The 55,171-nt window shown below is 59.6% G+C and carries 57 protein-coding genes and 1 pseudogene (1 of these 58 cut by a window edge); 27 read left to right on the top strand and 31 right to left on the bottom strand.

Going from position 1 to position 55,171, the window contains the following annotated elements; genetic code table 11:
• The 4 genes in view from rph to ACR0AC_RS09080 are tightly spaced (at most 3 nt apart) and all read left to right on the top strand, a layout consistent with a single transcriptional unit that may run on beyond the window.
• Positions 1 to 385, top strand: partial view of a ribonuclease PH gene (rph, locus tag ACR0AC_RS09095; protein ID WP_480780822.1) — the 3' portion only. It extends 329 nt beyond the left edge of the window; only the last 385 of its 714 coding nucleotides appear in the window; the start codon falls outside the window, past its left edge; its stop codon occupies positions 383 to 385.
• Complete coding sequence (rdgB, locus tag ACR0AC_RS09090; protein WP_170453358.1) at positions 382 to 996, top strand: RdgB/HAM1 family non-canonical purine NTP pyrophosphatase; 615 nt, start codon at positions 382 to 384, stop codon at positions 994 to 996. Before rph ends, rdgB begins: the two co-directional genes overlap by 4 nt.
• Complete coding sequence (gene hemW / locus ACR0AC_RS09085; RefSeq protein WP_170453357.1) at positions 986 to 2,140, top strand: radical SAM family heme chaperone HemW; 1,155 nt, start codon at positions 986 to 988, stop codon at positions 2,138 to 2,140. Before rdgB ends, hemW begins: the two co-directional genes overlap by 11 nt.
• A gap of 3 nt (positions 2,141 to 2,143) precedes the next feature.
• Positions 2,144 to 2,497, top strand: coding sequence for a YbaN family protein (locus tag ACR0AC_RS09080; RefSeq protein ID WP_170520898.1), 354 nt, complete (start codon positions 2,144 to 2,146; stop codon positions 2,495 to 2,497).
• On the opposite strand, the gene ACR0AC_RS09075 is transcribed toward ACR0AC_RS09080, so the two are convergent.
• The 7 genes from ACR0AC_RS09075 to ACR0AC_RS09045 all read right to left on the bottom strand — a co-directional run bounded on the left by ACR0AC_RS09075 (position 2,487) and on the right by ACR0AC_RS09045 (position 9,957).
• Complete coding sequence (locus ACR0AC_RS09075) at positions 2,487 to 3,383, bottom strand: ParB/RepB/Spo0J family partition protein (protein ID WP_170735526.1); 897 nt, start codon at positions 3,381 to 3,383, stop codon at positions 2,487 to 2,489. The genes ACR0AC_RS09080 and ACR0AC_RS09075 overlap by 11 nt on opposite strands.
• A 20-nt stretch (positions 3,384 to 3,403) precedes the next feature.
• Positions 3,404 to 4,207, bottom strand: a complete 804-nt coding sequence (locus ACR0AC_RS09070; protein ID WP_170453354.1) for an AAA family ATPase — start codon at positions 4,205 to 4,207, stop codon at positions 3,404 to 3,406.
• The gene (gene rsmG / locus ACR0AC_RS09065) at positions 4,200 to 4,820 is read right to left on the bottom strand and encodes a 16S rRNA (guanine(527)-N(7))-methyltransferase RsmG (protein ID WP_480872913.1); all 621 of its coding nucleotides are present in this window, start codon (positions 4,818 to 4,820) and stop codon (positions 4,200 to 4,202) included. Before rsmG ends, ACR0AC_RS09070 begins: the two co-directional genes overlap by 8 nt.
• Positions 4,817 to 6,685 carry a tRNA uridine-5-carboxymethylaminomethyl(34) synthesis enzyme MnmG gene (mnmG, locus tag ACR0AC_RS09060; RefSeq protein ID WP_480872912.1) on the bottom strand — a complete coding sequence of 623 codons (1,869 nt, stop codon included), beginning with the start codon at positions 6,683 to 6,685 and terminating at the stop codon, positions 4,817 to 4,819. Before mnmG ends, rsmG begins: the two co-directional genes overlap by 4 nt.
• Before the next feature lie 12 nt (positions 6,686 to 6,697).
• Positions 6,698 to 7,984 (bottom strand): tRNA uridine-5-carboxymethylaminomethyl(34) synthesis GTPase MnmE, encoded by a 1,287-nt coding sequence (mnmE, locus tag ACR0AC_RS09055; protein ID WP_480583261.1) that lies wholly within the window; start codon positions 7,982 to 7,984, stop codon positions 6,698 to 6,700.
• Between the two features lie 30 nt (positions 7,985 to 8,014).
• Positions 8,015 to 9,286: a transcription termination factor Rho gene (rho, locus tag ACR0AC_RS09050; protein WP_170453350.1), complete on the bottom strand. Its 1,272-nt coding sequence runs from the start codon at positions 9,284 to 9,286 to the stop codon at positions 8,015 to 8,017.
• A 221-nt stretch (positions 9,287 to 9,507) separates the two neighbouring features.
• A complete protein-coding gene (locus ACR0AC_RS09045; protein WP_480872909.1) occupies positions 9,508 to 9,957 on the bottom strand; it encodes a CopD family protein in 450 nt (149 codons plus the stop codon).
• A gap of 404 nt (positions 9,958 to 10,361) precedes the next feature.
• Between ACR0AC_RS09045 and ACR0AC_RS09040 the strand changes: the two genes are divergently transcribed.
• Genes ACR0AC_RS09040 through dnaQ form a run of 4 tightly spaced genes read left to right on the top strand, consistent with a single transcriptional unit; the run spans position 10,362 to position 13,096 of the window.
• Entirely contained in the window at positions 10,362 to 10,961 is a 600-nt protein-coding gene (locus tag ACR0AC_RS09040) for a Maf family protein (protein WP_480872907.1), read from the top strand.
• Positions 10,958 to 11,791 carry a shikimate dehydrogenase gene (locus ACR0AC_RS09035; protein WP_480872905.1) on the top strand — a complete coding sequence of 278 codons (834 nt, stop codon included), beginning with the start codon at positions 10,958 to 10,960 and terminating at the stop codon, positions 11,789 to 11,791. Before ACR0AC_RS09040 ends, ACR0AC_RS09035 begins: the two co-directional genes overlap by 4 nt.
• Positions 11,788 to 12,381 (top strand): dephospho-CoA kinase, encoded by a 594-nt coding sequence (gene coaE / locus ACR0AC_RS09030; protein ID WP_170453346.1) that lies wholly within the window; start codon positions 11,788 to 11,790, stop codon positions 12,379 to 12,381. The genes ACR0AC_RS09035 and coaE overlap by 4 nt, the downstream gene beginning before the upstream one ends.
• A complete protein-coding gene (dnaQ, locus tag ACR0AC_RS09025; RefSeq protein ID WP_480872903.1) occupies positions 12,374 to 13,096 on the top strand; it encodes a DNA polymerase III subunit epsilon in 723 nt (240 codons plus the stop codon). The genes coaE and dnaQ overlap by 8 nt, the downstream gene beginning before the upstream one ends.
• 24 nt (positions 13,097 to 13,120) lie before the next feature.
• On the opposite strand, the gene secB is transcribed toward dnaQ, so the two are convergent.
• Entirely contained in the window at positions 13,121 to 13,621 is a 501-nt protein-coding gene (secB, locus tag ACR0AC_RS09020; RefSeq protein ID WP_170453344.1) for a protein-export chaperone SecB, read from the bottom strand.
• 54 nt (positions 13,622 to 13,675) lie between these two features.
• The gene (locus ACR0AC_RS09015) at positions 13,676 to 14,176 is read right to left on the bottom strand and encodes an FxsA family protein (RefSeq protein ID WP_480626471.1); all 501 of its coding nucleotides are present in this window, start codon (positions 14,174 to 14,176) and stop codon (positions 13,676 to 13,678) included.
• Positions 14,177 to 14,284: 108 nt separating this feature from the next.
• Here ACR0AC_RS09015 and ACR0AC_RS09010 point away from each other — a divergent pair, with 108 nt between their 5' ends.
• The 3 genes from ACR0AC_RS09010 to ACR0AC_RS09000 are packed head-to-tail and all read left to right on the top strand — an operon-like array spanning position 14,285 to position 16,568.
• A complete protein-coding gene (locus ACR0AC_RS09010) occupies positions 14,285 to 14,944 on the top strand; it encodes a Tim44/TimA family putative adaptor protein (protein WP_480626470.1) in 660 nt (219 codons plus the stop codon).
• The gene (gene mltA, locus ACR0AC_RS09005) at positions 14,941 to 15,981 is read left to right on the top strand and encodes a murein transglycosylase A (protein WP_480626469.1); all 1,041 of its coding nucleotides are present in this window, start codon (positions 14,941 to 14,943) and stop codon (positions 15,979 to 15,981) included. Before ACR0AC_RS09010 ends, mltA begins: the two co-directional genes overlap by 4 nt.
• Positions 15,981 to 16,568, top strand: a complete 588-nt coding sequence (locus ACR0AC_RS09000) for a Smr/MutS family protein (protein WP_480626468.1) — start codon at positions 15,981 to 15,983, stop codon at positions 16,566 to 16,568. The genes mltA and ACR0AC_RS09000 overlap by 1 nt, the downstream gene beginning before the upstream one ends.
• Here the strand turns inward: ACR0AC_RS09000 and ACR0AC_RS08995 are convergent.
• The 3 genes from ACR0AC_RS08995 to hslU all read right to left on the bottom strand — a co-directional run bounded on the left by ACR0AC_RS08995 (position 16,565) and on the right by hslU (position 20,286).
• Positions 16,565 to 17,785: an MFS transporter gene (locus ACR0AC_RS08995; protein WP_480872900.1), complete on the bottom strand. Its 1,221-nt coding sequence runs from the start codon at positions 17,783 to 17,785 to the stop codon at positions 16,565 to 16,567. The two genes, ACR0AC_RS09000 and ACR0AC_RS08995, sit on opposite strands and share 4 nt — an antisense overlap.
• On the bottom strand, positions 17,782 to 18,882 hold the full coding sequence (locus ACR0AC_RS08990; protein WP_480872898.1) for an alpha/beta hydrolase: 1,101 nt from the start codon (positions 18,880 to 18,882) through the stop codon (positions 17,782 to 17,784). Before ACR0AC_RS08990 ends, ACR0AC_RS08995 begins: the two co-directional genes overlap by 4 nt.
• Before the next feature lie 96 nt (positions 18,883 to 18,978).
• A complete protein-coding gene (gene hslU / locus ACR0AC_RS08985) occupies positions 18,979 to 20,286 on the bottom strand; it encodes an ATP-dependent protease ATPase subunit HslU (protein WP_480872896.1) in 1,308 nt (435 codons plus the stop codon).
• Positions 20,287 to 20,486: 200 nt separating this feature from the next.
• On the opposite strand from hslU, the gene ACR0AC_RS08980 reads away from it, so the two are divergent.
• Both ACR0AC_RS08980 and ACR0AC_RS08975 read left to right on the top strand, forming a co-directional pair.
• Positions 20,487 to 20,888 carry a DM13 domain-containing protein gene (locus tag ACR0AC_RS08980; RefSeq protein WP_480872894.1) on the top strand — a complete coding sequence of 134 codons (402 nt, stop codon included), beginning with the start codon at positions 20,487 to 20,489 and terminating at the stop codon, positions 20,886 to 20,888.
• A gap of 105 nt (positions 20,889 to 20,993) precedes the next feature.
• On the top strand, positions 20,994 to 22,235 hold the full coding sequence (locus ACR0AC_RS08975; RefSeq protein WP_170623539.1) for an MFS transporter: 1,242 nt from the start codon (positions 20,994 to 20,996) through the stop codon (positions 22,233 to 22,235).
• Here the strand turns inward: ACR0AC_RS08975 and hslV are convergent.
• Positions 22,227 to 22,784, bottom strand: a complete 558-nt coding sequence (hslV, locus tag ACR0AC_RS08970) for an ATP-dependent protease subunit HslV (RefSeq protein ID WP_170520858.1) — start codon at positions 22,782 to 22,784, stop codon at positions 22,227 to 22,229. The genes ACR0AC_RS08975 and hslV overlap by 9 nt on opposite strands.
• Positions 22,785 to 22,981: 197 nt before the next feature.
• On the opposite strand from hslV, the gene ACR0AC_RS08965 reads away from it, so the two are divergent.
• Positions 22,982 to 23,176 carry a DUF1127 domain-containing protein gene (locus ACR0AC_RS08965; protein WP_170453333.1) on the top strand — a complete coding sequence of 65 codons (195 nt, stop codon included), beginning with the start codon at positions 22,982 to 22,984 and terminating at the stop codon, positions 23,174 to 23,176.
• 61 nt (positions 23,177 to 23,237) lie between these two features.
• Here the strand turns inward: ACR0AC_RS08965 and ACR0AC_RS08960 are convergent, their stop codons facing one another.
• The 10 genes and pseudogenes from ACR0AC_RS08960 to regB form a co-directional block, all read right to left on the bottom strand.
• Positions 23,238 to 23,600 (bottom strand): Lin0512 family protein, encoded by a 363-nt coding sequence (locus tag ACR0AC_RS08960; protein ID WP_170520856.1) that lies wholly within the window; start codon positions 23,598 to 23,600, stop codon positions 23,238 to 23,240.
• On the bottom strand, positions 23,597 to 23,947 hold the full coding sequence (locus ACR0AC_RS08955) for a Lin0512 family protein (RefSeq protein WP_480872892.1): 351 nt from the start codon (positions 23,945 to 23,947) through the stop codon (positions 23,597 to 23,599). The genes ACR0AC_RS08960 and ACR0AC_RS08955 overlap by 4 nt, the downstream gene beginning before the upstream one ends.
• A gap of 75 nt (positions 23,948 to 24,022) precedes the next feature.
• Positions 24,023 to 24,361, bottom strand: a pseudogene (trxA, locus tag ACR0AC_RS08950) (thioredoxin); the annotation flags it as partial.
• A gap of 42 nt (positions 24,362 to 24,403) precedes the next feature.
• Complete coding sequence (addA, locus tag ACR0AC_RS08945) at positions 24,404 to 27,763, bottom strand: double-strand break repair helicase AddA (protein WP_480872890.1); 3,360 nt, start codon at positions 27,761 to 27,763, stop codon at positions 24,404 to 24,406.
• Positions 27,760 to 30,684 carry a double-strand break repair protein AddB gene (gene addB / locus ACR0AC_RS08940; RefSeq protein ID WP_480872888.1) on the bottom strand — a complete coding sequence of 975 codons (2,925 nt, stop codon included), beginning with the start codon at positions 30,682 to 30,684 and terminating at the stop codon, positions 27,760 to 27,762. The genes addA and addB overlap by 4 nt, the downstream gene beginning before the upstream one ends.
• A complete protein-coding gene (locus tag ACR0AC_RS08935; protein ID WP_480872886.1) occupies positions 30,677 to 31,363 on the bottom strand; it encodes a nucleotidyltransferase family protein in 687 nt (228 codons plus the stop codon). Before ACR0AC_RS08935 ends, addB begins: the two co-directional genes overlap by 8 nt.
• Positions 31,360 to 32,364 carry an aminoglycoside phosphotransferase family protein gene (locus ACR0AC_RS08930; protein WP_480872884.1) on the bottom strand — a complete coding sequence of 335 codons (1,005 nt, stop codon included), beginning with the start codon at positions 32,362 to 32,364 and terminating at the stop codon, positions 31,360 to 31,362. The genes ACR0AC_RS08935 and ACR0AC_RS08930 overlap by 4 nt, the downstream gene beginning before the upstream one ends.
• Positions 32,361 to 32,834 carry a tRNA (adenosine(37)-N6)-threonylcarbamoyltransferase complex ATPase subunit type 1 TsaE gene (gene tsaE / locus ACR0AC_RS08925; RefSeq protein WP_480872882.1) on the bottom strand — a complete coding sequence of 158 codons (474 nt, stop codon included), beginning with the start codon at positions 32,832 to 32,834 and terminating at the stop codon, positions 32,361 to 32,363. The genes ACR0AC_RS08930 and tsaE overlap by 4 nt, the downstream gene beginning before the upstream one ends.
• 41 nt (positions 32,835 to 32,875) lie before the next feature.
• Positions 32,876 to 34,384: a PAS-domain containing protein gene (locus ACR0AC_RS08920; RefSeq protein WP_480872880.1), complete on the bottom strand. Its 1,509-nt coding sequence runs from the start codon at positions 34,382 to 34,384 to the stop codon at positions 32,876 to 32,878.
• A 68-nt stretch (positions 34,385 to 34,452) separates the two neighbouring features.
• Positions 34,453 to 35,850, bottom strand: coding sequence for a sensor histidine kinase RegB (gene regB / locus ACR0AC_RS08915; protein ID WP_480872878.1), 1,398 nt, complete (start codon positions 35,848 to 35,850; stop codon positions 34,453 to 34,455).
• A gap of 90 nt (positions 35,851 to 35,940) precedes the next feature.
• On the opposite strand from regB, the gene ACR0AC_RS08910 reads away from it, so the two are divergent.
• Together ACR0AC_RS08910 and ACR0AC_RS08905 are read left to right on the top strand one after the other, a co-directional pair.
• A complete protein-coding gene (locus ACR0AC_RS08910) occupies positions 35,941 to 36,567 on the top strand; it encodes an SCO family protein (RefSeq protein ID WP_170453322.1) in 627 nt (208 codons plus the stop codon).
• Between the two features lie 80 nt (positions 36,568 to 36,647).
• Complete coding sequence (locus ACR0AC_RS08905) at positions 36,648 to 37,202, top strand: ActR/PrrA/RegA family redox response regulator transcription factor (RefSeq protein ID WP_050604676.1); 555 nt, start codon at positions 36,648 to 36,650, stop codon at positions 37,200 to 37,202.
• 44 nt (positions 37,203 to 37,246) lie between these two features.
• On the opposite strand, the gene ACR0AC_RS08900 is transcribed toward ACR0AC_RS08905, so the two are convergent.
• From ACR0AC_RS08900 to ACR0AC_RS08890, 3 genes are all read right to left on the bottom strand, one after another.
• Positions 37,247 to 37,735 (bottom strand): CHAP domain-containing protein, encoded by a 489-nt coding sequence (locus tag ACR0AC_RS08900; protein ID WP_480708456.1) that lies wholly within the window; start codon positions 37,733 to 37,735, stop codon positions 37,247 to 37,249.
• A 355-nt stretch (positions 37,736 to 38,090) separates the two neighbouring features.
• On the bottom strand, positions 38,091 to 38,807 hold the full coding sequence (locus ACR0AC_RS08895) for a DUF2059 domain-containing protein (RefSeq protein ID WP_480872876.1): 717 nt from the start codon (positions 38,805 to 38,807) through the stop codon (positions 38,091 to 38,093).
• A gap of 14 nt (positions 38,808 to 38,821) precedes the next feature.
• Positions 38,822 to 39,412 carry an HD domain-containing protein gene (locus tag ACR0AC_RS08890; RefSeq protein ID WP_170520835.1) on the bottom strand — a complete coding sequence of 197 codons (591 nt, stop codon included), beginning with the start codon at positions 39,410 to 39,412 and terminating at the stop codon, positions 38,822 to 38,824.
• 206 nt (positions 39,413 to 39,618) lie between these two features.
• Between ACR0AC_RS08890 and ACR0AC_RS08885 the strand changes: the two genes are divergently transcribed.
• The 3 genes from ACR0AC_RS08885 to ACR0AC_RS08875 all read left to right on the top strand — a co-directional run bounded on the left by ACR0AC_RS08885 (position 39,619) and on the right by ACR0AC_RS08875 (position 42,185).
• On the top strand, positions 39,619 to 39,933 hold the full coding sequence (locus tag ACR0AC_RS08885) for a hypothetical protein (protein ID WP_170631629.1): 315 nt from the start codon (positions 39,619 to 39,621) through the stop codon (positions 39,931 to 39,933).
• 103 nt (positions 39,934 to 40,036) lie between these two features.
• Positions 40,037 to 41,425, top strand: a complete 1,389-nt coding sequence (ahcY, locus tag ACR0AC_RS08880; protein ID WP_480872874.1) for an adenosylhomocysteinase — start codon at positions 40,037 to 40,039, stop codon at positions 41,423 to 41,425.
• Between the two features lie 13 nt (positions 41,426 to 41,438).
• Positions 41,439 to 42,185, top strand: coding sequence for an extensin-like domain-containing protein (locus tag ACR0AC_RS08875; RefSeq protein WP_480872872.1), 747 nt, complete (start codon positions 41,439 to 41,441; stop codon positions 42,183 to 42,185).
• 14 nt (positions 42,186 to 42,199) lie between these two features.
• Here the strand turns inward: ACR0AC_RS08875 and ACR0AC_RS08870 are convergent, their stop codons facing one another.
• Positions 42,200 to 42,847 carry a DUF899 family protein gene (locus ACR0AC_RS08870; protein ID WP_480872870.1) on the bottom strand — a complete coding sequence of 216 codons (648 nt, stop codon included), beginning with the start codon at positions 42,845 to 42,847 and terminating at the stop codon, positions 42,200 to 42,202.
• A 191-nt stretch (positions 42,848 to 43,038) separates the two neighbouring features.
• On the opposite strand from ACR0AC_RS08870, the gene ACR0AC_RS08865 reads away from it, so the two are divergent.
• On the top strand, positions 43,039 to 43,380 hold the full coding sequence (locus tag ACR0AC_RS08865) for a DUF2853 family protein (RefSeq protein WP_170453316.1): 342 nt from the start codon (positions 43,039 to 43,041) through the stop codon (positions 43,378 to 43,380).
• Positions 43,381 to 43,605: 225 nt separating this feature from the next.
• On the opposite strand, the gene ACR0AC_RS08860 is transcribed toward ACR0AC_RS08865, so the two are convergent.
• From ACR0AC_RS08860 to tsaD, 4 genes are read right to left on the bottom strand one after another with little or no spacing between them, the layout of a single operon-like run.
• Positions 43,606 to 44,028 (bottom strand): EVE domain-containing protein, encoded by a 423-nt coding sequence (locus tag ACR0AC_RS08860; protein WP_170453315.1) that lies wholly within the window; start codon positions 44,026 to 44,028, stop codon positions 43,606 to 43,608.
• A complete protein-coding gene (locus ACR0AC_RS08855) occupies positions 44,028 to 44,297 on the bottom strand; it encodes a YciI family protein (protein ID WP_170453314.1) in 270 nt (89 codons plus the stop codon). Before ACR0AC_RS08855 ends, ACR0AC_RS08860 begins: the two co-directional genes overlap by 1 nt.
• A 1-nt stretch (position 44,298) precedes the next feature.
• Complete coding sequence (locus tag ACR0AC_RS08850; protein ID WP_480872868.1) at positions 44,299 to 45,261, bottom strand: NAD(P)H-dependent glycerol-3-phosphate dehydrogenase; 963 nt, start codon at positions 45,259 to 45,261, stop codon at positions 44,299 to 44,301.
• Positions 45,258 to 46,355, bottom strand: coding sequence for a tRNA (adenosine(37)-N6)-threonylcarbamoyltransferase complex transferase subunit TsaD (gene tsaD, locus ACR0AC_RS08845; RefSeq protein WP_480873218.1), 1,098 nt, complete (start codon positions 46,353 to 46,355; stop codon positions 45,258 to 45,260). Before tsaD ends, ACR0AC_RS08850 begins: the two co-directional genes overlap by 4 nt.
• A gap of 130 nt (positions 46,356 to 46,485) precedes the next feature.
• On the opposite strand from tsaD, the gene ACR0AC_RS08840 reads away from it, so the two are divergent.
• From ACR0AC_RS08840 to ACR0AC_RS08810, 7 genes are all read left to right on the top strand, one after another.
• Positions 46,486 to 47,166 (top strand): uroporphyrinogen-III synthase, encoded by a 681-nt coding sequence (locus tag ACR0AC_RS08840; protein WP_480872866.1) that lies wholly within the window; start codon positions 46,486 to 46,488, stop codon positions 47,164 to 47,166.
• Positions 47,167 to 47,220: 54 nt separating this feature from the next.
• Complete coding sequence (locus ACR0AC_RS08835; protein WP_480872864.1) at positions 47,221 to 48,495, top strand: COG4223 family protein; 1,275 nt, start codon at positions 47,221 to 47,223, stop codon at positions 48,493 to 48,495.
• Between the two features lie 10 nt (positions 48,496 to 48,505).
• Positions 48,506 to 49,993 (top strand): heme biosynthesis HemY N-terminal domain-containing protein, encoded by a 1,488-nt coding sequence (locus ACR0AC_RS08830; protein WP_480872862.1) that lies wholly within the window; start codon positions 48,506 to 48,508, stop codon positions 49,991 to 49,993.
• An 82-nt stretch (positions 49,994 to 50,075) separates the two neighbouring features.
• A complete protein-coding gene (locus ACR0AC_RS08825; RefSeq protein ID WP_170453308.1) occupies positions 50,076 to 51,173 on the top strand; it encodes an MHYT domain-containing protein in 1,098 nt (365 codons plus the stop codon).
• A gap of 140 nt (positions 51,174 to 51,313) precedes the next feature.
• A complete protein-coding gene (locus ACR0AC_RS08820) occupies positions 51,314 to 52,147 on the top strand; it encodes an FAD binding domain-containing protein (RefSeq protein ID WP_170453307.1) in 834 nt (277 codons plus the stop codon).
• Between the two features lie 12 nt (positions 52,148 to 52,159).
• Positions 52,160 to 52,690 (top strand): (2Fe-2S)-binding protein, encoded by a 531-nt coding sequence (locus tag ACR0AC_RS08815; RefSeq protein WP_480872859.1) that lies wholly within the window; start codon positions 52,160 to 52,162, stop codon positions 52,688 to 52,690.
• Complete coding sequence (locus ACR0AC_RS08810; RefSeq protein ID WP_480872858.1) at positions 52,687 to 55,104, top strand: aerobic carbon-monoxide dehydrogenase large subunit; 2,418 nt, start codon at positions 52,687 to 52,689, stop codon at positions 55,102 to 55,104. The genes ACR0AC_RS08815 and ACR0AC_RS08810 overlap by 4 nt, the downstream gene beginning before the upstream one ends.
• The last annotated feature ends 67 nt before the right edge of the window (positions 55,105 to 55,171 follow it).

Raw genomic sequence — 55,171 nt, 5'->3', positions numbered from 1 at the left:
TCAGATCACAATAGACTGTGATGTGATCCAGGCCGATGGCGGCACCCGTTGCGCCTCGATCACCGGCGGTTGGGTGGCGCTGCGTCTGGCGGTGAACAAGCTGATGAAGGCGGGCGATGTGATTTCCGATCCGCTGGTGGACCCTGTTGCCGCCGTGTCCTGCGGGATTTACGCTGGTCAGCCGGTTCTGGATCTGGACTACCCCGAGGACAGCGAAGCGGGCGTCGATGGAAACTTCATCATGACCGGCTCGGGCAAACTGATCGAAGTGCAGATGAGCGCCGAAGGCTCGGTCTTCAGTCGCGCGCAGATGGATCAGCTGATGGATTTGGCCGAAAAAGGCGTCGGTGAACTGGCCGCCGCACAGAAAGCCGCCACCGCATGACCCGCAAGTTCGACGGCGACAGGCTTCTGGTCGCCACCCATAACACAGGCAAGCTTGAGGAGATGGCGCATCTGCTTGAGCCCTTTGGTGTGACCGTCGTGGGCGCAGGCGAGATGAACCTGCCGGAACCGGAAGAGACCGAGGATACCTTTGTCGGCAACGCCCGGATCAAAGCTCATGCCGCGGCAAAGGCCACCGGCCTGCCTGCCCTGTCGGACGATTCCGGGATCACCATCGACGCGCTGGACGGTGCGCCGGGCGTTTACACCGCCGATTGGGCCGAAACCGGCGAGGGCCGCGATTTCCTGATGGCGATGACCCGCGCCCATAACGAACTCGAGGCGAAAAACGCCCCTCATCCGCGCACCGCGCAATTCCGCTGCACGCTGGTTCTTGCCTGGCCCGACGGGCATGATGAGGTGTTCGAAGGCATCGCCCCCGGCCATCTGACCTGGCCAATCCGTGGCAAGGACGGGTTCGGCTATGATCCGATGTTTGTCCCCGAGGGCCATGACATTACCTTTGCCGAAATGGATCGCTGGGAAAAGAACAAGATCAGCCATCGCGGCCGCGCGGTGGAGATGTTCGTGAAAGGCTGCTTTGGCGGATGATTGGCGCAACGGGGGCTTTGGCCTGTATGTGCATTGGCCCTTTTGCGAGGCCAAATGCCCCTATTGCGACTTCAACAGTCACGTTTCCAGAAATATTGATCAAAAACAATGGCTTGTTGCGTATCTGGGCGAGTTGCACCGCAGCGCCGCCGAAACCCCGGATCGTGTCCTTGATACGATTTTCTTTGGCGGCGGCACGCCTTCCCTGATGGACCCCGAAACGGTCGCGGCGGTAATAGATACGGCCCGCGCCCTGTGGCGCCCGTCGAACGATATGGAAATCACGCTTGAGGCCAATCCCGGCTCGGTCGAGGCTGGCCGGTTCGCCGCTTATCGCGACGCGGGTGTGAACCGCATCTCGATGGGCGTGCAGGCGCTGAATGACGACGACCTGCGCCGGTTGGGCCGCATCCATACCGTGGCCGAGGCCCGCGCCGCCTATGACATCGCGCGCAATTGCTTTGACCGGGTCAGTTTCGATCTAATCTATGCCCGCCAACACCAGACGCTGGACGCGTGGCGCGCGGAACTGTCTGATGCATTGTCGATGGCTGTCGACCACCTGTCGCTGTACCAACTGACCATCGAGGACGGCACCGCCTTTGGCGACCGTTACGCCGTCGGCAAACTGCGCGGCCTGCCCGAAGATGACAGCGCCGCCGATATGTACTTGGCCACGCAGGACATCTGCGACGCCCACGGCCTGCCTGCCTATGAGGTCTCCAACCATGCCCGCCCCGGTGCGGAATCCCGGCACAATCTGATCTATTGGCGCTATGGCGATTACGTGGGGATCGGTCCCGGTGCCCATGGGCGGGTCACGTTGAACGGCCAGAAACACGCAACCGAGACCTACCTGAACCCGGACCGCTGGCTGAAAGCGGCCACACAAGGCAACGGGGAAAAAGAGCGCACAACGTTATCCCCGACGGATCAAGCCAAAGAATACCTTATGATGGGTATGCGCGTAGCTGAAGGACTAGATATTGATCGATACAGTCGGTTATCTGGCCTACCCCTGCCCTCGGACGCACTGGATCACCTGACCGATATTGGCATGATCTGCCATCAGAACGGGCGGCTTAGTGCAACAGCAGATGGGCGCGCGGTTTTGAATGCCGTGATCCGAGAGCTTTTGGAGTAGCGAATGCAGTTTCTCTGGGCCGGGCTGGGACTTGTTTGCGTTGCGCTTGCAATGGTCGGAGTCGTTCTGCCGTTGCTGCCTACGGTGCCTTTTCTGTTGCTGGCTGCGTTTTTTTTCGCCCGATCCTCCTCCCGCCTTCATAACTGGCTGATCACGCATAGGCTGTTCGGGCCAATGATCCTGGACTGGCAGCGATCCGGTGCCATTCGTCCAGCCGCAAAAAAGGCGGCCACCTTGTCGGTCGCCGCCGTGTTCGGCCTCTCGGTCGTGCTATCCGCGCCGCCCCATGTCCTGATCATTCAAGCCGTCGTTCTGGGCGGCGTCATGGTCTTTATCTGGACCCGGCCTAGCGGCTGAGTTTGGCACACAAATCGTCCAGCTGATCCAGATTCTCATAGGTCAGAACAACCTGCCCGGTCTCGGTTCCCGGCTTGTGATTGATCGACACTTTCATCGCCAGAATAGCCGAAAGATCCTTCTCCAGCGCCCGCGTATCCGCATCCTTGCCCGCATTCAGGTTTCGCGACTTCGGCGCGGGGCGGTCAGTATCACCCTGCTGTTGCTTCTTCACCAAAGCCTCGGTGGCGCGGACGGACAGACCTTCCTTAACAACCTGTTTGGCAAGTTCCGACGGATTCTCGGCCGTGATCAGCGCCCGCGCATGCCCTGCGGACAGTTTGCCTTCGATCACCAATGTCTGCACGTCCAACGGCAGGGACAAAAGACGCAGAAGGTTTGCAATATGGCTGCGGCTTTTGCCCAAGGCCTCGGCCAGTTTTTCCTGCGTGTGACCAAACCGGTCCATCAACTGTTTATATCCGGCGGCTTCTTCCACCGCGTTCAGATCGGCCCGCTGAATGTTTTCAATGATTGCAACTTCCAGAACCTCGGTATCGTCGAAATCCCGAACTATGACTGGAATATCATGCAGTTGCGCCATTTGCGCTGCGCGCCAACGACGCTCGCCCGCGACGATTTCATAGGCGCCTTCGCCGATGGACCGCACGATCAGGGGCTGGATGATGCCCTTTTCCTTGACCGAGGCCGCGAGCTCATCCAACTGCTCTGGCGAAAACGTCCGGCGCGGCTGATTTGGGTTGGCTTGCAGCTTTTCAATCGGAACCGTCAGGTCAGGTCGACGCGGCTGAGTCGGTGCGAGACCATCAGCTTCCTGAGTTACATCCGCCATCAGGGCAGACAACCCGCGTCCCAGCCCCCTTGGTTTTGCTTTCTTGGCGCTCACGTCGCCCTCCTCACTGCCGCTTAAGCGGCGACTTTATTGTTCTTGTGCATGACTTCGCGGGCCAGATGCCGATACGCCATCGCCCCAAGCGAACCTGAATCATATTGCAAAACAGGCAACGCATAAGACGGGGCCTCACTGACCCGGACATTCCGCGGTATCTTGGTTTTAAAAACCATCTCACCCAGATTGTCACGCGCATCTTTTTCGACCTGACGGGACAAGTTGTTGCGGTTGTCATACATGGTCAACACAACACCTTCGATTCTCAGGTCCGGATTCGCGGTTTGCCGAACCTCTCTGATCGTCAGCATAAGCTGCGAAAGACCTTCCAGCGCGAAGAATTCGCTTTGCAATGGAACCAGCACCGAATGGGCGGCAACCATGGCGTTCACAGTCAACAAATTCAGGGATGGGGGGCAGTCGATCAGAACAAAATCAAGCTCAAAACTGTCGATCGAGGTCTGACGCAGCGCATCATGCAACAGATAGCTGCGTTTTTCGTTGGAAATCAGTTCGATATCGGCAGAACTCAGGTCAACAGTGGCCGGAACGACAAACAGCCCATCAATCTCGGTCTCCTGCACAACCGCTTCCAAGGGCGCATCGTCAAGAATGAGGTCGTAGGTGGTCCAATCCCGATCTTCGACACCCAGCCCGGTTGAAGCATTACCCTGAGGATCCAAGTCAACCACCAAAACGCGGCATCCGGCCTCGGCCAACCCTGCTGCCAGATTGATCGCCGTGGTTGTCTTTCCAACTCCGCCCTTCTGATTGGCAACCGCAATTATCCGGGGCCCGGAAGGACGAGACAGATCAACCACGTGATACTCCTTTGATCTTAAGGATGACAGCCTGGGGTTCTGTTAAACTTGTAATCGGCTCGGCTTCGAATTTCCATTCTTCCTGTGCCTCGACCAGTTCTTTTTTCCAGTTCGCGCCTTTCGGCAACAAGGCCGTGCCGAACTCGCTTAAATGCCTGTCACAAAATGACAAAAGCGTATTCAAGTCTGCCAGGGCCCGGGCTGATAGGATGTCAGCGCCCAATGGATCAATCGCTTCGATCCTTTTGGAGATCACCTGGCAGGAAACCCCGCATTCCCGCGCGACATTCCGCAGAAAAGCAGATTTCCTTTGATCGCTTTCGACAAAACGAAAATGGGTGTTCGGCGCCTCTTCCACAGCAATGATCGCACAGACCATCCCGGGAAAACCGCCACCGCTACCCAGATCAGCCCAGGCTTCAAAGGGATCAGCGCACCGGAACACCTGTACTGAATCCAGAATGTGCCGATTCCAGATGTCATTCATGCTGTTACGCGATACCAGGTTGATCCTTGGATTCCAGCGCTTCACCAGGTCAACATAGAGGCTCAGCCGCTCGAATGTTTCACGTGAAACATCGAGCGCATCGAGTTTTGAATGGTCCAGAGTCATGCTTTTCGCGCTTTTTCGTCCCGACGCAACTTGGCCAGCACCAGTGTCAAAGCCGCCGGAGTCACGCCTTCAACCCTGCTGGCTTGGGCGATATTTGCTGGTTTGGCTTGCGAGAGTTTCTGTTTCATCTCTGATGACAACCCATCGAGCGAAAAGAAATCGAATTCGCGCGGAATAACATAGGACTCATCACGCTTCATGGCTTCGACGTCGCGCTGCTGTCGTGCGATGTAATTCGCATACAGCGCATCCCGCGCAATCTGCAGCCGAATATCAGGTTCCACCGAGGTCAACTGAGGAATGAGCGGCAACATATCTTCAAAAGAGACGTCAGGAAACGCCAGAATCGCCATCCCATCCCGGCGATTTCCGTCCTGATTGACGTTGATTCCAGCCTCTCGGACCTGTTTTGGGGTGTATGTCTGCTGGGTCAGCAGCGATTTGGCGGCATCCAACTTGTCCATTTTGGCTTCAAAATGGACACGGCGTTCCTGACCAACACATCCAGTCTGCACCCCCAGCGGGGTCAAGCGTTGGTCCGCATTGTCCGCCCGCAGAGACAACCGAAACTCGGCGCGTGAGGTGAACATACGGTACGGCTCAGCCACCCCTCGGGTTGTCAGATCATCAATCATGACGCCGATATAGCTATCGGCCCGCGTGAAATGCAGCGGATCTTTGCCCTGTACGTCCAATGCCGCGTTGAGGCCCGCGACCATGCCTTGGGCTGCCGCCTCCTCATATCCTGTGGTGCCATTGATCTGACCCGCAAGATATAGTCCGGGAACATCCGGCAGAGACAATCTTGCGGTCAACACACGCGGATCGACGTAATCATATTCAATCGCATATCCAGGCTGAAGGATCTCGGCCTGTTCCAACCCTTTGATCGACCGGACATAGTCCAGCTGCACGTCTTGCGGCAGCGAGGTTGAGATCCCGTTGGGGTATATTGTATGATCATTCACGCCTTCCGGTTCCAGGAAGATCTGATGCGAGTCCTTATCCGCGAACCGAACAATCTTATCTTCAATTGACGGGCAATACCGAGGCCCAACACCGTCGATATGACCGCCATACATCGCCGATTTACTTAGGTTTTTTTCAATAATCTCATGGGTCCGCGCGTTTGTATGTGTGATCCCGCAGGAGATTTGGGGCGCGACAACCGAAGTCGACAAGAACGAAAACAGGGTCGGTTCATCATCCCCGTCCTGCCGCTCTAACCCGGTCCAGTCGATGGTTCGCCCGTCCAGCCGAGGTGGTGTACCTGTTTTCAGGCGTCCGGTCGGCAGGTTGTAGCTGTCCAGCCGCTCTGCCAGTTTGACAGAGGGTCGGTCGCCCATGCGGCCTCCGGGCTTGGACACGTCACCGATATGAATAACGCCGCGCAGGAAGGTACCGGATGTAAGGATGACAGCGCGCGCTTTGACCTCTGAACCGTCGCCGAGTTTCACTCCGGCCACGCGCTCCCCATCCATCAGAAAATCGATCACTTCACCAACAATGACTGACAGATTGCTCTGGCCTTCCGTCTCTTTCTGCATCGCCGCGCGGTACAGCGCGCGGTCGGCTTGGGTTCTGGGCCCCTGCACCGCCGGGCCTTTGCGGCGGTTCAAAAGACGAAACTGGATACCCGCCTGATCCGCGACCCGACCCATAACGCCATCCAGCGCGTCGATTTCGCGCACAAGATGGCCCTTCCCCAGCCCACCAATGGCCGGGTTGCAGGACATGACCCCGATGTCGGATGCGGACAACGTGACCAGTGCTGTCGCCGCTCCCATACGGGCCGCGGCGTGAGCGGCTTCGGTTCCCGCATGGCCGGCGCCTATGACTACAACATCGAAGTCCGAATGTTTCACGTGAAACACTCCTTATTTTCCAAGACAGAAGCTTGAGAAGATTTCGTCCAACAAATCTTCGACCCCAATTCTGCCGACCAAAACCTCAAGCGCGCGGATCGCGGTGCGCAGTTCTTCTGCTGCAATATCATACAGGTCCGGGCCTGATTCCAGAACCGACATGGTAACGGTCAACGCCTCTTTGGCGTTGATCAGCGCAATCCTGTGCCGTTCGCGGGTAGCTATACCATGGCTAGTGGTTCGTTCACCAAGAACACACGATATGTTGGAAATCAGCTCATCTATCCCTTGCCCGGTTTTACCCGAGACACCGAGCGTACCACCTTGCTGAAGATCCGCTTTCGGCCTGACCTGAATGTCACCGGACCGCATTTCGACGCCAAGCTCTGATGGATCGTCGGTGAGGAAAACACGCAAGTCAGCTGCTTCCGCGCGCTTCTTCGCCAGCGCAATACCCAGGTTTTCGACATGATCTTCGGTGTCGCGCAACCCGGCTGTATCCAACAGAGTGACCGGCAGCCCGGCCAGATCCATGCGCACTTCGATCACATCCCGCGTTGTACCCGCATATTCCGACGTGATTGCAGCCTCGCGCCCGGCCAAAGCGTTCAACAGAGTGGACTTGCCTGCATTGGGCAGGCCTACAATGGCAACTTCGAACCCGGTTCGTATGCGTTCTGCGATCCGAACACTGTCTGCTTCGCGTTGCAACTCTGTGCTCACGCCTAAGATCAACTGCCGGACTTCCGGGGTCACATCGGTGGGAACCTCTTCATCGGCGAAATCAATCACAGCCTCCAACAGGGATGCAGCCCGGATCAGATCGCGCCGCCAGCGTTCGGCCAGATTACCCAACTCTCCGGCCAGAATCGTCTGTGCCTGTTTGCGTTGCGCTTCGGTTTCGGCGTCGATCAGGTCTGCCAGACCCTCGACCTGAGTCAGGTCCATCTTGCCGTTTTCAAGGGCGCGACGGGTGAATTCTCCGGGTTCGGCCAGACGCAACCCGTCAGTCTCAGACAGGCATCGCATCACAGCATTGACGGCGGCGGTACTGCCGTGGATTTGCAACTCGGCGACGTCTTCACCGGTAAAGCTGGCCGGGGCCCGAAAGGTCAGGATCAGCCCATCATCCAGACGCGCGCCATCTGCGTCCCGCAGGGTGCGCAGGTTCATACCCCGCGGCGGAAGAGGGCCACCGGCTATCTTTTCCGCAGCGGTACGGGCGACAGGGCCAGAGAGGCGGATGACCGCCACCCCTGCTTTGCCTTGCGCGCTGGCCAAGGCGAATATCGTATCCATTCGAAGGCCTCGCGTGGGTTAAGACCTGTGTCAGGTGTTCATCGAATCGAAGAACTCGCCGTTTGTCTTGGTCTGTTTCAACTTGGACAACAGGAACTCGATGGCGTCGGTCGTGCCCATCGGGTTGAGGATGCGGCGCAGAACAAACGTCTTGGCCAGATCGCCCTTGTCGACCAACAGGTCCTCTTTCCGGGTGCCGGATTTGAGAATATCGATCGCCGGGAACACGCGTTTGTCGGCGATCTTGCGATCCAGAACGATTTCCGAGTTACCGGTGCCTTTGAATTCTTCAAAGATCACCTCGTCCATCCGGCTGCCGGTGTCGATCAGCGCCGTGGCGATGATGGTTAGCGAGCCACCCTCTTCGATGTTCCGGGCCGCACCAAAGAAGCGTTTCGGGCGTTGCAGAGCGTTTGCGTCCACACCGCCGGTCAGAACCTTACCCGAGGACGGGACCACGGTGTTGAACGCCCTACCAAGTCTTGTGATCGAGTCGAGAAGAATTACAACATCTCGTTTATGTTCGACCAGACGCTTGGCTTTTTCGATCACCATTTCGGACACGGCCACGTGACGCGTCGCCGGTTCGTCGAAGGTCGAAGACACAACCTCACCCTTCACCGAGCGCTGCATGTCCGTCACCTCTTCGGGGCGTTCGTCGATCAGCAGGACGATCAGATAACACTCCGGGTGGTTCTGTTCGATCGAATGGGCGATGTTCTGCAGAATCACCGTCTTACCGGTCCGCGGCGGCGCCACGATCAGCGACCGCTGGCCTTTACCGATGGGCGAGACCAGATCGATCACACGGGCCGACTTGTCCTTGATGGTTGGATCTTCGATCTCCATCTTCAGCCGCTCATCTGGGTAGAGCGGCGTCAGGTTGTCGAACAGGATTTTGTGCTTGGCCTTCTCAGGGTCTTCAAAGTTGATCTTTGTGACCTTGGTCAGCGCGAAATACCGCTCGCTATCATCCGGCGCTTTGATTTCGCCTTCAACAGTGTCGCCGGTGCGCAGCGAATGCAGACGGATCATGTCGGGCGAGACATAGATGTCATCGGGACCCGGCAGATAGTTCGCCTCGGGCGAGCGCAAGAAGCCGAAGCCGTCCTGCAGAACCTCAAGCACACCATCGCCGCCAACGGTCCAGCCCTCATCCGCGCGTTCGCGCAGGATCTGGAACATCATCTCGCCCTTGCGCATGGTCGAGGCGTTTTCGATTTCCAGCTCTTCGGCCATCGCCAGAAGGTCTTTGGGGCTTTTGGCCTTCAAGTCGGCCAGATTCAGGGATTCAGAGGACATGATATATACCTTCACCGCTGACAGCGCGGCACGAAGTGGAATTTCAGTACGGAAGATACGCCGCCCGGACGGGCGTGTTGACCCCTACATAAGCGCGCCTGCGACCGGAGTCAAACAGCGCCTGAAACCACTTTAAATTTCATCGTCATCGAAACACGCTGCCTCTCGCTACGCTCGAACGCGCGTTTCGACTCTTCTTTCTTTCTGAAAACGTAAAGTGCCTAGAACTTCAGAACGACCGCCAGGACGATGATTACCATCAAAACGGTCGGAACCTCGTTCATCATGCGATACTGCCGCCCTGTGAGCGTATTTCGCCCCTCAAAGAAGTCCTTGCGCCGGGCCATCAGCCAGTGATGGAACCAGGTCATCCCGATCACCGCTGCCCCTTTCAGCCAGGGCCAGGCAAAATCCCATCCGACGATGCCCGGCGTGAACACCATGATCAGGCCGCACACCCAGGCGACGATCATCGCGGGACGCATGATCACGCGCAGCAGCTTTTCTTCCATTTCAAAGAAGATCTCCTGCGCGCCGTCGACGGCCTGCGCCTTTTCAACGTGATAGACGAACAATCGGGGCAAATAGAACAGGCCAGCCATCCATGAGATCACGGCCATGATATGCAGTGCCTTCACCCATGGGTAGATCGTGAAAAGCAGATCAGTCATTCCGGCTCCGGTCGTTGCTCGGAACTCTCCCTAATAAAAAAATATGAAAGAAGAAAGGAAGATGGTTTTGTAGGGTGCGTAATTTCCGTGGATTACTTTTTTACCCCTTGGTTTTCCCCAGGTGGACAGTTTTGACGAGATGCAGGCCGATTCTGTGAGTTTCAGAAATAGATATTAAATAACAGATACTTATCAATAGATCATCTTGCACCCTCTGGGGATAACTGCCTGAATATCTATGGGGGATTCAGTTATCCCTTGGTTCCGAGTTATCCTTGTCCCGGATGGACAGCGTTCGGGCGACTCGGGGAAGTTTCGAGCAGATTTCCCGGGCTTGCGTGTCAATCGGAAAACCATACAAAGCGTCCAAGAACGCTCAACGATTTGCACACGGGGTTGTCCACATGTCTGTCCCCATCATCCTGGCCTCGGGCTCAAGCATTCGCGCGCAGCTGCTGGAAAATGCAGGCGTGCCTTTCACCGTGCAGGTGGCGCGCGTGGATGAGGATACCATAAAGCGCGCACTGCTGGCTGAAGAGGCCTCGCCCCGCGACATCGCAGATGCGCTGGCCGAGATGAAGGCGCGCAAGATCAGCGACAAGTCCCCCGGCGCGATGGTGCTGGGTTGCGATCAGGTGCTGGATTTCGAGGGCCAGTTGCTGTCGAAACCGAAAACGCCCGAGGACGCGTTTGCGCAGCTCAAGGCGATGCGTGGCAAGCGGCATATGCTGTTGTCGGCAGCTGTGATCTATCAGGATGGTGAGCCGATCTGGCGACATATAGGACAGGTCCGCCTGCGGATGCGGATGAGTTCCGATGCCTATTTGCGTGATTACATCGACCGGAACTGGGACAGCATTCGCCACGCGGTCGGGGGGTACAAGCTGGAAGAAGAAGGTGTGCGCCTGTTTGCAACCATTGACGGCGACTATTTTAACGTTTTGGGTATGCCCTTGTTGGAACTGCTCAACTATCTGGCTGTCAAAGGGGTGATCGATCAATGACGGACTATCGGGTACCTCTGGCCGGGGTGATCGGGCATCCGATCGGGCATTCCCGGTCGCCCAAGCTGCATGGGCATTGGCTGAAAACCTATGGGTTGCCGGGGCATTACATTCCGATGGATGTGGCCCCTGCGGATCTTGAAACCGTACTGCGGACCCTGCCCAAGGCCGGGTTTGTGGGCGCGAATGTGACCGTGCCCCATAAAGAAGCCGCACTGCGGATCGCCGATCATGTCTCTGACCGGGCAACGGTGATCGGGGCAGCCAATACGCTGGTGTTTCGCGAGGATGGCTCGATCCATGCCGACAACACCGATGGGTACGGGTTCATGGAGAACCTGCGCAGCGGCGCGCCGGACTGGAACGCTCAGGACGGGCCAGCCGTGGTGTTTGGGGCCGGGGGGGCGGCGCGCGCAGTTCTGCAGGCCTTGGCCGAAGCTGGCGTGCCCGAGATTCTGCTGACCAACCGCACCCGCGCGCGGGCGGACCATCTGAAAGAGGAGTTCGGCCAACGCGTCACCGTGGTCGATTGGGTTCAGGCCGGAAATGTCGTGGAAAATGCGGAGCTTGTGGTCAACACAACCTCGCTGGGCATGCAGGGTCAGCCGGAATTGCGCGTGCCGCTGGACGGGTTGCAGCCCGGAGCGGTGGTGACCGATCTGGTTTACGCGCCGCTAAAGACCAACCTTCTGAAAACAGCAGAAGACGCCGGGTGCACCACGGTCGATGGCCTTGGCATGTTGCTGCATCAGGCGGTTCCTGGGTTCGAGCGTTGGTTCGGTGTCCGCCCCGAGGTTGACACCGATACTCGCGCGGCGGCATTGGCATGAGCTTTGCGCTTGGCCTGACTGGCTCGATTGGCATGGGGAAAAGCACCACTGCGCAGATGTTCGTCGATGAAGGCTGCGCGCTGTGGGATGCGGATGCGGCGGTGCATCGGCTTTATGCGCCGGGTGGTGCGGCGGTTGCCCCGATGGGTGCGGCCTATCCTGACGCCATCATCGACGGATCGGTCAGCCGGGACGCGTTGAAACAGATCATTTCACAGGACGGGTCTGCGCTGAAAGCCATTGAGGCCATTGTCCATCCTCTGGTCGCGGGGGACCGGGCGGCCTTTCGCGAAAGCGCGACGGCAGACATTCTGGTGTTCGACATCCCCCTGCTGTTTGAAACCGGCGGCAATGCGGCAATGGACGCGGTCGCCTGTGTTTCGATCCCGGCCGAAGAACAAAAGCGCCGCGTCATGGCGCGCGGCACGATGACCGAGGCGCAGTTTGAGCAGATCAGAGCCAAACAAATGCCAAATGACGAAAAATGCGCCCGGTCGGATTATGTGATCGTGACCGACACTCTGGACCACGCCCGCGCGCAGGTGCAGGATGTGGTCAGGCAGATACGGGCGGGGATGGCAGATGCGTGAGATTGTACTCGATACCGAAACCACAGGCTTTGATCCCGAAAGCGGCGACCGGATTGTCGAGATCGGCGCGGTCGAGCTGTGGAACCATGTGGCCACGGGTGAGACCTATCACGTCTATATCAACCCCGAACGGTCGATGCCCGAAGAGGCATTTGGTGTGCATGGAATTGGCCCCGATCTGCTGGACACCCCGCGCCCGCCCGAAAAGGGTGAGGTGACGCTGAAAGACAAGCCCGTTTTTGCCAAGATCGGGCAAGGCTTCCTGGATTTCATCAGGGATTCAAAACTGGTGATCCACAACGCATCCTTCGATATGAAATTCCTGAATGCGGAACTCAGATGGATGAATCTGCCGCAGATTCCCATGGATCAGGCGCTGGATACGCTGGCCATAGCGCGCAAACGGTTTCCGGGTTCACCCGCGTCATTGGACGCGCTGTGCCGCCGGTTCAACATCGACAATACCAATCGAGTTTTGCACGGGGCGTTGCTGGACTCGGAAATTCTGGCCGAGGTCTATCTGGAACTGATCGGCGGTCGGCAACCTGATTTCGGCCTGTCCACCTCGGCTGCATCAGGTGCAGGTGGTGCGGATGACTGGCGTCCGTCGCCACGCGCAACGGCCCTGCCGCCTCGGATCACCGATGAGGAACGCGCAGCGCATGAGGCTTTTGTTGAAAAACTGGGCGACAGCGCCCTGTGGACCCGCGCCTGAACCGGTCAGGCACGGGTCAAACCCTTAGGCGTCGGTCTTTTCGGCCTGAGCGGCCTGACGACGCATCAATTCGTTGCGGTAGAGTGCCACGAAATCGATATTGTCCAGGTTCACCGGCGGGAAGCCACCGTCGCGGGTGATGTCGCTGACGATGCGGCGCAGGAACGGGAACAGCATCCGCGGGCATTCGATCATCAGGAACGGATGGATCTGATCCTCTGGCACGCCTTCCACGTGGAACAGGCCGCAATAGTCCAGTTCGCACAGGAACAGGACATCGTCCATGCCCTTGGCTTTCGAGGTCAGTTTCAGCTTGACCGAAACCTCGTACTGATGCTCGGTCGGGCGCTTCTTCGCGTCCAGGTTCACCTGAACCTGAATCTCGGGCTGTACGTCACCCGACACGCCTTTTTGCGCCATGACGTTTTCAAAGGACATATCACGGATGAACTGTCCCAGAACACGCATCTGAACCTGCGGGGCAGCTTGGGCCGCAGTGTTTTCTGCAGCGTTTTCTTCGGCCATGGATCTACTCCAAAAATGAAATTCGACACTGCTTAGCAACTTGAGGGCGGTACCTCAATGCTGGGGCGGGCCTTCGACCCATTTTGAAGGCTTCGAGGGCTCTTTCCGGGGGCGCACCTCGGTAAATTCTCCGTCAATCACGTCGCCCTGATCGAACGGGCTGCGCCCGGCCTGAAACCCGGCACCCGTGCCCATCTGGAACTGGGTGACTTTGACTTTGGACTTCAGATACCGGAACACGGCCACCCGAACGCCCGGAATAAGCAGGGCAAAACCAATGGCATCGGTGAAAAATCCGGGTGTCAGCAGCAATGCGCCGGATAACAGGATCATGGCCCCATGGGCCAAAGGCTCGGTCGGGTCGTCCAGCTTGGCAAAGGATTGCTGCAATTGTCCCAGCGCCATGCGACCTTGTGTCCGCACCAAAACAGTGCCCAAAACCGCTGTCAGGACCACAATTCCCAGCGTTGGCCATAGGCCGATCAGACCACCCACTTGAATAAACAGGGCGATTTCGATGATCGGAACCAACAAAAATGCCAAGAACAGATACATTTGCGTTATCCTTTCCATATGGCCGGGCTGTGGACTTGCCACCAACTGTCACCTACATAGTGGCAGGAGGCCGCGTACACAAAGTCTCGGTTCTGAAAAGAGGATGAAATGAACGAACCCATGATCCAGTTGCTGGTCCTGGCCGGAATTGCCATTTTCCTGATCCTGCGCTTGAAAAGCGTATTGGGTTCGCGTGAAGGTTTCGAGAAACCTCCTGTTCCGCATCAGCCCGATACGGGCGCATCCCGTCGTGATTTCGAGGTGATCGAAGGCGGCCCCGATCATGACATCACCGACCACGTCCCCGAAGACAGCGAACAGGCGCAGACCCTGGCCGCGATGAAGCGGGTCGAGCCCAGCTTTTCCGTCAGCGAGTTTGTTCAGGGCGCGCGCGGTGCTTATGAGATGATCGTAATGGGGTTCGAAAAGGGCAATCTGGACGAAATCCAGCCCTTCCTGGCGGAAGATGTGTTTGACACCTTCGTCTCGGTTGTCGCGGCCCGCGAAGATCAGGGCCTGACCATCGAGGCCGAGTTCATCGGTGTGCGCGAAACCACGCTTGCGGATGTGTCCTTCGACAAGGACACCAATGAGGCCGAGATCACCATGAAATTCGTTGGTGAGCTGACCTCGGTCGTGCGCGATCGCGGGGGTGACATTATCGAAGGCAACCCGAACACCGTGAAACGCCAAAAGGACAGCTGGACCTTTGCCCGTGTGATGGGCAAGGACGATCCGAACTGGCTGCTTGTTGCCACGGACGCATGATTGCCACGCTCCGGTCGCTTTTACTGGTGGGCGTCATGACCACCGCCAGCGCCGCCGGAGCCGAGGCGACGCGATCTATCCTGTCGTTTGACGATCTGCAGGGCTGGGCCGAGGATGACCACGGCGCGGCCCTTTCCGTTTTTCTCAACACCTGCGGCGATCTGAAAGACCCCGATTGGCGCGCGTTATGTGGCGTGGCCCGGACCTACGACGCCGATGCCGCGCGGGCGTTCTTTGAGCTGTTCTTTCGCCCGGTTCTGGTCGAAGACGGTGAAGACGCACTGTTCACCGGGTATTTTGAACCCGAACTGGACGGGTCGAAAACCCGCTCCGACCGGTTCAAATACCCGATCTACAAGATGCCGCCCGAAGCGCGGGCCGAAGGTCCGTGGCTGAGCCGCAGGGACATCCTGACCGGCGATGTGATGCAGGGGCGCGGGCTTGAGATCGCCTGGGTCGATGATCCGGTCGAGCTGTTCTTTCTGCAAATTCAGGGCTCGGGGCGGGTTCGGTTGCCGGATGGTGGGGCATTGCGTGTTGGATACGGCGGCGCGAATGGTCATCCCTACCGGTCGATTGGCGTGGAATTGGTTCGGCGCGGTATTTTGGGCTCGCATGAGGTCAGCGCTCAGATGATCCGCGCCTGGGTGCGCAAGAACCCCGAAGCCGGGGCGGAACTGCTGTTTCACAACCCATCTTATGTGTTCTTCCGCGAAGTCAGCCGCGTTGCGCCCGAACTAGGGCCGCTGGGGGCCATGAACCGATCCATCACCACCATGCGCAGTATCGCCGCCGATCCGGCCTATACGCCGCTGGGTGCCCCTGTCTGGGTGGAAAAAGACGGGAAGAACCCGCTGCGTCGATTGATGATCGCGCAGGACACCGGCGCGGCGATCAAAGGCGCGCAGCGGGCGGATATTTTCTTTGGAACCGGGGATGATGCAGGTCAGGCGGCTGGGCGGTTGAAGGATCCCGGCCGCATGGTTGTACTGCTGCCGATCCAACGCGCCTACGCCCTGTTGCCGGATGAATTCTGATGACCCGGCGCAAACTGACCAGTGAAGAGATCGATCTGTGGCGCAAGGTCGCCAAGCAGGCTGAGCGGCTGCACCCCGAGATCCCTCAGACCGTGCACCCGACGACCTTGCCGAAACCAACGCCCAAGAAACTGCCGAAACCGCGGATCGAGGCGTTTGAACTGGGTCAGAGCCATCAGGGCAAGTCGTCCGGGAACACGCTGAAGCCGTCGATCACGGAAACGCTGCGGTCTGCACCGGTGCAGATGGACACCAAGGCGTTCGGTCGCATGAAGCGCGGCAAGTTGAAGCCCGAGGGCAAGCTGGACCTGCATGGCATGCGGATCGATACGGCGCATCCAGCGCTTGTGCGCTTCGTGCTGACCGCGCAGGCACAGGGAAAGCGGCTGGTGCTGGTGATCACCGGCAAGGGCAAAGATCGCGATGAGCCCGGTCCGATCCCCACACCACGTGGCGTGCTGCGCAATCAGGTGCCGCATTGGCTGTCGATCCCTCCGCTGGCGCAGGCGGTGATGCAGGTGACGCCCGCCCATATCAGCCATGGCGGGGATGGGGCGTATTACGTCTATCTGCGGCGCAGTCGCTAGAAATCGGCCTTGGCACGGTGAATGCCCAGCCAGATCAGCGCGCAGACCAGCAGGAAAAATCCGGCGACCCACAGAAATTGCGCGCTGAGCGAAACCCCGAGGTCGATCAGCACACCGGTCAGAACCGGGCCGATGGCCGACCCAAGAACCATCAGCGCTGTCGCCAATGCCTTGATCGCGCCGATATGCCGGGTGCCGTAGAACTCGGCCCAGAAGGCGCTGGGCAGAGTGTTGTGTGCCCCTGCGGTGATGCCCAGAAAGATCAATCCGATCAGAGCATTGCCGATGGTGTCCGAATAGGCTAACACACCAAATCCGATGGCCATGGGGATCTGGTAAAACGGCATGATCCGCGCGGTGCCCCATTTGTCCAATGCCCAGCCTGCCGCAAACATGGACAGGATTGAAACCCCCGTGAATATCGGAAACAAGGCAACCAGCTGGATATGAGGCCAGTCCTTGACCTCGGCCAGATGTACCTGATGGAAGAAGAAGGCGGTGATGAACGCTGACGGCCCCAGAATTGCCGGGGCCATGCACCAGAACAGCGGATGAAACAGCGCCTCATGTCGGGTCCAGTGACGCCCCTGCATGCCAGTTGCCGCGTACTCGTCCGCAAGGGCTTGGGGCGTTCGTTCCTGACGCAGCAAGCGGATCAGAACCGGGATGCCCAGCAGGATCAGACCCGCTGCAATGACCCAAAGCCAGCGCCAGTCCAGAAACGCCATCGCTGCGACAAAGGTCAAAGGCAGCAGTGACTCGCCAATTGAATAACCCAATGAGGCGATGGACAGGGCTTTGCCCCGCGATGCAGTGAACCAACGCGCCATCGCTACCTGCGCCAGATGGACGCTCATCCCCTGCCCGAACAGGCGCAGGAAAAAGACAACCAGCGGCAACAGAACGATCCAGCTGTTCAGCGCCATCGCCATCGCGGCCAAGGCCAGACCTGCCAGAACGACCGGGCCCAGTGCCCGCACGCGGAAGATGTCGGTCAGCCCCCCGGCCCAGACCATCACGCCTGCCGCCACCAGCGTACCCAGCGAATAAAGCCCGCCCCAGGCCCCGTGGCTTAGCCCGTAATCCGCCCGGATTTCCCCTGCGAAGATCGAAATGAAGAAAGTCTGCCCAAAGCTGGACAGGAAGGTCAGCAATAATCCTGTGCCAAGCCAGGATGCGTTGTCGAAAAGAAACTGACGCAGGCTGAACCGCGTCACGGGGTCGACACCTCGGCCTGTCCGGATTCGGTCAGAACAATCTCGGTCGCGCCTGTTGGATTGCGCTCGCTGGGCGGAACCAGAATATCGATGCCCGGCCTCTCGTCCGGCCCGAACGTGTTGCTGACCCGTCGCAGCGAACTGAGAATGGCCAACAGCGCCGGCGAGGTCGCGGCCACAAAATGCGAAGATTGCGCATCGCTGTTAAAGGCGGTCGTGTCGATCACGTTGATCGGAAACTCCTGCAAAGTCTCGATCGAACTGATATTGCCCAGCCGTTCGCCCTCGGCCGTGCCGCGCAGCCGGGCCGAGACATTCAGGATCTTGTCCTTCTGCGATACCATCACGATGAACGGGTCAGGCGGGGTCGCGATCCGGCTCATCTGCGAGCGGAACAGATCCACATCCAGATCGGGTGAGATCAGGACAACCCCATCGAGGTTGCGTTTCGACCAGCCGGGTTCCTGAAGCTCGGCCTGTCGCATCATCTCCATCGACAAGGCGCTGCCCATGGAATGCGCCAGCAGGATCACGCGTTTGACCCCCATGGACTTCAACTCTCGAATGGTCTGTTCCAATCCGTCTCGGGCAAACAACATGCTGTCCAGATCATATGCATAACCATAGCCGGTCGCCCGGCTGGGCCATGAATAGACCAGCGTCGTTCCGGGAATGCCGATGTCATGAGACAGCTGAGCCGCGCGAAAAATGGTCTCGGTCTGGGTCGAGTTATAGCCGTGGACAAAGATCGTCACATCATCCTGACCCTGCAGATGCTGCCGCAACCCTTGGGCGCCGTTCAGCTGCTCGACTTCCGCCAGTACAAATTCCTTTTGCGGGTTCGGGTTGGCGTAAGAGAATTTCAGGCTGCCGGGCGTATGCGTGGGCGGGATGGACACGGTGGTCTCAAGAAATTGCAGCGCCTCGCCGCGCCGGAACCCAAAGGATCCGTCAGGTTCACGCGCGCGGGTCGTGCTGGCAAAGACGGTCTTGGGCGTGCCAACCGACAGCGCGGCCGGAACGATTTCCGATATCGTCCTGTCGACGCAGGCCCCCAGAGACAGGGATAGAAACAATAGGATGAAATAGCGCAACACGACCTGCCCCCGGAACGTTTGGCGCTAAGCTATCGAATTCTGGCCCCACGTCCAGCAACATGGGGCCTGTGCGACGGCAAGTTTCGGCTGAACCTGTTACAGAACGTAACGGCTGAGGTCGGTGGATCTGGTCAACTCGCCCAGATTGTCTTCCACGAATTGTGCGTTCACGGTGATCTCGGCCCCGGCTTGATCCGGTGCATTGAACGAAAGTTCCTCGAACACCCGCTCCATCACCGTGTAAAGCCGCCGCGCGCCGATGTTTTCGACGCTTTGGTTCACATCCGCCGCAATCCGCGCCAGTGCCGCGATCCCGTCTTCGGTAAAGCTGACCGTGACCTCTTCGGTGCCCATCAGGGCGGTGTATTGGCGGGTCAGTGCGTTGTCGGTTTCGGTCAGGATGCGAACGAAATCCTCTTCGGTCAGGGCGCGCAGTTCGACGCGGATCGGCAGACGGCCCTGCAATTCCGGCAACAGGTCGGACGGCTTGGCGATGTGGAACGCGCCTGACGCGATGAACAGGATATGGTCGGTTTTCACCGGGCCATGTTTGGTGCTGACTGTGGTGCCTTCGATCAGAGGCAGCAGGTCGCGCTGCACCCCCTCGCGGCTGACGTCGCCGCCGCGCGCGTCCGAGCGGGCGCAGACCTTGTCGATTTCATCCAGAAACACGATGCCGTTCTGTTCGACCGAGTCCAGCGCAGTCTTGGTGACGGTTTCATCGTCCAGCAGCTTGTCTGCCTCTTCCCCGATCAGCGCGTCATAGCTTTCGGCCACGGTCATGCGCTTTCTGACAGTGCGCCCGCCAAAGGCCTTGCCGAAAATGTCACCCAGATTCATCATCCCCATCTGGCCACTTGGCTGGCCGGGAATGTCCAGCATGGGCATCGGGTTCGAGGTATCGGACAATTCCAGCTCGATCACCGTATCATCCAGCTCGCCCGCTTTCAGCTTCTTGCGGAACATCTCACGCGTGCCCTCGCGGGCGTCTTCGCCTGCAATGGCGGTGATGACGCGATCCTCGGCGGCCTCATGGGCACGGGCCTTTACATCCTCGCGCATATATTCGCGGGTCTGGACAATGGCCGCATCGGCCAGATCGCGCACGATCTGTTCGACGTCGCGACCGACATAACCGACCTCGGTGAACTTGGTGGCCTCGACCTTGATGAAGGGCGCGCGGGCCAGCTTGGCCAGACGGCGGCTGATCTCGGTCTTGCCGACGCCGGTGGGGCCGATCATCAGGATGTTCTTTGGATAGACCTCATCCCGGATATCGTCGGACAGTTGCTTGCGCCGCCAGCGGTTGCGCAGCGCCACGGCCACGGCGCGTTTGGCGTCTTTCTGCCCGATGATAAAGCGGTCCAGTTCCGAGACGATCTCGCGCGGGGTCAGGTCGGTCATATGCGTTCTATCCGTTTGTTTCGCAGCGGAACCTAATCATACCGGGCGAAAACACAAGCCGATCACGAAAACATCACGCCAACTCACAGAAAGCACACGGATTTTCGTGGTGATGTGAATCGCCATACCGGCATGGGCTGCGGCATAACCATGCGCGACGGGCAAGCCAGCCCGCGTCAATCTTATGGAGATACCTCATCATGATGACTCGTCGTTCGCTTTTTGTGAAGGCTGCAGCCACCGGCGCGGCCCTGACCCTGGCCGGCACCACCACTGCCCTGGCCGGCGGCGCCAAAAAGAAAGGCAATTTCGAAGGCCGCTCGAACCACATCACAAGCGGTTCGGTGAAACTGGCCAAGGATGGCGACCGTTACATCGTTGAGCTGGGCGACGACTTCTCGCTGGATGGTGGCCCCGACCCGCGCGTGGCCTTTGGTAAAGACGGCACCTACGCCCCCGACAGCAAACTGGGCGCGCTGCTGAACCTGACCGGCAAGCAATCCTACGCCGTACCGCCGACCATGGATGTGTCGGGCTACAACGAAGTCTACATCTGGTGCGAGGTTGCCGGTGTACCGCTGGGCGTTGCAGCGCTGAAGTAACCACTCTGGTCAGAGGTCGGGCCAACCGACCTCTGACACTCGGTTAGGTAACAGGACAACTGTCTGTTACACTCGCCCCAAGGTATTGGAACCGGGGGCGTTTTTATGACCAAGATTGCCAAGATCACCTTGCTGTTCGTGGTGTTTGTCGACCTGATCGGGCAAGGGCTGGTCTTTCCGATCATCAATTCCCTGATCATGGAAACCAAATCCGGCTTCCTGCCGGACAGCACCCCCGAAGGCCGGAGGCATTTCTACTATGGGCTCGTGATCGGGTGTTTCTTTCTGTCCTGGTTTCTTGGGGTCGTTTACGTCTCGAAAGTCTCGGATTCCATCGGGCGCAAGAATGCGTTGTTGGTCTGTCTGGGCGGAGCACTTGTCGGCTACGCCCTGACCATCGCGGCGCTGTATATGAACAGCCTGCTGATGCTGATCATCGGGCGCTCGATCACCGGGTTCACGGCGGGCAACCAACCCATCGCGCAGGCGGCGATGATTGATGGCAGCACCGATGCCGCCGACCGCGACCGCAACATGGGCTATATCGTGACCGGTGTCAGCTTTGGCCTTGTCGGCGGCCCGATTATCGGCGCCGTCCTGTCCGATTCCGCCCTGCTGGGCAGTTATGCCACCCTGAAAACCCCATTCTACGGGGCCTTCGTTCTGGTGCTGGTCGCCATCTTCCTCGTGACGACATTCTTCAAGGACACCCGCACCGACCGCGAACCCTTTGTCTTCCGCCCGCGCGACATCACCGACAGTCTGATTGCCGTGCGCGGTCATCCGATGGTTCTGAAAATCCTGCCGGTCTATTCATTCTTCATGATCGCCAATGTGACCTTCTATGTCTTTGTCGACAATTTCCTGACCAGCCGCTTTGGCTATGGCGTGATCGGGGGCAGCATGGCCATGGTGGTGATCGGCGTCGCGCTGGCGTTCTCCAGCACTTTCCTCGTCAAACCCGCGCAAGAGAGGTTCAGCAAGCATTCGATCATCTACACATCACTGATCGCCATGGTGATCTGCGGGCTGGCATTTGCCTTCAGCCCCAGCGGTGTGCTCAGCTATGTGCCGGTTTTCCTGTTCTATTTCCTGTTCGGCGTCGCCTATCCGACCCTGCTGGGCCTGTTCTCATCCAGCGTCAGCGAGGCGGATCAGGGCTGGGTCATGGGCGTGACCACCGCCGTTTTCTGTCTGGCGGGTGGCATCATGTCCCTGATCGGCGGCGGGTTGATGAGCATCGATATCCGTGTGCCCTATTACATCGTGGTCATTGCCGCGATTTTCGGGCTGATCGGAATGCACCGCCGCTGGAAAGGGAAAGAGATCAAGGCGCTGTTAGCCTGAAATGGTCTCAACCGTCAGATTGCCGTTGGTATAGACGCAAATATCGGCGGCAATCGCCATCGCCTCACGCGCCACCTGCTCGGCCTCTTTGTCGCTGTCCATCATCGCGCGGGCTGCGGCCAAGGCGAAGTTTCCGCCCGATCCAATTGCGGCCACGTTATGCTCGGGCTCCAGCACGTCCCCTGCCCCGGTGATTACCAGCAGGTCCTTGCCGTCGGTGACGATCAGCATAGCCTCTAGCTTTTGCAGGTATTTGTCGGTGCGCCAGTCCTTGGCCAGCTCGACCGAGGCGCGGGCCAGTTGGCCGGGCGTGGCCTCAAGCTTGGCCTCCAGACGTTCCAGCAGCGTAAACGCATCGGCGGTCGAACCGGCAAACCCGGCGACCACTTCGAACCCGCCCGGTGTCAGGCGACGCACCTTGCGGGCGGTGCCTTTGATCACGGTCTGACCCAGGCTGACTTGCCCGTCCCCGGCAATGACGACCTGCCCGCCTTTTTTGACGCCAATGATCGTTGTGCCATGCCAACCGGGAAATTCGCTGTCTGCCATGAAAGCCTCCGTTCTTGTCGGCGTTATATATGGGCCGGGCGCGGGATCGGCGCAACCCGTTGTGAAACTGCCCAAAAGATATGCAATAAATGCAAATCAGGACTGCCAAACCAGCAATTGTGAGTCTCAGATGAAGACCCTACATGGGCCTCACAACCGACAACCGGTCGGCTGTTTCACATCAAAGGACTGCGCACATGGCAACCACTGCAAATATTCATGCGCCGCTCGGAGCAGCTACCATCCTGCACGTAGTGGACGCGTTCACCAACGCTTTCGAAACCGTTGTTGAATGGAACGAGAGCCGTAAGACCCGCAAGCTTCTGTCGGAACTGAGCGACACACAGCTGGAAGATATCGGTCTGGTTCGCGCGGATATCGCGAAGCTCTGATCCTTCGACCGGATCGTCAAATCGGAACAGCCGCCCGGATCCCCGAGCGGCTTTTTCTTTGTCATTTCAAAGCGTATTTACCGACCTGAGACGGCACAAATGCCTCGATTGCAGCCGTTGCCACGATGTGACGGGTGCCAGCCGCCTGATCTACCACGTCCTGTCCCCCCAGCACTGCATGTACTTCGGCCTGTCCGCGCGGAAGGTCGGCCGCCACCTGGGCACAATCGACCTGATCGGGGTTTTGCACGCCGATTGTCACCTGCACCCGCATCTCGCCGTGATCGACGCCAAGATTCGAGAACAGCGTGATCGAGGAGTGATGCAGCGCGTCCTGCACCGCACGCCGCGCGGCCTTGGTATAGTCCTGACCATAGAGGTCATTGCCCATCCCCATTTCCAGAATGATGCGCTGTTCGCTCATTGCACCGCCTCCATGTCGAACGAAACCGCAAGCGCGGCATTGGCGATGACCGTGCGACCAGTGCTGCCGGGCTTGTCGATGTCCAGACCGCCCTTGGTGACGGTGACGCTGGGCGAGCCATAGGGAAATACCGCGACCAGCTTGCTGGTATCCACCTGATCGGGCTGTTGCACGCCGATCTCGACATCGATGATCATCGCCTCTTTCGGAAAGCCGAACAGCTCGGCCATGTTGATTGAGTTATGCCACAACGCATCCTTGATCGCGCGCAGCGCTGCTTCGGTATAATCCATCCGGCGCAGCGATGTGCCCATGCCGAATTCCACCAATACCCGTGTTTTGGCCATCTGCCCCCTCCGGTTTCTCAATAAAAAAGGCGCCCGGTTGCAGGCGCCTTTGATCTTTCATCAATCCAAAACGGATCAGATGGATTCTTCGATCCAGCTTTGCAGCGCTGCCTTCGGTGCCGCGCCCGCGCGGTTCGAAACGACCTGACCGTCCTTGAAGATGAACAGCGCCGGGATGCCACGGACGCCCATTGCGGCGGCGGCGTTGGGGTTGCTGTCCACGTCCACTTTGGCGATTTTCACCTTGTCGCCATATTCGGCAGCCAGTTCTTCCAGCGCGGGGCCGATCTGCTTGCAGGGGCCGCACCATTCGGCCCAAAAGTCCACAACTACGGGAACGGCCGAGTTCTTGACTTCGGCATCAAAGGTATCGTCGGTAACGGCTACGGTCGACATATTCTGTCTCCTGAATGGGGTAAACTCGGGAACAGAACGTAGGTGCCGGTTCGGGTAAGGTCAAGATATCTGGGTGCGGGCCAGTGCATCCGTCACAAGATCGTGTGGCAGCCACATCAGATCCGCTGTGCGGGTCCAAAGGATCGCCGTGCGAATGGTCTTGTCGGGATAGATCTGCGCCAGCGCCTGCGCATAGGCCCCCATCTGGCGCAGCAGGCCTTCGGGACAGGACTCGGCACTATCCGGAACGGTGGCATTTGATTTGAAATCAACCACATGCACCTCTGTTTCCGTCACGATCAGCCGGTCAATAACACCGTGCATCCGCTGCCCGTTCAGGTCGGCGGTCACGGGCACCTCGGCCAGCGTATCCGGGGCGAACACGGGACTGAGGGGGGCCGCCGTCATTACGGCCACGGCTTCGTTCAGCAATTCGGTTCGATCCGCGTCGTGCATATCGGGCAGAAGCCGGGCGCAAAGCTGTGCCCAGGTGTCCCGTGCGGTACCGGGCAGGTGCTCCAGCAACAGATGCAGCCGAGTGCCGCGCAGCTTCGCGGCCTCTTCATCCTGACCGGCATCACCGGGCAGCGCCTTTGCCCCGCCCAGTTCCGACGGGCTGATGGTTTCCTCGATCTGCGGTGCATCTGGGGCGGCTTGCGCGCAGAACGCGGGCAGATCATACGCCGTTTCCGGCGCGGCACGGTGTTCAACGCATGGCAGGGCATCCCAATCCCCATGGGCCAATCGCCGGGTGCGCGAACCTTCAAGCTGGGTCGCCCCTGCCCGCTCCATCGCGGTCTCGACCATCTGGTACCAGCTGGTCCCATCCTTGCCGACATCCCCCGCGGCCGCCACGATCAACCACTTTTCAGCCCGTGTTAGAGCCACATAGAGCAGGCGTAGCCGTTCATTTTCCTCACGGCTTCGGGCCTCATCCCGTGCCTGAGAGATCAGCTTGGGCGATACATCCGCAGGCACTTTCCACAACGGTGTTCCATCCGCGACCATGATCTCGGCATCGCGGGGGGCCTGCCGTTTTCCGGTATCCGGCAGGATCACGATGGGCGCTTCCAACCCTTTTGAGCCATGCACCGTCATCACCCGGATCATGTCGCCGACACCGCTCATCTGCCGTTTGATTTCCAGATCATCGGTTTGCATCCAGACCAGAAACCCGGTCAGGCTGGGAATATCCGTGCGCTCATAAGCCAAAGCCTGCGATAGCAGCGCGTTGATCCCATCCTCGGCCTCGGCCCCCAACCGCCCCAACAGCTTTCGCCGCCCGTCATGGCGGGTCAGAATGCGTTCGATCAGGTCATAAGGGCGCAGGAAATCGATCTGCCCGCGCAGGTCGTTGAGCACGGCCAGCGTTTCAGGAAATTCCTCGGCCGGGTTGCGCAGCGCGGCCCACAGGAATTTCTCTTTCCGCCGATGGGCCAGATCGAACAACGCCTGTTCGCTCCATCCGAACATCGGTGATTTCAGGACGGTGGCCAGCGACAAGCTGTCCTCGGGTGTGGCAAGGAAACTCAGCAGCGCGGCCAGGTCCTTGACCGCCAGCTCAGCGCCGACTTTCAGGCGATCAGCCCCGGCAATGGGCAGGCCCTGGGCCTTGCAGGCGCGAATGATCTCGGCAAACAGGTCTGAGCGGCGCTGGACCAGGATCAGGAAATCACCCGGCCGTACTTTGCGGCGGACAAACGTACCGGGCGTTTCGCCATCTTCGGGGACCGTCTCACCCTGCTCGATCATGCGCTTGATCGACCCTGCCACCTGCTCGGCCAGAATGACGGTGTGGTGGCGCGAACCGGGCCGGTCAACGGGGTCGGTCCAGTCGCCATCCTCGTCATCTTCGACCTTTTCGACCACCGGCCACAGATCGACGCGCCCCGGTAGATCCGCCTTGAACGCGCGGTGTTGGCTGTCCTTGTGAAACCCCGCATCGGTGCGGTTTTCGAACAGAATATCGACCAGCGACAGGATCGCGCTGGAGGATCGGAACGAGTATTCCAGCGTAGAATCCCAAAGTTTAGAGCCTGATTCTGTCAGCTTTCGCCCAAACTCAGCCTGCATCCGATCAAAGGCTTGCGGGTCCGCGCCCTGAAACGAGTAGATCGACTGTTTCTTGTCCCCGACCACGAAAATCGTGCGTTCGACTCCGGATCGGGCCCCCTCCCCGCTGGTGAATTCCTGAGCCAGCTTCTCGACCACATCCCATTGATCCGGGCTGGTATCCTGCGCCTCATCCACCAGAATATGGTCGATGCCACCATCGAGTCGGTACAGCACCCATTCGGCCACCGCCGGGTCGTTCAAAACCTGTCGTGCGCGCAGGATCAGGTCGTCGAAATCCAGCCAACCGCGCAGCTGCTTGCGCCGCTCGTATTCCGGCAGGAAAGCGGCGGCAAAGCGATGCAGAACGGCCGTTTTCTGCGCGGCCACCAGTGCGAGGCGCTGTTCGCGCGCGGCCTCGACCCGCAACATCAACGCTTCGAGTTGCGGCATCCGGTCAGCCAGCGCGCCTTCGCGCAGGGCCTTGGTCGGGAAGCCGTTGATCTTGGCAGTAAAGGGTTCTTTTGCGCCTTTGCCGGTCAGAAACACAGCCTCAAGCATGGGCAGATGTGTCAACCGCGCCTCGGTGAAGCCAGAGAGTTTCGCCGCCGCCTTGGCGTTGTTGCCGCCGCTTTCGATCAGCGCGGGCAACATGGATTGAATCAGCTCGACCTCGCCACCCAGAAACACCTGGGCCAGCAACTGGTCTTCGTCGAACCCTTCGGACAGCCCAAAACGCTGCAACAGGTCGGTGTGTTGTAACGGCTGTGCGAACAGGTTGCGCCGTTGCGCAACCGCTGCTGTCACCTTGTCAAAATCTGTATCGGTGACGAAGCGTGCAACATCCTCGATCAACCCGGCTTGGGGGCCTTCGGCGAAATCCTCAATGATTTCTTCGCGCAACAAGGCGGCGGCGCGGTCTTCCATCTCGGCGAATTGAGGGCTGACCCCGGCTTCCAACGGGAAACGGCGCAGCAGCGAGGCGCAGAACGAGTGGATGGTCTGGATCTTCAGCCCGCCCGGCGTTTCAATCGCGCGCGCAAAAAGCGTGCGTGCCTGCGCCAGCCGGTTGGGATCGATGATACCTTTGACCCCCAAATCGGTCAGTTGTTGCAACAGCGATGCGTCGCCCAGCATCGCCCATTCGCCCAGCCGCTTGAACAGCCGGTTCTGCATCTCGCTGGCGGCGGCCTTGGTATAGGTCAGACACAAGATGTGTTGGGGCTGCACCCCGTCCAGCAATAAACGCGCCACACGGTCGGTCAACACCCGCGTTTTGCCCGACCCCGCATTGGCCGCCAGCCAGGTCGAAGCATCGGGGCGCGCGGCCTGCACCTGCCGCTCGGTCGCGTCGTTGCGAGGGGTCATGTCAAGTCCTCGGGGCGGGTTTCGGCGGTGCGATCCCATTCGCCGAACCGGGCCAGATGGTCATAGTCGCCAACGTCGGTGTCCTTGTGCAGCATCCGGCGAGAGGAAAAGCCCTGATCAGGCTCTAAATAGGCCGAAACAAGCTCTTTCAACTCAGCCAACACCTTGTCTGCGGGTTCCTTGTTCAGCGGTGCGGCGACCTCTTTGTAACTGCCGCCCATGCCGATAAAGATCGCCTCGGCCACGCTGACGGGGTCGATCCCTTCGATGGCACCCTGCTCGGCCATGGCGGACTCGATCAACAGCTGTTTGTCGAACTTGGCCTGCTGGCTTTCGCTCGGTGGCGCGCCGGTTTTGTAATCGATAATCCGCAGCGCGCCCCGGCTGTTGCGGTCGATCCGATCGGCGCGCCCGACAATGGTGAAATCCAACGGCGCAAGCACCAGCTTCATCGCGGCCTCAAAGGCCACCGGCCCGCCATCGCCCCGGCGCGCGGTTTCGGCGGACAGGAAAGCGTCGGCAATCCGTTCCAGCCGCGCCAGCCATAATTTGCGGGCGGTCGGCCAGGCGACATGGGTTTCCAGCAGATCATGTGCGCGTTTCAGGAAATTCTCGCGGGTCAGCAAGGCGGTATCCAACACGCTGTCCTTGACAAAATGTTCGAGGATTTCGTGGATCACGATCCCGCGCAACAAGGCATCGGGGGCCTGCACCAACGGGTCCAGCGGTTTCAGGCGCAGCACATGCTTGGCGTAGATCGCATAGGGATCGCGGATCAGCCGCTTGATTTCGGTCACCGACAGACGCCGAGGCCGCGCCGAGACCGGAGGGCGTGGGGACGGGCGGTGCGCCGCATCGATCCGGGGGGCCTGTTCCAGCGCTTTCGCCCAACTCAGGTATGTTTGACCCCGCGCGCGCATGTCTTTAAGAGCCTCTCGGCCTCCCTGATCGGGCAAGCCCTGCAGCAGGTTGGTCAAGCGGTTCAGCCACCGCGACGGCACAGTTTCTGCGTCGTCCGAACGAGTGGCGCGGGTCAGGCAGACCTCGGGCGCGCCGATGGCCTGCTGGAAATCATGCGCCGAAAGGCCGATCCGGCGTTCTGGCAGCAACAGCCCCGCCTTGTCGCGCATCTGACGGTTCAGCCAGGGGTCAGGCGCGGGGGCCTCGGGCCAGCTGCCTTCGTTCAGACCGCCGAGGATTAGCAGATCGGCCCCCTGCACGCGGGCCTCAAGCGTTCCCCAGATCATGATGTTGGGATGCGGGGCGTCGCGGTCGCGGACCTCTTCCCCGGCCAAAAGCGCACCAAGCAAGTCGGCGAAATCATGGGCGGTCATGGGCCCGCCATGGTGCGCCTCATCCTGCAGGGCGGTCAGAACGGCCAGCGCCTTTTGCCCCGCGTTCTTGTCCCAGAGCGTGCCTTGTTCGCCTGCGATGCCGGCTGAAATGGCTTCGGCCAAAGTCCGCACGCGATCAACCCAGTCGGTCAGCGGGCGTTCACCGGTGATTTGCTGATCGCAGAAATGCGTTCCGACCCAATTCAGCCAATCCGCAGGCGCTTCGGTGCGAATGGCCGAGGCCGTCAGGCTGGCGTGATCGGGAAACGGGGGGCCATTCCGGCGCAGATCCAGTTCCAGATCGCGGGTGTGCAGCAGATGCGCGCCACGCTCAGCTCCGTCATGGCAAAGCGGGTGTTTCAGCAGGGTCAGCAAAGCCTCACCATCCAGCCGACGGGCAAACAACCCCGCGACATGGCGCAGGAACCGGCCCGGAGGCGACAGTTGCAAGGGCAGGCCTGCGCTGTCATCGGGCAGGATGTTCCAACGGTCCAGCGCCGCGCTGACTTGTCGGGTCAGCATCCGATCCGGCGTGATCAGGGCGGCGGTCTGGCCGGTTTCCGCCGCTTGTCGCAGGCGCAGGGCGATGGCCAACGCCTCGGACCGGGGCGAGTCCGCCTCGATCAGTGTCAGGTTTTTGGTCGCACGGTCCAGATCCGCCAGTTGCGGGCCTTCGGACATCCAGGCGTCGGTGATCGGGGCAGGGCGTAAAGCCAGCGAAACCAATCGGTTACGTGCAGGTGACGGTGGTTGCCTGTCCGTCCAGGGCTGGATCTGATCGGGGGTCAGTTCCAGCGCGTGCATCAGCTTGCGGAAGCGGTATTGTGGATGATCCTCTGAGGTCAGCGCCTCATCCAGACGATCCCAAACGGCATCCGGCTGGTCAAAATCATAACCCGGCAAGATCAACGCGCCCTGCGGCAAGCGCGCAACGGCCTGCATCAGCATCAGCGTTGTACCGCGCGATCCGGTCGATCCGGCCAGGATTACGGGATGCTGAGGCGGCGCGCCCTGCCAGCGGGCAATCAGGTTCTCGACCACACGACGTTGGCGGGCCTGCGCATCCATCGCCTGATCGCCTGCATCGACAAAATGATCGGCGATGCCGATAAACGCCTGTGCCCGCGCCCAATGGCCAGACATGTCGCTGACATCCAATTGCCGGATCGCGTCGGGTGAGACACCTTCGCCCTGCATCTCATCAATCAGCGCCGCCAGACTGTCGGACAGATCAAACAGTGAGGCGCGCGCGGCCAGATCGGGCTGTTGTTCTAACAGTTTCGAGATCAGCTGCGTCAGTTCCAACCGCCGCCGCAGGGGCGGGATGGCGGGCGGGATTTGCGCCAGATCGACGCTTTCCCCCAGATCGGTGACCAGAGACAGCCGGGGCAGCAGGCAGGGCGGGCCCTGATCGAACAGGTCCCGCACGCGGCGCGCCATGCGGCGGGTATTGACCACCAGTTGCACCCGCGCCAGCGCCTCGGGCGGGCCATCGCTGCGTTGGTGCAGCCCGTCGACCAGCGCCTTGGGAAAGTCGGTGCCGGGCGGAACGGCGAATACGCGGGGCAGGGCGCTGGGTTTAAACATCGGCCAGCAACCCTTCGGCCAGGGCAATCCCCTCGGGTCGTCCGACATCGCACCATCGACCGGGGTATTCGGTTGCAAACAGCCGATTTTGGTCCTGCATCCGGTTCCAAAGCAGGTTGAGAGAGAACGCCTGTTCCGAAAACTCAGCCAAGCGATCCGTTTTGATGATCTGCGCGCCGCCATAAACCAGGCCCGGCCCGCGTGTGATCCGGCCCTCGGCATCTGCGGTGAAATCGCCGGTGCCGCTGTGACCCACCGTGCGGGCAACAGGAATGCACATCAGCAGGGCATCCATCCTTTGCGAATCCCACGCGTTTTGTAGCAAGGTCAACGGGTTCGGCCCGGCCCAGATCGCGTCGGTGTTCAAGGTGAAGACCGGGTTTGACGCCAGCAGGGGCAGGGCGGCACGCAACCCGCCACCGGTTTCCAGAATCTCGGGCTCTTCCCGCGATAGCAGCACCCCCTTGGGCGTCAGATGCGCCGCAAGCTGATCGGCATGATAGTGCAGGTTAGCGACCACGCGTTCGGGATTTAAACCTTCCACATGGTCCAAAGCGTGATCGATCAGAGGTTTCCCGGCTACTTCGATCAGGGGTTTGGGCCGGTCTTTGGTCAACGCGCCCATGCGGGTTCCAAACCCGGCGGCAAACATCATGACCGCGGTCGGAGCGTTGGTCATACCGCCCTCAGCCTCGCCAGATTTTCAGGGGTCGGCTCGGGCAGCGCCTCCCGCACCACATCCGCCACGGAAAGCAGGGCAGGATGTTCCAGATCGCGCATCAGATGCGACCATGTCGCAGGGATCAGGTCAATATAATGTGGTTTTCCATAATCCGTCGCCAGCCGTGCAAACCCCCCCAGAATACGCAGATTCCGTTGCGCGCCCAGAACGCTGTAAGCGGTGCGGAAATCGTGATCATTCATGCCCGAGGCCGCAACATAGCGGTTGATCATCTGCATCTCGGTCCCCACCGAAACCGACCGGCGGACATCCTGCAGCAAGGACACCAGATCATAGGCGGGGTGCCCCAGCATCGCGAGCTGGAAGTCCAGCAACCCGACCCGCTGCACCCCGTCACGATCCGGCACCCAGATCAGGTTCTCGGCGTGGTAGTCGCGCAGAACCACCACTTTTGTTCCGGACGTTTCGCGGTGCAGAATATCGGAAAACCGGCTTTCGAACCGAGCCAGCGCATCGGTGTCGTGGTGTCCCTGAATACCTTGGGCATATTTGGTGAAAGACAGCGATGACAGCTCGGTCATCAGCGCCGGGTCGTAGGACGGTAAAGACAGCGAGGGCGCATTGTGCAGGTGAAGCAGCACATCGGTCGCGGCCTCATACAATTTGCGTTCCTTGCCGGGGTCTTTGTCCAGAACGCGGGCGAACAGGTCATCGCCCAGATCCTCCAGCAGCAGAATGCCAAACTCGGCGTCTTCGGCGTAAATCTCGGGTGCGTTCAACCCGACCGAGCGCAGGTATTCTGCCACCCGCACAAACGCGTTGACGTCTTCGCCTTTTTCGGGCGGCGCATCCATCAGAACGGCGGTGCGGCCAGTCGCGGGATCGGTCAGACGCTCATAGCTGCGGTTCGAGGCATCCCCGGCCAGAGGCGCGCGGTGGGCCTCGGCCCATGGAGTCTGCGCGATCAGCGCCTCGGTCAGTATGGCCCGGTTGGTCATGTGGTCGTCTCCAGTTTTTGCGACCATTTCGGGTCGGACCATTTAAGCGTCAGGTGGCGGGTTTCTTCCGCGTTAGGGTCTGTTTCGAACACAAGACTTAACGCGGATTGCGGCGTCAGAGGGCCCAGTTTATCGGGCCATTCAACCAAGCAGATCGCAGTTTCAAACGCGTCGATCAGGCCCAGTTCTTCGACCTCTTCGACCATGCTCAGCCGGTATAGATCGCAATGCCAGACTTCACCGGCCTGCGTGTCATAGGCCTGAATCAGAGTGAATGTGGGTGAGGGCACATCCTCGGGCACCTGCATCAGCGACTGGATCAGGCTGCGGGCGAAATGCGTCTTACCGCTGCCGATGGGCCCTTCAAGCAGCACAATATCGCCGGGGCCGAGGGTGTTGCCCAATCGGGTGGCAAAATCGGCGGTGTCGTCCGGGGATGTCAGGGTAAGGGAAACAGGCGGCATCGTCATGGCGCCACAATGGCCTCGCGCCCGCGCGGCTGCAACCCGGTTCAGGCGCTGATTTGCTGGATTGGAGTTCGGTCCAGCACGGCGGCGTCACAGGCAAAGCGCACAATGGTCGCGCCGTTCTGCATTGGGGTCACCGTGCAATCCAGTTTGGTGCCGTCGCGCATCCCAATCTCAGCCGACCATTCGGCCCGGTTGTCGCGCATTTCAACGAAATCCCGGATCTCGCCCAGAATGGGCGTGGCAACACAACGCTCCTGCCATTTGCGGGTCACATCCATGACCGAGTCGCTGTGGAATCCTGCATCCTCGGCATCGCCCCAAAGCTTTTGATAGGCGTAGTTGGTCAGCGCCAGCGTGCCATCATCCGCAAAGACGGCAATGGCATCTGCCAGCTTGTCCAGAATCGATTGCATCAGGTCCATTTCCGCACGGAACCGGCGGGTCAGGGTGATTTCGGCTGTAATATCTTCGAACAGAAAGGCGACGGCCCCATCGGGGTGTGGACGGCCGCTGACGGAATAGACCGAGCCGGACGGCAGCGACCAGGTTTCCTGATAATTCCCATCCTCTGCCGCCTCGAGCAGATCGTTCATCTGCTTGCGCCAAGACCGGTAATTTTTGGGTTCCGGCATCATATGCTGATCCCGCAGCCGGTCAAAGAAACTGGACAGGCTGGGACGGCAGCTTAGGAAATCCGGGGGCAGGGTGGTCAGGTCGATCAGGGCCGGGTTGAACAGGGCCAGCTGACGGTTGCGGTCAAAGATGGCCAGACCGATGGACAGCTGAGCAAAGGTCTTGGTCATCGTCTGCACGAATTTGCGCTGGGCGGTTTCCGCCTCGACAATCGCGTTGACGTCCATGGCATAGCACAGGCAGCCCTCGTCATGTTCGATCTGGGTCAGGTCGAACCATAACTGACTGTCGCTGCCGACAACATCAATCGGGATGCGGGTTTTCCCGGCAGGTCTTGGGTCACCCTTTTGGGTCGGAAACAGTGGCGCAGTCAGATCCACGTCCTGACCGCGCGCCTTGCGGGCCAGCGCGATATAAGCGGCGTTGCACCACGTAACCCGGTTTTTGTGGCCCCAAAGCCAGACCGGATAGGGGGCCTGATCCATCGCCAGACGGATCGGATCGTTCGGATCGCGCAGTTGGCTTTCGGATGATTTCGCAGGTTCGTGCAATTGCACCCGTACAATTCCGTCGATCCATTCGCACAGAACCTCTCGTTCAACCGTGCAATCGATGGCAGAGACCACCAGATTTCCCTGCTCGCGCACGATATCCGGCGTTTCCGGAAAGTTGGGGAAGTCCCGCTGCAACAAGCGGCGCAGCCCGTCCCAATCTCCCACCTGCTCGAACCCTGCCAGCGCGATATCGGAATGGCTGATCAGCCGGTCCCCGTCGAACAGAAACACCGCGTCAAACAGCGAGGCGTTCGAAAACATCCCATAGCTGTCATCCCGGCGCGCGCGGCGCGGAAGCAGCCATTGAATGGCCAGACAGCACGATACAAGGCTGATTGTGGCCAGGATGATCCAGTCAGCCATAGAAAACCCCATGTCGGAACAAATGCTGGGATCAGACTATGGCTCTGATTGGTTAACGGTTTGTTAATTCAGACCTGGATGTGCTGGTTGCTGCCCGAAGGCACCGGCGTGTCGCCCTTTTGCGCGTCAATCAGCTTGCGCGGCCAGGATACCCGCACAATCGCACCCTTATGGGCGGGATTGTCGGACAGGTGCTGATAGGGGTCCGATCCGTTGGCAAATTCCAGTTCGGCCCCGCTGCGTTCCAGCAGGGTCTTGGCGATGAACAGGCCCAGCCCCATCCCTTCGTATTCCGGGCGGGCGCGCTGATCGGTCTCGGCCCGGCGACGGCGCATGAACGGATCCCCGATCCGCCCAATCAGGTGCGAGGGGTAGCCGCGACCGTCATCCATGATGCTGACGGTGATCTGATCCGTGGTCCAATGCGCCTCGACCCAGACATTGGCGCGCGAGAAATCCACCGCGTTCTGGATCAGGTTGCGCAGGCCATGAATGATCTCGGGTTTGCGCAGGATCGAGGGCTGTTGCACGTCCCCATCCTGTGCCGGGCCTTCGGCGAAGTGAACTATCTTGCCGCGCTCGATATGCGGTTCCGCGGCCTCATGCACCACGGTCGAGATCGGGGCCTGCCGCAGATGCAGGTCATCCTTCCCGGCCCGGCCCATATCGCGCAGGATATCGCGGCAGCGGTCGGCCTGTTCGCGGATCAACGCGGCGTCTTCTTTCAGGTCGGGTCGGTCATCCAGCTCTTCGATCAACTCGGAACTGGTCAGTTTGATCGTGGCCAGAGGCGTCCCTAATTCGTGTGCGGCAGCGGCAACCACACCGCCCAGATCGGTCAGCTTCTGCTCACGCGCCAGGGCCATATGGGTGGCCGACAGCGCCTCGGACATGGATTGCACCTCGGAACTGACGCGGTGCGAATAAGCGCCGATGAACACGATGGCGATCAGGATCGCGGCCCAGTTGCCGAACAGAAGAATATCCGGAATGCGCAGAATCAGCCCGATATCGGTGCGCAGGGGCAGGTGAAATTCGGCCAGCAGGGTGGCCAGAATGATGGCAACGCCACCAACGATCAAAGTGGACCGCGTGCTCATGACATTGGCCGAGATCGTGACGGGCCCCAGCAACAGCAGGGCAAACGGATTGTTCAGACCGCCGGTCAGGTACAGCAGAAACGCCAGTTGCATCAGGTCGAACAGCACCATCAGGAAGTTTTCGAATTCGGTCAGGCGCTTGTTCTGCGGGAACAGGAAAATCGCGGTCAGATTGCCCATGACCGAAACACCGATGGCCAGATAGCACAGCCCAACCTCAAGCTGCACGTGATAGGTTTGCTGGGCCACGGTGATCGCGGTGATCTGCCCCACGATGGCCACCCAGCGCAACAGGATCAGCGTGCGCAGCCGGATCCAGCTGCTGCGCTCCTGGCCGCGCCAAAACGTCTGGTTGGAATCTGCCATCGGTCGATTATGTCCTGTTGCATCGGCTGATCATCTTGATAGGTGTCCCGGCCGAAACGATCAACAACCCCTTGCGCACGGATAATCGCCATGACCCGCCTGTATGCTGTTCTCGCAACCGTTGTTCTGGCTATTGGCCTTGGGGCCATGTGGCTTTTGACGCAAGGGTCGGGCTCGGACGACAAGTTCGCGCAATGCCGGTCCAGTCAGATCGCCGGGGGTACAGCGGCCATTGGCGGGCCGTTCGAGCTGATTAACGGCAAGGGCGAGACGGTAACTGACGCAGATGTGATCACCGAACCGACGCTGGTTTATTTCGGCTATACCTTCTGCCCCGATGTCTGCCCGTTCGATATGTCCCGCAACGCAGAGGCGGTCGATATTCTGGCCGGGCGCGGGTATTCCACGACGCCCCTGTTCATCTCGATCGATCCGGATCGGGACACGCCCGAGGTGGTCGGCGACTATGCCTTCAACCTGGGTGGCAAAACCATCGCGCTGACGGGATCGCCCGAACAGGTCAAGGCCGCCAGTCAGGCCTACAAGACCTATTACAAGGCCCATGACAAAAGCGATGAATACTATCTGGTCGATCATTCGACATTCACCTATCTGGTGACGCCCGAGGATGGGTTTCTGGAGTTCTTCAAGCGCGACGACACCGCCCAGCAGATGGCCGACAAGGTTGGCTGTTTCCTCGATCAAGGCGCGTCCTGACAAGGTTGTTTGACCTTTGTTCCCGCGCTGCTATTACTCTTGTTCAAGCCAACGGCATGACATAGCGGAAAGACCTAAGAATGGCAGACAGTTCTCAGCTTGATATCGGCCCTGACAAATCCCTGCTTCTGGTGGATGATGACGAGCCGTTTCTGAGACGTCTGGCCAAGGCCATGGAAAAGCGCGGGTTCGAGGTTGAAACTGCCGGTTCCGTCGCCGCAGGTCGCGCGATCTCTACCGCCCGTCCGCCCGCCTATGCAGTTGTCGATCTGCGGCTCGAGGATGGCAATGGTCTGGATGTGGTCGAGGTTCTGCGTGAAAAACGCCCCGACAGCCGGGTTGTTGTACTGACCGGCTATGGTGCGATTGCAACCGCCGTGGCGGCTGTGAAGATCGGCGCGACGGATTACCTGTCAAAGCCCGCCGACGCCACCGACATCACCAACGCGCTGCTGGCCAAGGGTGATGAACTGCCCCCGCCGCCGGAAAACCCCATGAGCGCCGACCGCGTGCGGTGGGAGCATATCCAGCGGGTCTATGAGCTGTGCGACCGGAATGTCTCGGAAACCGCACGGCGGCTGAACATGCACCGCCGGACGTTGCAGCGGATTTTGGCGAAGCGTAGCCCTCGGTAAAAAGCAGAGCTTTGACTGGTCTGTTCAAAGGGTAGTCTTTAAGACTACTCGCCAGACTTCGGATAGATGAACCCGTTCACCGGGTACAAACTGCCATACTGACCCGGAAGGCTTTCGACCCGAACCAGCGTCCAGTCGTTGTTTTTGGACACATCCCTCACGCCCATCTTCAACGACACCTTGTTGCGGTGCCAGTTGGCGTGGTTCACGATGACTTCCCGCTCGGTCACAACATCGGACACAACTGCCACGTGGCCCAGCGGCATCCCGCGGGTTGCCCGAAACGACATGACCGAACCGACAACCGGTTCATTGCCCCGCGCGAAACCACTGCGCGCCTTGCCCCACCAGTCCTTGGCGTTGCCGCGAATTTCGATACCGCTGAGGTCGCGCGCATAGGGCACGCACCACACCCTCTGCCCCCGAGACTGCTTTTGCGAGACCTCGCGCAGCGCCATTGACTGACGTTCCGGATCGAGCTGTTCATCGCTTGGACCATGGGCGCAGGCAGAGACCAGACTCAAAAGTCCCACCGCAATTGCGGTTCGGGCTGCGCCGGACAAGCGCGGCCAAGTCGTGTCTGTTTTGCGTGTGCCGGTGCTCAAGAATCTTCACTGTCCATTCGAAGACACGTGAGTTTTAGGGGGATCAGATGTGTTGTGAAAAGAGGTCTGTCAGCTCGTGGCAAGATTTCGCCGGTTCTTTGTTACACAAATAGGACAATAGCCGGGCCAGAAGGGGAAAATAACGAAGTGTTTGACTACCTGATATGGGCACAGCTTGTTCGAGACGGCGCGACGTCTGAGAATGCATGCAGGACATAGTAGTGGAATTTGGCGGCGTGTAGTCGTAGGTGATTATTGTCTCTTGAGCGCGCTTTTTGATCAACTAGTGTTTTATCTCGCTCTCGAGTTTTGCAATAAAATCCTTGCGAGCTATTGGGTTGGAGAACCAGAAAAGCCCCTTTGTTTTGAGCGCGCTGAGTACAAACTCTGTTCTTATTGCCGCCTCACCGCTTCGTAGAGAAAACACGCCCGTCGTCATAAGTCCATCACTACAAGAATCTTGGTGCTCAGAACTCGCGCCGAAGGTCTTTCCGGTTTCGCTTTCGAAGAAGTATCGAAAATCCCTGAACTCTTGAGGTGAAAGAAAATGGCGGATTTTAGTTTCTTCATATCCCCAAGCCAGAGGAGAAATAACAATTCTGTCTGCCGCCTCTGCCTTACACTCCTTGTAACTAAGTCTTCTTAGTTTTTGCCAGACACCGGTTTGGTAAAAGGATTTGATCTCGGTTAATTGCTGTGCATCGAATGTCTTAAGATATGATTTCGCAAAATCGTCAAGCTGCTCGTCGATGGCAACATCTGTGATTTCATTAGGAACAAGGATTTCGAGGCGCTCGGCATCTCTTACTCTTATGTTGTGGTTTCTCAACAGACTATCGAGGTACCTAACATAATACTTTGAAGCATTGGTTCTCATCGTGCGAAGTTCTTCTTCTAGAAACCGTTGGCTAGCGATATATTTCGCATCGTCTTCTGGAGATGCAGATGCCGTAAGTGCAAGGCAGCACAATAAAATCACTGTGAAACACAGCCTATTCATCTCGAAACTTCCTGCTATCTCTCAAGCAACGCGCTATGCCGTGCCACATACGCTTCTCTTACCTCAACCGGCGGTCTTAGCGTGATCGTCAGCCCCTCCATCACCGCCCGATCCGGACGACCGAAGAACTTCGTCGCCTCAGCCTCGGAAAACCCTGCGATCTGGGTGGCCTCCATCCAGGCGCTGATCTTGTCGGCTTTCTTGATCTGTCGCTTTACCGTCTTCGGTACCTCAGCAGGCAACCCGAACCGGATGTGGATGGCTGCTGCCAACCGATCATCCAGCGCACCATAGTCCGGGCCGACGGCGGATTTGACGGGTGAGATCATGTCGCCGATCACATATTCCGGCGCGTCGTGTAACAGGGCAGCAAGTCGCCATTTCGCGGGCGCTTTGGGGGCGATACGGCCAAAAATCTCTTCGACCAGCAGGGAATGTTCGGCCACGGAATAGGCAAAATCGCCGTTTGTCTGCCCGTTCCAACGCGCCACAAAGGCCAGACCATGCGCGATATCTTCGATCTCGATATCCACCGGGGTCGGGTCCAGCAGGTCCAGCCTGCGGCCTGACAGCATCCTCTGCCATGCTCGGGGTTGTGTTGCCATTCTGCCATGCCTTGTGAAGTGGGACACATTAAAATCGTATTTTTCTGCTATGATGTACCTGTCAGGATCACTTGCTGCCAACGTTTTCTTGAGCGTTCGTGCTTTGAAACATCACCACTCGATCCCGACATAAAAACCGAGGGGGGCACACGCTTCTCCCGGTGTGCGCCTCTCACAAATGCAACGCGAAGTGAAAGGAGCAAGTTATGTTCAAGCGTTTATTTGCAATTGCCCTGACTTTTGGCATGGCCGCCACGGCCCCGCCCGCCTTTGCCCGCACCTGTGCAGAGCGCGAGCATGTGATTGCCAAGCTGCAGGACAGTTACTCGGAAGAGCTGGCTTTTGGCGGTTTGCAGAAAACACGCGGCGCGCAGTCGGTCATGGAGGTTTGGACCTCAAAAGAAACGGGCAGTTATACCGTTTTGGTGACCCAGGCGAACGGCATTTCCTGTATTGTCGCCGTTGGCACCGATTTTTTCGAAGCGATCCCGAAAGTCAAAGTTGACGGCACGCCAAGCTGATAAAAGTGGCGTAACACTCCGTTTTCGGACATCCACATTGCCACCTGCCCCAAGGGATGTTAGGGGCAGCCAAGTGTGATTGACCGGAAAAATGGAGCGCCAGATGGCCGGGGACTATATCGTTAAAGACATTTCGCTGGCCGGGTTTGGCCGCAAGGAACTGGATATCGCCGAAACCGAAATGCCGGGGCTGATGTCCTTGCGTGCGGAATATGGCGACAGCAAGCCTTTGTCGGGCGCGCGTATCGTCGGTTCGCTGCACATGACCATCCAGACAGCCGTTCTGATCGAAACGCTGGTGGCGCTGGGCGCGGATGTGCGCTGGGCGTCCTGCAACATCTTCTCGACCCAGGACCATGCGGCGGCAGCGATTGCCGAGGCGGGCATTCCGGTCTTTGCCATCAAAGGCCAGACGCTGGAAGAACATTGGGATTATCTGGACAAATCCTTCCTGTTCGAGGACGGCCCCAACATGATCCTGGACGATGGCGGCGACGCCACGCTGTATATCCTGCTGGGCGCACGCGCCGAAGCGGGTGAGGACATCATCCCCGTTCCCGGTTCGGAAGAGGAAGAGGTGATCAAGAAGCAGATCGCCAAGCGTATGGCGGCAAGCCCCGGCTGGTTCACCAAGATGCGCGACCAGATTCAGGGTGTCTCCGAGGAAACCACCACTGGCGTGAACCGTCTGTACCAGCTGGTGAAAGACGGCCACCTGCCGTTCCCGGCGATCAACGTGAATGACAGCGTCACCAAGTCGAAGTTTGACAACAAATATGGCTGTAAGGAATCGCTGGTCGATGGCATCCGCCGCGCCACCGACACCATGATGGCCGGTAAGGTTGCTGTTGTGTGCGGTTATGGCGACGTGGGCAAAGGCTCGGCTGCCTCGCTGCGTGGCGCGGGTGCTCGTGTGAAAGTGACCGAAGTTGATCCGATCTGCGCGCTGCAGGCTGCGATGGACGGATTTGAGGTCACTCTGCTGGAAGACGAAGTCGGAAGCGCGGATATCTTCATCACCACCACCGGCAACAAGGACGTGATCCGCATCGAGCATATGCGCGCGATGAAGGACATGGCCATCGTCGGTAATATCGGTCACTTCGACAATGAAATTCAGGTGGCCAGCCTGAAGAACCACAAATGGACCAACATCAAGGAACAGGTGGACATGATCGAGATGCCCTCGGGCAATCGCATCATCCTGCTGTCCGAAGGCCGTCTGCTGAACCTCGGCAACGCCACCGGTCACCCGTCTTTCGTGATGTCGGCGTCTTTCACCAACCAGGTTCTGGCCCAGATCGAGCTGTTCACCAAAGGCGACCAGTACGAAAACAAGGTCTACATCCTGCCCAAGCATCTGGATGAGAAAGTCGCGCGCCTGCATCTGGACCGGATCGGTGTGAAACTGACCAAGATGGATAATGAACAAGCGGCCTATATCGGTGTTGCGCCGGAAGGCCCCTATAAGCCCGAGCATTACCGCTACTGATCGCGGATCGGGTATGAGCAAACGCAAAGGACGCCGCCGGATTTCGTATCTGGCGGCGTCTTTCTTTTCGATCATCGTATTTCTATTTCTTGTTGGTTCGGGCGGGTATCTGTTGCTGTCCCATCCGCAATCGCCTGTTCCATCGCATTGGAATCCGATGCGGGATCTGGCCGTGAAAGCCCGGGTCACACCAGTTACCAGATACCAATTGAGCCGGGCGCTGCCGGATGAGGCGCAGTGCCGGGCGGCCCTGTCCGACGCGGGCGCGGCGTTTGAACCGATGGAGGATCTGGTCGTTGATCAGAATTGCGGCATTGCCGGTCGGGGCGCGTTGTCGCAACTGACCTCAGCCAAGGTCGCGCTTGTTGAGACACGCTGCACCACCGCCCTGCGTCTGGCGATGTGGGAACATCACGTGGTCCAGCCGGCCGCGCAGGAGATTCTGGGCACCACAGTCCGGTCCCTGCGCCATCTGGGCAGCTATAACTGCCGCCGCATGCGCACCGCCCAAGGTGAAAACAGCGGGTGGAGCAGCCATGCCACGGCGGATTCGATCGACATCATAGGTGTTACCCTGGCCGACGGACGGGCGCTGAACCTGTTGGACGACTGGACCGAACCCGGCCCCGAGGCCGATTTTCTGCGTCAGATCGGGCGCGGCGCATGTGATTGGTTTCGCGTGGTGCTGGGCCCTGATTTCAACCGCTTGCATGCCGATCATTTTCACCTTCAGGGGCCCGGCTGGGGCTATTGCCGATAGCCGAGCGCGCCGTTTCAGCGTAGGGAGGGCATGAAATCTTCGCGGCCCTGCGGTGTGAAATCCAGAACATTCCACAATGGCCATGCCGCATCCACATGCCGGGGATGCCAATCGCTGGGTTCAAAGAACAGCTCGGAACTCCAGAAATGGTGAATGCCGTCCGAAAGGCGCTGAAAGACATTCAGGATGGGAAGCTGGTCACCCCCGTCGGTCTCGGCCAGATAGTCGCTCTGGTACCGCGTCCCAAGCGCGGAATATAACGGGAGCGCATTCCAACCCATCTTGTCTTTGAGGGACAACAGTTGTTCGGGCGTGTTCTGCGCCACCACCGCAACCGATGCCTTTTGCGCCAGATGATGGATCTGAGAGTTCAACCCATCCAGAAAGGCCGAGCACATCGGGCAAGGGCGTTCCGCATCCGGTCCGTACATCAGCGAATAGATGATCAGCGTATCCTTGTCGCTAAACAGCGACGACATCGGTGCGGCCTCGCCGGTAAGTTCTCGGAACGCGTAATCGTTTGGGATCTTGCCCCCGACAGGCAGAGCACGGCGCAAGGCCGCGACCTCTTCAACCTTTGCTCTCAGGTCCCGCTCGGCGGACAGAAGCGCGTTACGAGCGGATCGATATGCGGTGGTTTCATTGGGTAGGGAAACGGGCATCAGGACCTCCGGGATTCGTAATTAACAAAAAGGTTAAATAAAAAATTCACGAAAATCAATTCGCGGCGTTCCGCAAAGTTCGGCCTAGGGGGAAACCTTGTGATTTTTCCCTTTTGGGAAATCTCATTGCAAGGCTAGTCTCTCGGGCATCGGTGAAAAGTGCCGTGACAACGGATTAAGGAGAATGGGACATGGGCAAACGCGACGATTTGATCGCCAAATACGCTGAAGATCTGAAAGGCAAATGTGGGATGGACCCCGATATGGACCTGCTGACAAAGGTCACCATCGGTTGCGGTCCGGCGATCTATGACGCGGATGCGTCGACAGTGGCGGCCAGCCAGGAAGGTGAACTTGAGACCGTCAAGAACAACTTCCTGATCAAGAAACTGGGCCTGTCCGACGGTCCCGAGCTGATGGAAGCGATCAACAAGGCCATGGAGACCTATGGCATGTCCGAGCGCAACAAATACCGCGCGGTCGTCTATTACATGCTGACCAAGCATTTCGGGAAAGAATCCGTTTACGGTTGATCCCCGGACAATACGATTACGAACGCCCGCCTGTCCCCAAGGCGGGCGTTTTGCATTTGAATTGGATTCTAAGGACTTGCCGTTTGAAACGCGGTCGCGGATCGGGCTATGGTCAATCCAGTGACCAGGACGGTCAGAACCAGATTTTCGATACACGTGTGGTGAGTAGGGAGCACGTGGGGTAGGGAAGGTTCTGCGCCGTGCAGGGCCTTCCCTTTTTTACGTTCAATCCGCTTGGGTTTCGCCCAGAGCACAGATTGTAACCCATTCCGCATCGCTGACAGGCTGCACGGACAGGCGTGAGTTTTTGACCAGCACCATCTCGGCCAACCGCTCATCCGCTTTGATCTGATCCAGCGTCACGGGCTCGGCGAACGGGCGCACCGCCTTGATGTCAACGCATTCCCAGCGTTCGTCATCGGTGGTGCTGTCGGGATGGGCTGCGGCGCAGACCTCGACGATACCGACAATCGCCTTGTCCTTTTGCGAATGATAGAAAAAGCCGCGATCCCCCACGGCCATCTGCCGCATGAAATTGCGTGCCTGATAGTTGCGTACGCCATCCCATTCTTCGCCCACATTACCCTTGGCGACCTGCTGATCCCAGCTCCAGGTCGAGGGTTCGGATTTGAACAGCCAATACGCCATCAGCCGATCACCCTTTTCCAGGGGATCAACTCGACCGACTCGAACAGCCCCGCCAAAGCATAGGGATCGTTTTCAGCCCAGGTTTTGGCCTCGGCCATGTCCTCGACATCCAGAATGACCAGAGATCCGATCATGTCCTCTTGCTCCAACAGTGGCCCGGCTTGCGAGACGACGCCGGTTTCCTCGATATAGGCCAGGTGGGCCGCGCGGTTGTCCAGACGGGTTTGCAGCGCGCCAGCTTTGTCTTTGGCGATCAGGGCGATGAGCATTCTATTCCTCCTTAAGCGGCCGACCCAGCAGGGACTGAATCGCCTGAGCTACACTGTAGGCACCGTCGCTGAGTTCCGCCACCGTTGTGCTGATTGGCATGTCCAGCCCCTCGGCCTTGGCGATCTTGGCCATGGCGCGGGCCGTGGCGACACCTTCGACGGTTGTGGTCTTGTCGAACGGCTGATCCAGACCCAAACACAGGCCAAAACGATAGTTTCGCGACAGTTCAGATGAACAGGTCAGCACCAGATCGCCCAACCCGGACAGCCCCATCAACGTATCCGGTTGCGCCCCGCGCTGGGCGGCAAAGCGCTGCATCTCGGCAAAACCGCGGGTGATCAGGGCAGCCCGTGCGCTGTCTCCCAACCCTGCCCCGATAGCAGCGCCGCAGCCGATGGCCATGACGTTTTTCAACGCGCCGCCCAACTCGGCCCCGGTGGTGTCGGTGGTGCGGTAAAGGCGCAGGTTTGCGGTGGTCAGCCGGGCTTGCAGGTCTTCGCCCGTAGAGGCGTCTGCGCAGGCCAATGTCAGCGCCGTAGGCAGGCCGCGCGCGATGTCATCGGCAAAACTGGGCCCGGTCAGCAGTGCTGGTTGGGCATCCGGGACGGTTTCACGGATCACCGCCACCGGGCCAAGACCAGTGGACAGTTCAATCCCCTTGCAGCAGGCGACCAGGGTTTTGCCCGCCAGTGCCGTTCGGTGCTGGGTCAAGGCCGCGCGCAACTGCTGCATAGGCACCGAGACCAACAGCAAATCCGATTGGCACGCCTGATCGATCTGCGCCGTCACCGTGATCTGGGGCGGCAAAGGCACACCGGGCAGGCGTTGTGCGTTCTCGGACGTGTCCTGCATGGCGCGGGCTTGTGCTGCGTCGCGCGACCACAAGGTGACAGGCCCGTTGCCTGCCAAAGAAATCGCAAGGGCGGTTCCGAATGCACCAGAGCCCAGTACCGCAACGCTCATGCCTTGGCCCCTTTCTTACCGCTGCCCAGCATCGCCGGGCTGGTTTGATCCAAGGGCCAGCGTGGATGTGCGGTCAGGTCCAGACCATCCCGCGCGCCGGTGCGAAAGCGTTCAAGCCCGGCATAGGCGATCATGGCCGCGTTGTCGGTGCACAAGGCCAGCGGCGGGGCGGTGAATGAAACCCCCTGCTCGGCAGATACCGTCTCTAACGCGGCTCGAATGGCGGAATTTGCGGCCACGCCCCCGGCCACTGCGATCACAGGATCGGCAGGGGTTTGTTCCAGATACAGACCAATCGCGCGACGGGTTTTCTCGGCCAGCGTATCCACAACCGCCTGTTGGAACCCGGCGCACAGATCAGCGCGGTCCTGTCGGGTCAGCCCGCCTTTTTCCGCCACGATCTGATCGCGCATCCGCATCAGCGCCGTTTTGAGCCCCGAGAAAGACAGGTCACATCCGGGCCGATCCAACAAGGGGCGCGGGAATCGGAACCGCTTGGGATCGCCCGAGCGCGCCTCGGCCTCGACCGAAGGACCACCGGGCTGCGGCAGGCCCAGCAAACGGGCGGTTTTATCGAATGCCTCACCCGGAGCGTCGTCGATGGTGCCGCCAAGGCGGGTGAAAGCCTCAGGGCCATGGGCGATCAGGTATTGGCAATGACCGCCCGAGACCAGCAGCATCAGATAGGGGAATGATACGCCATCGGTCAGGCGCGGGGTCAGCGCATGCCCGGCCAGGTGATTGACGCCGATCAGCGGCAGTCCGGTCGCGGCGCTGATCCCCTTTGCGCACATCACGCCAGACATGACCCCGCCGATCAGGCCCGGCCCGGCGGTTACGACAATAGCGTCCATGTCGCCCAGACCCAATCCCGCAGCCGTAAGCGCCTGCACCACACAGGTGTCCAGCTTCTCGGCATGGGCCCGCGCCGCGATCTCGGGCACGACGCCGCCATAGGCGCTGTGCAGCTCGGTCTGGCCATGCACGACCGAGGACAGAATCTCGGCCCGCGCGCCCTCTGTCTGGCGCACCACGGCGGCGGCAGTATCGTCGCAGCTGCTTTCCAACCCAAGGACGGTAAGTGTTTGCACCATTGGCACGATCCGTTGCATCATGATTGGCATGCGGGGTATCACCCCGCGCGGATGCAAACAATCCCAAGGCCAAAGGCGCCGATCGTTGTATTTGTTGATGACACGCCCGCGCGCTGCCTCGGAGAGGTTTGTGGCGCAGCTGCCGACCCGCACCAGATCACGGGTGACCGTCATCCATTCCCCCATTCTGGAAATCAAACCGCTGCCGGTGCAGGTTTCAACATCCGACGTGCAGGGGCTTATCTTCTCGTCAGCCAATGCGGTGAACGCGGCGGCATCGATGGGGGTGAGCCGCGATCTGCCCGCTTTTTGTGTGGGTCCGACCACGACCGGCACCGCCAAGGGCGCAGGCTGGGCGGCGCAGATGGTTGGCGGCACCGCCGAGGAACTGGTGGCGGCCCTGCTACAGATCCGGCCGCACAGCCCGCTATTGCATCTGCGCGGCGAACACAGCCGTGGAAACGTGGCCGAGCGTTTGACGGAACTGGGTGTCACAACGCGGGAACAGGCGGTTTACCAGCAACATCTACGACCGCTGAGCGCCGAGGCTTTGGCGGTTTGCAACGCAGATCAACCGATCATCGCGCCGATATTCTCACCCCGGACCGCGCGACAATTTGCCGACATCTGGGCCGGAACCGCGCCCCTTTGGCTGGCCGCGATCAGCCAGGCAACGGCGGAACCCCTTAAATCCTTGGGCTACACGCGCCTGAAGATCGCCAAAGAGCCGACGCCCGTAAAAATGCGCAAAGCCGTTAAAAAGCTTGTGAAACATGCGATGCGGGTTGAGGGCGAGCCGGGTGCAGATTAACTTGAACCAGTCTGTAGTTCTGGTGATTTTAGAATCGATAAGGGGAATGTGACGGTGGCGGGCAAAAAGAAATCCGATCAGGAACCGGTGGAAACCCCGAAATCGGACGACGTAGCCGAAGGCGCAACTGTCGATCCAACTGTCGAATCTGATGACGCGGCTGTTGACCAGAACGACGCCAGCGAAGACCTGACTTCCGAAGCCGAAGCCGAAGCCGAAGCCGAAGCCGAAGCCGAAGCCGAAGCCGAAGCCGAAGCCGAAGCCGAAGCCGAAGCCGAAGCCGAAGCCGAAATTTCGGCGGATACGGCTGAACCCGCGCAGGCACAAGAAAAGCCTGCCGAACCGGCCCCCGAAAAACGCGGCGGTTTTGTTCCGGCGCTGCTGGGCGGCGTGATTGCTGCCGGACTTGGTTTTGTGGCCGGGCAGGGCGGGCTGTTCTCGTCGGGCGGGTCGGACACTGCGCAATCAATTGCCGCGCTGGAATCGAAACTGGCTGATCAATCGGATCAGATCGCGGCCCTGACAAAATCGCTGTCGGATGCGCCGGATGTCTCTGGCCTGTCAGATCAGGTGCAGGCCCTGTCGCAAAAGCTGGATCCGGTTGATGCCGACCTGACCGCGATGAAGTCCAGTGTCGCGGCGCTGAGCGGTCAGATCGCGCCTTTGGCCGATCGATTGACCGAGCTTGAAAAAAACCCGATTGCCGAAAACACCTCGCCCGAGGCGAATGCCGCTTTTGAGGCTGAGTTGAAGAAGCTACAGGACTCGCTGGCCGCACAGCGGGCCGAGGTTGAGAAGATGGTGGCCGATGCCCAGGCGCTTGAGGCCAAAGCCTCGGCCGAAGCACTTGCGGCGACCAATGCCGCGATCCTGTCGCGCCTGCATGGTCAGTTGGATACGGGTGCGCCATATTCTGATCTGGTGACCGAACTGCAAGCAGGCGGTGTGACCGTGCCGGATGCTTTGTCCGGCCCCGCCGACAAGGGGGTCGAGACGCTGCCAGCGCTCCGCGCCTCATTCGCGCCCGCGGCGCGCACGGCATTGGCCGATGCGCGGGATGCGGACAAAGGCACTGGCCTTGTCGCCTTTTTGCAGCGTCAGACAGGGGCGCGGTCGGTGACCCCTCAGGACGGGGATGACCCCGATGCCGTTCTGTCGCGTGCGCAGGCCGCTCTGGCCTCTGGCGATCTGAGCGGCGCACTGTCGGAATTGAAATCTTTGCCCGAAGCGGCGCAGACCGCGATGGCCGAGTGGGAGCAGGCGGCTCAGACCCGTGTCTCTGCCGTAGATGCCGCGAATACGCTCGCGTCCAGCCTGAACTCGAACTGAGGGACCTGCCATGCTGTGGTCATTGTTTAAAATCCTTGTTTTCGTTGCGATTATTGGCCTACTGGCCTTGGGGGCGCAGGCTTTGATGCAAACCAGCGGCGGGGTGCAGATCACTGTTGCGGGTACGGAATACACTTTGGGGCCGCTGCAATCCGTGATCGCGCTGGGTGTGCTGGTCGTTGCGGTTTGGCTGTTCTTCAAACTGCTCAGCCTGCTGATCGCGACGCTGAAATTCCTCAATGGCGACGAAACCGCCCTGTCGCGTTATTTCGACCGCAGCCGGGAAAAGCGTGGTTATGAGGCTTTGGCGGATGGTCTGATGGCACTGGCCTCGGGCGAAGGGCGCACGGCGATGACCAAGGCAAGCAAGGCCGAGAAACTGCTGAACAAGCCTGAACTGACCAACCTGCTGGTGGCGCAGGCGGCCGAGATGACCGGCGACACCAAAAAGGCATCCGAGACCTACAAGAAGCTGGTGACCAACAATGCCACGCGTTTTGTCGGTGTGCGGGGGATCATGAAACAGAAACTGGCTGAAGGCGACGATGAAACCGCGCGCAAGCTGGCGGAAAAGGCGCTGGCGATCAAACCGCGTCACGAGGAAACACAGGACGTTCTGCTGGGCCTGCAAACCAAGGCACAGGATTGGGCCGGCGCACGGTCGACGCTGACCTCGAAGCTGAAGGCCGGGTATCTGCCGCGCGATGTGTTCAAACGGCGCGATGCGGTTCTGGCCCTGTCCGAGGCCAAGGATATTCTGGACGAGGACGCGACAGTTGATCAGCAGGAACGCGCGATTGAGGCCAACCGCCTGTCGCCCGATCTGGTCCCTGCAGCGGCAATGGCCGCACGCGCCTATATCGAAAAGGGCAAACCCAAAGCCGCGACCAAGATCCTGAAGAAAGCGTGGGAGGTGCAGCCGCATCCCGATCTGGCCCATGCCTTTGCCGAAATTGCGCCGGATGAAACACCAGACCAGCGGATCAAGCGCTTTACCGCCCTGACACGGATTCACCCGGAAAACATGGAAACCCGACTGATCCTGGCCGAGCTGAATATCGTGGCCGAAGACTTCCCCGAAGCGCGTCGCGCGCTGGGCGATGTGGTCGAAAAGCAGGCGGATGCGCGTGGGTACACCCTGATGGCCGCGATTGAGCGGGGCGAGGGTGCAACGGATGCGGTGGTGCAGGGCTGGCTGGCCAAGGCGCTGAACGCGCCGCGCGGGCCGCAATGGGTCTGCACCAACTGCCATGACATTCAGCCGGAGTGGGCGCCGGTCTGCCAGAATTGCGGCAGCTTCGACACGCTCAGCTGGCAGACCCCGCAAACGCCCGAGATCGCCAGCGCCACAGGCGTTCACATGCTGCCACTGATCGTCGGCGCGTTGGAAGACAAAACTGACGAGCCAGATGAGATGGAAGCGACCGAGCCCGAGGGTGCAGACGTCATCGAACTGGACGCCGAGCCGGTTGAGGAAAAGGTCGAAAAACAGGCCTGATCCCCGCGATTGCTGGGCAATTGTCCCGGACAGTTCGGTTTGCTAACGTCGCCCTTACGTCGGGGAGGGCGTACTGACCGAAATGCTGGACTACTCGCATAACCCGTGGCTTGTAGCGGCGTCACTGGCCGTGGCGCTGATGGCCGGGTTCACCGGGCTTTACCTGACGCACGGGGCCTCAAAGCTGGATGACCAAAGGCGCAAGTTCGTGGTGGCGCTGGCGGCGGTCATTTTGGGCGGCGGCATCTGGTCGATGCATTTTGTCGCCATGCTGGGCCTGCAACTGCCGATCCTCTTTTACTATGACGCGCTCATTACGCTGATTTCGGCCCTTGTGGCGATCCTGATGGTGGGACTTGCGTTGCTGTTGCTGCATTTCCGGCCTCGAACGATGCAGACCATGGTTTCAGCCGGGGTCATTGTCGGCCTTGGCATCGTGGTGATGCATTATGTCGGCATGGCAGGGATGGAACTGTGCCGCCCGGTCTACACGGTCTGGGACGTGGCGATTTCCACCGTGGCCTCGGTGGTTCTGTCGGTGCTGGCAATCTGGGTGGCCTATGACAACCGGACCCAGCGCAACATCCTGCTGGGGACGGTGTGTTTCGGTCTGGCCGTCTTCACGATGCATTTCGTGGCGGCGGGGTTGACCGATTTCATCGCCAGCGACAATGCAGGCAGGGCCGGGCCTGCACTGAACAATCAGGTGCTGGCGATGGGGGTCACGGTTTCGGTGTTTCTGATCTGCGGGGCCTTTCTGCTGACCGGGATCACCTTCATTGGACCGCAGCCAGAAATCGCACCGTCAGCGTCAGAACCCACGCAAGATCCTCAACCTACCGCCTTGCGCGCCGGTGTTCCGTTCGAGCGTGAAGGGCAGACCTTCTTTACCGAACCTGCCAGCGTGGCCGCGATCCGGGCCGAGGGGCATTACACCGTGCTCTACATGGGGGCCGAGAAACTGTTTTGCCCCTGGTCGATCACCGAGGCTGAATCGCGCCTGAAACCCGATGGCTTCTTGCGCGCGCATCGCAGCTATCTGGTGAACCCCAAACATGTCTCAAGCTTTGAGCGGCACAAAGACAATGGCACCTGCTACTTCGACGGGGTCGATGCGCTGAGCAAGGTGCCGGTCAGCCGATCCCGCCTGACGGCGATCCGCGACGCGCTGGGCCTTTGATCGCAACTCGTGCAGCCTATTCGCAACTCGTGAAACAAGCCGCGCGCCCCGTTTCACGTGACTGGCGGCACTAGCGCCCTCTCCTCTTTTCTTTCCTCAGGTCCCCCACGGCATACCGCTTGGACCCAGGGAGGAAAAACATGATACCAGCCGGTTTTGAGTATCACCGGCCAGGCGACATCGCCTCGGCCATCGGCATATTGCAGGAACACGGAGATGAGGCGCGTGTGATCGCGGGCGGGCACAGCCTGATCCCGATGATGAAACTGCGCATGGCCGAAATGGGTCATCTGGTCGACCTTCAGGCCATTGACGAGCTCAAGGGTATTGAGGTCGGCGCCGAGACCGTGACCCTTGGCGCGATGGTCACGCAGCATGAGTTGATCACCCATGACGGGCTGGCCGCAGCCATTCCGCTGATCCGCGAAGCGGCGCTGCAGATCGCTGACCCTCAGGTGCGTTACATGGGGACTGTTGGCGGCAACGTGGCCAATGGCGATCCGGGCAATGACATGCCGGGGCTGATGCAGTGTTTGAACGCGACATTCGATCTGTCCGGCCCCGATGGTGCCCGCAGCGTCGCTGCGCGGGAGTTCTACGAGGCCGCGTATTTCACCGCGCGTGAAGACGAAGAAATCCTGACCCGCATCTCGATCCCGGTGCCGGGTGCAGGCGTTGGTCAGGCTTATGAAAAGCAAAAGCGCAAGATCGGCGATTACGCGACGGCTGCTGCTGCGGTGATGGTGGGCAACGGAACGGCTTCGGTTGCGATGACCAATCTGGCTGACACGCCGGTCTGGTCCGAGGCCGCGAGCGCCGCTCTGGCAGGCGGCGATGTTGAGGGCTGCGTGGCGGCGATGCTCGACGCGATCGACCCGGTGGCCGACAACCGCGGCCCTGTCGAATTCAAGAAACACGTGGCCGCCGTGATGCTGCGCCGCGCCATCGACCGTGCGCAACGCCGCGCGGGGTGAGGAGGGGAACACATGTCGAAAATGCACGTCAAACTCACCGTGAACGGCAAACAGGTCGAAGGTCTGGCCGAGCCGCGCACGTTGCTCATTCACTTCCTGCGGGAAGATCTGAAAATCACCGGCCCTCATATCGGTTGCGAAACAAGCCATTGCGGAGCCTGCACCGTCGATATCGATGGGAAATCCGTCAAATCCTGCACCACCTTTGTGGCACAGGTGAACGGGGCCGATATCACCACGGTCGAGGGGCTGACCAATGACGATGGTAGCCTTGGGGTGTTGCAAGAGATGTTCCGCGAACATCACGGGCTACAATGCGGCTTCTGCACGCCGGGGATGATCACCCGCGCGCATCGCTTGCTGCAGGAAAACCCGAACCCGACCGAGGATGAAATTCGCTTTGGTATGGCGGGGAACCTGTGCCGCTGCACTGGATACCAGAATATCGTCAAGGCGATCTCGGCCTCGGCTGATTTGCTCAATGCGCAAAAGCCCTCAAGTAGCGAAGCGATAGGGCAAACCAAAGTGGAGGCTGCGGAATGACCGACCAGACCCTGACCCCCGAAGAACGCGCCGCCAACCTCAAAGGCATGGGCTGCGCCCGAAAGCGCGTCGAGGATGTGCGGTTCACCCAAGGCAAAGGCAATTATGTCGATGACATCAAGTTGGACGGGATGCTGTTCGGCGACTTTGTACGCTCGCCCTACGCCCATGCCCGTGTCGTCAGTGTGAACAAAGAGGCGGCTTTGGCCGTGCCCGGCGTTGTCGCGGTTTTGACTGCCGAAGATCTGGCGCCGCTGGGTCTGCATTGGATGCCGACGCTGGCTGGCGACAAGCAGATGGTGCTGGCCGATGGCAAGGTTCTGTTCCAGGGCCAGGAGGTTGCCTATGTCGTCGCCGAAGACCGCTATATCGCGGCGGACGCGGTGGAACTGGTCGAGGTCGAATATGAAGAGCTGCCTGTTATCACTGACCCGTTCGAGTCGTTGAAATCCGACGTCGTCCTGCGTGAGGACCTTGAAGGTCAAACCGAAGGCGCGCACGGCCCACGCAAACATCACAACCATATCTTCACCTGGGAACAGGGTGACAAGGACGCGACCGAGGCTGTTCTGGATGAGGCTGACGTAGTGGCCGAAGAAATGGTCTATTACCACCGCACCCACCCCTGCCCGCTGGAAACCTGCGGCTGTGTGGCGTCGATGGACAAGGTGACGGGCAAGCTGACGCTTTATGGCACGTTTCAGGCCCCGCACGCGATCCGCACGGTTGTGTCGCTGATCTCGGGTCTGGCCGAGCACAACATCCGGGTGATCAGCCCCGATATTGGCGGCGGGTTTGGCAACAAGGTGGGGGCCTATGCGGGCTATGTCTGCTCGGTTGTCGCCTCGATTGTCACCGGCAAGCCGGTGAAATGGGTGGAAGACCGGATGGAGAACCTGATGTCCACCGCCTTTGCCCGCGACTACTGGATGCAGGGCAAGATCGCGGCTACCAAGGAAGGCAAGATCACCGGGCTCTGGTGTCATACCACGGCGGACCATGGCGGCTTTGACGCCTGTGCGGACCCGACCAAGTTCCCGGCGGGGTTCATGAACATCTGCACCGGGTCTTATGACATTCCAACCGCCTATCTGGCCGTTGATGGTGTGTATACCAACAAGGCGCCGGGCGGGGTGGCCTATCGCTGTTCCTTCCGGGTGACCGAGGCTGCCTATTTCATCGAGCGGATGATCGAGGTTCTGGCCATCAAGCTGAACATGGACGCGGCCGAACTGCGCCGGATCAACTTTATCAGGGCGGATCAGTTTCCGTATCAGTCGGCGCTGGGCTGGGAATATGACTCGGGTGATTATCACACAGCCTGGGACAAGGCGCTGAAAGCGGTGGATTATGAGGGTCTGCGGGAGGAACAGGCGCAGCGGATCGAAGACTTCAAGGCTGGCAAAACCCGCAAACTGCTGGGGATCGGCCTGACGCATTTCACTGAAATCGTCGGGGCCGGGCCGGTGAAGAACTGCGATATCCTTGGGATGGGCATGTTCGATTCATGTGAAATCCGCATCCACCCGACCGGCTCGGCCATCGCGCGTATCGGTGCGATCAGTCAGGGGCAGGGCCATGCCACGACTTTTGCCCAGATCATCGCCAGCGAGATCGGCCTGCCCGCCGATGATATCACGCTGGAGGAAGGCGACACCGACACTGCGCCTTACGGGCTGGGGACTTATGGCTCACGCTCGACCCCTGTGGCGGGCGCGGCCACGGCGATTGCGTCGCGCAAGATCCGTGCCAAGGCACAAATGATCGCGGCCTATCTGCTTGAGGTTCATGACGATGATCTGGAATGGGACGTGGACCGGTTCACCGTCAAAGGCGCGCCCGAGCGGTTCAAGACCATGAAAGAGATCGCCTTCGCCGCCTATAATCAGGCCATTCCGGGGCTGGAGCCCGGTCTGGAAGCGGTCAGCTATTATGATCCGCCGAACATGACCTACCCGTTCGGGGCCTATGTCTGCGTCATGGAGATCGACGTGGATACCGGAGAATGGGAGGTCCGGCAGTTCTATGCGCTGGATGATTGCGGGACCCGGATCAATCCGATGATCATCGAAGGTCAGGTCCATGGCGGCGTGACCGAGGCGCTGGCCATCGCGATGGGGCAGGAGATCGCCTATGATGAGATGGGCAATGTGAAGACCGGTACGCTGATGGATTTCTTCCTGCCCACTGCGTGGGAGACGCCGAACTACACCACTGATCACACGGTGACGCCCTCACCGCATCATCCGATTGGTGCCAAGGGTGTCGGGGAAAGCCCGAATGTGGGGGGCGTGCCTGCGTTCTCGAATGCGGTGCATGATGCGTTCCGACCTTTCGGGTTGGTGCAGAGCCATATGCCGCATGATCACTGGCGGATCTGGAAAATCGCCAATGGGTTGGGGATGCACGGGTAATCGGTTTCCAATCGGCTGTTGCTGGTCCGACCGAGCGGAGGGGGCGCTGCCCCCTCCGCACCTCCCC

The organism is Ruegeria sp. H7 (genome assembly GCF_056532945.1).
The sequence above is the reverse complement of the archived record's forward strand: the minus strand, read 5'-3'. Positions and strand labels throughout refer to the sequence as shown.

What these genes read in the sequence shown, in the direction of transcription:
- rdgB (WP_170453358.1), top strand. Translation starts at nt 382, where the DNA reads ATGACCCGCAAGTTCGACGGCGACAGGCTTCTGGTCGCCACCCATAAC.
- ACR0AC_RS09080 (WP_170520898.1), top strand. Translation starts at nt 2,144, where the DNA reads ATGCAGTTTCTCTGGGCCGGGCTGGGACTTGTTTGCGTTGCGCTTGCA.
- rsmG (WP_480872913.1), bottom strand. Translation starts at nt 4,820, where the DNA reads ATGACTCTGGACCATTCAAAACTCGATGCGCTCGATGTTTCACGTGAA.
- mnmE (WP_480583261.1), bottom strand. Translation starts at nt 7,984, where the DNA reads ATGGATACGATATTCGCCTTGGCCAGCGCGCAAGGCAAAGCAGGGGTG.
- rho (WP_170453350.1), bottom strand. Translation starts at nt 9,286, where the DNA reads ATGTCCTCTGAATCCCTGAATCTGGCCGACTTGAAGGCCAAAAGCCCC.
- ACR0AC_RS09045 (WP_480872909.1), bottom strand. Translation starts at nt 9,957, where the DNA reads ATGACTGATCTGCTTTTCACGATCTACCCATGGGTGAAGGCACTGCAT.
- ACR0AC_RS09040 (WP_480872907.1), top strand. Translation starts at nt 10,362, where the DNA reads ATGTCTGTCCCCATCATCCTGGCCTCGGGCTCAAGCATTCGCGCGCAG.
- ACR0AC_RS09035 (WP_480872905.1), top strand. Translation starts at nt 10,958, where the DNA reads ATGACGGACTATCGGGTACCTCTGGCCGGGGTGATCGGGCATCCGATC.
- coaE (WP_170453346.1), top strand. Translation starts at nt 11,788, where the DNA reads ATGAGCTTTGCGCTTGGCCTGACTGGCTCGATTGGCATGGGGAAAAGC.
- dnaQ (WP_480872903.1), top strand. Translation starts at nt 12,374, where the DNA reads ATGCGTGAGATTGTACTCGATACCGAAACCACAGGCTTTGATCCCGAA.
- secB (WP_170453344.1), bottom strand. Translation starts at nt 13,621, where the DNA reads ATGGCCGAAGAAAACGCTGCAGAAAACACTGCGGCCCAAGCTGCCCCG.
- ACR0AC_RS09015 (WP_480626471.1), bottom strand. Translation starts at nt 14,176, where the DNA reads ATGTATCTGTTCTTGGCATTTTTGTTGGTTCCGATCATCGAAATCGCC.
- ACR0AC_RS09010 (WP_480626470.1), top strand. Translation starts at nt 14,285, where the DNA reads ATGAACGAACCCATGATCCAGTTGCTGGTCCTGGCCGGAATTGCCATT.
- mltA (WP_480626469.1), top strand. Translation starts at nt 14,941, where the DNA reads ATGATTGCCACGCTCCGGTCGCTTTTACTGGTGGGCGTCATGACCACC.
- ACR0AC_RS09000 (WP_480626468.1), top strand. Translation starts at nt 15,981, where the DNA reads ATGACCCGGCGCAAACTGACCAGTGAAGAGATCGATCTGTGGCGCAAG.
- hslU (WP_480872896.1), bottom strand. Translation starts at nt 20,286, where the DNA reads ATGACCGACCTGACCCCGCGCGAGATCGTCTCGGAACTGGACCGCTTT.
- ACR0AC_RS08980 (WP_480872894.1), top strand. Translation starts at nt 20,487, where the DNA reads ATGATGACTCGTCGTTCGCTTTTTGTGAAGGCTGCAGCCACCGGCGCG.
- ACR0AC_RS08975 (WP_170623539.1), top strand. Translation starts at nt 20,994, where the DNA reads ATGACCAAGATTGCCAAGATCACCTTGCTGTTCGTGGTGTTTGTCGAC.
- hslV (WP_170520858.1), bottom strand. Translation starts at nt 22,784, where the DNA reads ATGGCAGACAGCGAATTTCCCGGTTGGCATGGCACAACGATCATTGGC.
- ACR0AC_RS08965 (WP_170453333.1), top strand. Translation starts at nt 22,982, where the DNA reads ATGGCAACCACTGCAAATATTCATGCGCCGCTCGGAGCAGCTACCATC.
- ACR0AC_RS08960 (WP_170520856.1), bottom strand. Translation starts at nt 23,600, where the DNA reads ATGAGCGAACAGCGCATCATTCTGGAAATGGGGATGGGCAATGACCTC.
- ACR0AC_RS08955 (WP_480872892.1), bottom strand. Translation starts at nt 23,947, where the DNA reads ATGGCCAAAACACGGGTATTGGTGGAATTCGGCATGGGCACATCGCTG.
- addA (WP_480872890.1), bottom strand. Translation starts at nt 27,763, where the DNA reads ATGACCCCTCGCAACGACGCGACCGAGCGGCAGGTGCAGGCCGCGCGC.
- addB (WP_480872888.1), bottom strand. Translation starts at nt 30,684, where the DNA reads ATGTTTAAACCCAGCGCCCTGCCCCGCGTATTCGCCGTTCCGCCCGGC.
- ACR0AC_RS08935 (WP_480872886.1), bottom strand. Translation starts at nt 31,363, where the DNA reads ATGACCAACGCTCCGACCGCGGTCATGATGTTTGCCGCCGGGTTTGGA.
- ACR0AC_RS08930 (WP_480872884.1), bottom strand. Translation starts at nt 32,364, where the DNA reads ATGACCAACCGGGCCATACTGACCGAGGCGCTGATCGCGCAGACTCCA.
- tsaE (WP_480872882.1), bottom strand. Translation starts at nt 32,834, where the DNA reads ATGACGATGCCGCCTGTTTCCCTTACCCTGACATCCCCGGACGACACC.
- ACR0AC_RS08920 (WP_480872880.1), bottom strand. Translation starts at nt 34,384, where the DNA reads ATGGCTGACTGGATCATCCTGGCCACAATCAGCCTTGTATCGTGCTGT.
- regB (WP_480872878.1), bottom strand. Translation starts at nt 35,850, where the DNA reads ATGGCAGATTCCAACCAGACGTTTTGGCGCGGCCAGGAGCGCAGCAGC.
- ACR0AC_RS08910 (WP_170453322.1), top strand. Translation starts at nt 35,941, where the DNA reads ATGACCCGCCTGTATGCTGTTCTCGCAACCGTTGTTCTGGCTATTGGC.
- ACR0AC_RS08905 (WP_050604676.1), top strand. Translation starts at nt 36,648, where the DNA reads ATGGCAGACAGTTCTCAGCTTGATATCGGCCCTGACAAATCCCTGCTT.
- ACR0AC_RS08895 (WP_480872876.1), bottom strand. Translation starts at nt 38,807, where the DNA reads ATGAATAGGCTGTGTTTCACAGTGATTTTATTGTGCTGCCTTGCACTT.
- ACR0AC_RS08890 (WP_170520835.1), bottom strand. Translation starts at nt 39,412, where the DNA reads ATGGCAACACAACCCCGAGCATGGCAGAGGATGCTGTCAGGCCGCAGG.
- ACR0AC_RS08885 (WP_170631629.1), top strand. Translation starts at nt 39,619, where the DNA reads ATGTTCAAGCGTTTATTTGCAATTGCCCTGACTTTTGGCATGGCCGCC.
- ahcY (WP_480872874.1), top strand. Translation starts at nt 40,037, where the DNA reads ATGGCCGGGGACTATATCGTTAAAGACATTTCGCTGGCCGGGTTTGGC.
- ACR0AC_RS08875 (WP_480872872.1), top strand. Translation starts at nt 41,439, where the DNA reads ATGAGCAAACGCAAAGGACGCCGCCGGATTTCGTATCTGGCGGCGTCT.
- ACR0AC_RS08870 (WP_480872870.1), bottom strand. Translation starts at nt 42,847, where the DNA reads ATGCCCGTTTCCCTACCCAATGAAACCACCGCATATCGATCCGCTCGT.
- ACR0AC_RS08865 (WP_170453316.1), top strand. Translation starts at nt 43,039, where the DNA reads ATGGGCAAACGCGACGATTTGATCGCCAAATACGCTGAAGATCTGAAA.
- ACR0AC_RS08860 (WP_170453315.1), bottom strand. Translation starts at nt 44,028, where the DNA reads ATGGCGTATTGGCTGTTCAAATCCGAACCCTCGACCTGGAGCTGGGAT.
- ACR0AC_RS08855 (WP_170453314.1), bottom strand. Translation starts at nt 44,297, where the DNA reads ATGCTCATCGCCCTGATCGCCAAAGACAAAGCTGGCGCGCTGCAAACC.
- ACR0AC_RS08850 (WP_480872868.1), bottom strand. Translation starts at nt 45,261, where the DNA reads ATGAGCGTTGCGGTACTGGGCTCTGGTGCATTCGGAACCGCCCTTGCG.
- tsaD (WP_480873218.1), bottom strand. Translation starts at nt 46,355, where the DNA reads ATGGTGCAAACACTTACCGTCCTTGGGTTGGAAAGCAGCTGCGACGAT.
- ACR0AC_RS08830 (WP_480872862.1), top strand. Translation starts at nt 48,506, where the DNA reads ATGCTGTGGTCATTGTTTAAAATCCTTGTTTTCGTTGCGATTATTGGC.
- ACR0AC_RS08825 (WP_170453308.1), top strand. Translation starts at nt 50,076, where the DNA reads ATGCTGGACTACTCGCATAACCCGTGGCTTGTAGCGGCGTCACTGGCC.
- ACR0AC_RS08820 (WP_170453307.1), top strand. Translation starts at nt 51,314, where the DNA reads ATGATACCAGCCGGTTTTGAGTATCACCGGCCAGGCGACATCGCCTCG.
- ACR0AC_RS08815 (WP_480872859.1), top strand. Translation starts at nt 52,160, where the DNA reads ATGTCGAAAATGCACGTCAAACTCACCGTGAACGGCAAACAGGTCGAA.
- ACR0AC_RS08810 (WP_480872858.1), top strand. Translation starts at nt 52,687, where the DNA reads ATGACCGACCAGACCCTGACCCCCGAAGAACGCGCCGCCAACCTCAAA.